This window comes from Priestia sp. JSM ZJ58 (genome assembly GCF_044383985.1).
Lineage (GTDB): Bacteria > Bacillota > Bacilli > Bacillales > Bacillaceae_H > Priestia > Priestia zanthoxyli.
In genome coordinates this window covers 1-51707 of record NZ_JBISEM010000007.1, presented here as the reverse complement: position 1 = coordinate 51707, position 51707 = coordinate 1, and the positions used below count along the sequence as shown (strand labels likewise).

Here is a 51707-nt window from a genome sequence, read left to right as displayed (position 1 = left end):
AAACCATCTTTCAATCATCTCCCATGAAGGAGAAGATCCTATCCGGTATTAGCTTCGGTTTCCCGAAGTTATCCCAGTCTTACAGGCAGGTTGCCCACGTGTTACTCACCCGTCCGCCGCTAACGTCATAGAAGCAAGCTTCTAATCAGTTCGCTCGACTTGCATGTATTAGGCACGCCGCCAGCGTTCATCCTGAGCCAGGATCAAACTCTCCGAAGAAATGTTTGACTTGCTCATTTAAAAAATAAAAATTAACGTTGACGTTTGTCGCTTTGTTCAGTTTTCAAAGTTCAATATATTTGGAGCGGGTGATGAGAATCGAACTCACGACATCAGCTTGGAAGGCTGAGGTTTTACCACTAAACTACACCCGCAATATGGCGCGCCCGAGAGGAGTCGAACCCCTAACCTTTTGATCCGTAGTCAAACGCTCTATCCAATTGAGCTACGGGCGCTTCTTATGATGTTTACCGCCGTTGTTTTGGCGACTTTATTATAATATCATTTCTATTTTCTTATGTCAATACTTTTTTAAAAAGTTTTTTTGGTGCGGCCGAGAGGACTTGAACCTCCACGGGGTCGCCCCCACTAGGCCCTCAACCTAGCGCGTCTGCCATTCCGCCACGACCGCTAAATACATAAAATGAATAAGATGCGGGTGAAGGGACTTGAACCCCCACGTCGTAAAGACACTAGATCCTAAGTCTAGCGCGTCTGCCAATTCCGCCACACCCGCAAGAAATGAAAATGAGCCATGAAGGACTCGAACCTTCGACCCTCTGATTAAAAGTCAGATGCTCTACCAACTGAGCTAATGGCTCTTTATGGCTGGGCTAGCTGGATTCGAACCAACGCATGACGGAATCAAAATCCGTTGCCTTACCGCTTGGCGATAGCCCAATAATTTAAAATGGCGGTCCCGACGGGAATCGAACCCGCGATCTCCTGCGTGACAGGCAGGCATGTTAACCGCTACACCACGGGACCATCCAAAATTATGTATGAAACAGTCAAAATGGTGGAGGATGACGGGATCGAACCGCCGACCCCCTGCTTGTAAGGCAGGTGCTCTCCCAGCTGAGCTAATCCTCCACAGGATATGTAAATAAAAATCAATGGTGACCCGTACGGGATTCGAACCCGTGTTACCGCCGTGAAAGGGCGGTGTCTTAACCGCTTGACCAACGGGCCATTATAAAATGGCGGAGAAGGAGGGATTTGAACCCTCGCGCCGCTTACACGACCTACACCCTTAGCAGGGGCGCCTCTTCAGCCACTTGAGTACTTCTCCATATGGCTCCACAGGTAGGACTCGAACCTACGACCGATCGGTTAACAGCCGATAGCTCTACCACTGAGCTACTGTGGAATAATATTTATCAGACTTCTTACATTGTAATCGACATTATATGTAATGTCAATAAGTTTTTGTAATTTCTTTGCCGTTTATTTGAGACGGCTTTATTAATTTACCATAATGAATCTATTTTAGTCAAGCATCTTCTACATTTTTTTTAATTTACCTTTACACTTCCCACAAACATATTTAACTGTGTTCACTTTTCTTTTTCGAACATATTTTTGATCACACTGCATACATACATATATGTGCTCTTTTTTCTTTCCATCACTTTCTTTTTTCAATGCCTGACAAAATCGAGGTGCATCTACTTCTTTCATTAACCTTTTAAAGTCTTGATCTCCATGCTTATACCCTTTCCCCTCAATATGCAAATGATAGTGACAGAGCTCATGTTTAATAATTTCTACTATTTCTTGTGTGCCATATTGTTCAAAGTATTTGTAGTTTACTTCTATATTAGATGTACGTAACAAATACCTTCCGCCTGTCGTACGTAACCGAGAATTAAAAGTGGCTTCATGACGAAATGGTTTGTGAAACAGCTTCAATGAAATTTCTTCTACAAGTATTTGTAAATCCTTATCATTCATCTTACATACTCCTCTACTGTATGAAATCACCTGACTAGCTCTTTGGGCATACACTTCATTACATACTCACTATTCACCTTATCATAAATGAAAAGGAGTGATTGTCCTTATGCCAATGTGGCTACAAAAACAAATGAGGCGCGCTTATTCTGAAAAAGACCGTGCACAAATAAAATTGCTCAACCAATGTTGGTTTTTTTATCAAAAAAATAATTCCGCTTCTTAAATCACTTCTTTTTACAAATAAAATTGCCTTTTCAGAAAATCTGAAAAGGCAATTTTATTATTGATGGGGCGGAATCATCGTCAGTGCAACTCTTCCTTTTTTCATATCTACGTCTTCTACCCACACATTCACCAAATCTCCTACTGAAACGACATCGAGGGGATGCTTAACGTACCGATTCGTTAATTTAGAAATATGGACTAGACCGTCTTGCTTAACTCCTATATCGATGAACGCTCCGAAGTCTACGACGTTTCGCACCGTTCCTTCAAGCTGAATACCTTTTGCTAGATCCTCTAGCTTCAAAATATCCTGACGGAGCAAAGGTTTTGGCAGTTCATCACGAGGATCTCTTTCCGGTCTTACGAGCGCTTCTATAATGTCTTTTAAAGTAAGCTCCCCTATACTTAGTTCTTCTGATATTTCGGGTAAAGAAATATGTTTTAATGCTTCTTTTACTTTCTCCGTTCCAAGTTCAGTCTCTTTCACTTCCGCTTTCTTTAAAAGCTTTTTAACGTCTCCATATGTTTCAGGATGGATACCCGTTCTGTCTAAAGGTTCTTCACCTTCTATAATACGTAAAAACCCAATACACTGCTCATATGTTTTAGCCCCTAGACGCGGAATTTTCTTCAACTGTTTTCGGTTAGAGAATTTTCCGTTTTCATCCCGATATTTTACAATGTTTTGAGCAACTGTCTTATTTAGACCAGCAACGTATTGTAGAAGCGAAGCAGAAGCCGTGTTTGCATTCACTCCTACTTGGTTTACTACTGTCTCTACAATAAAAGTCAGTGAATCATTTAATTGCTTTTGAGACACATCATGCTGATATTGCCCTACTCCTACCGACTTAGGATCGATTTTCACAAGCTCAGCCAGCGGATCTTGCAGCCTTCTGGCAATCGATACAGCGCTTCGCTCTTCTACTTGAAAATCAGGGAATTCTTCTCTAGCAACATCAGAAGCCGAATATACGCTTGCTCCCGCTTCATTCACAATCAAATAATAAACTGGGTTTTCAATTTCTTTAAGAACATCCGCTACAAATTGCTCCGTTTCGCGAGATGCCGTTCCATTTCCAATTGCCACTACTTCAATAGGGTATTCAGCGAACATTTTCTTTAATTTATTTTGTGCTTCAGCTGCTTTTCTCACAGGAGGATGTGGATAAATAACATCAATTTTTAATACCTTGCCTGTTTCATCTACTACAGCTAATTTGCAGCCTGTTCGAAAAGCTGGATCTACTCCTAATACCACTTTCCCTTTCAATGGAGGTTGGAGAAGAAGTTTTCGTAAGTTTTCAGAAAAGATGTGAATGGCTCTTTCTTCCGCTTTTTCTGATAGGTCTTTACGAATTTCGCGTTCAATAGATGGTTCTATTAAGCGTTTATAAGCATCTTCTATAGCTGAGATGATATAACCTTCAGCTGAAGAATCCCTTTTCTTGATTACTTCTTTATGTAAATATGAAAGAATACGATCTGTAGGCGCGTCAATACTCACTTTTAAAATACCGTCTTTTTCTCCTCTATTCATAGCTAAAATACGGTGAGGAACGATTCGCTTTACCGCTTCTGTATATTCATAGTACATTTCATAGATATTTTTTTCATCTTTTTCCGGATCTTTGACTGAAGTAACAATTATGCCATCTTTTACAGTGGTCGTACGAATCCATTGACGGTAAGATGCTTCGTCAGAAATTTGTTCCGCTACAATGTCTAGGGCTCCCTGAATAGCTTCGTCAGAAGATTGAACTCCTGCTTCTTCATTTATGTATGTTTGCGCTTCAATGTTCACGTCAGAATTCGGGAAACTTAGTAGCCACTGTGCTAATGGTTCAAGACCTTTTTCTTTTGCTACAGTTGCTTTTGTACGTCGTTTTTGCTTAAAAGGGCGGTATAAATCTTCTACTTGCTGCAATTTCTTCGCTTGATGAATTTGAGCAGACAGTTCCTCAGTTAATTTCCCTTGCTCTTCAATTAATCGGTGAACTTCCTGTTTACGCTCCTCTAAATTCATTAAGTAGTTCCAGGAATCTAAAATATTCCGGATTTGGACTTCATCCAAAGCACCAGTTTGTTCTTTTCTATATCGAGCAATAAAGGGAACTGTATTACCATCTTCTACTAAAGCAATTACGTTTTGTACTTGCTTGTGTGAAATCTCTACCTCTTTACTTACATGTTGAACAATTTGATTATCTAATTTCGTTGCAACAGACACAGCTTATCCTCCTACCTAAATGAAACTTTGTCTCTATTGTAACAAAACTCACATGCAATAACACATGTGAGCTAAAAAGAAAGGCTATGCAGTTGGAAGATGACCAGCGATATACGTAATATCGTCATTATGAGATCGAATTGCTGCCTGTAGGCGTGTCGACAATTGATCGACATTCATCGAGTTAGCAAAAACAGATTTAATCTCTTTTAATTCTAAGCCATCTGTATGAATCAAAAATTTAGAACCGGAGTCATATGGGAAGGTTTGTGTGCGGAACTTTTGAATTTTCCCTGATAAAAAACCTTGAATTGGCAGAGGGTACGTTAATTTCCCCTCCGGAGAATACAGATAAAAGCGGATATTACCTACATTTGTGTAATGAAATTCGTTATGTTTTTTATCAATTTTCAAAATAGCTACTGCTGCGCCTCTTGTATGTCGAGTAGCCTTGTTGCACTTAGAAATGATCTCATCTACATCTAGATGATGATGAGCTTTCGCTACATCCGTAACAGCTACAGAAGCGGCTCTGGCTTGTTCACCGCTTCCTAATCCATCTGCCACTGCACATAGAAAATAATCATCCGTTTCTTTGACATAGTAACTATCTCCACAACACACGTTCCCTTGCTTTGGCTCTTGATATATATGAGTTTGAATCGACTTTGTATTCGGGTCTACTGTCATCACGACATATACTCCGAATCGTTAGAATCTGAGCGAGCTGCAGTCCTTAGCTTATCAAGAGCTCTTCTTTGCAGTCGAGATACATGCATTTGAGAAATCCCTAATTTCTCACCGGCATCTTTTTGACTCAGATTTTCAATAAATGTATAGCGAATTACTTCTTTTTCTCTATCGCTTAATACATGAAGAATCTTTTCTAACACTAAGCGCTGATCAGTTTTCTCATAACCCGACTCTTGTTCACCTACTAAATCAAGGATTGTAACAGTACTTCCATCAGAGTCTGCTTCAATAGAATGATCAACAGACAACGCTTGATAACTTTGCCCCATCTCCATCGTTTCTAAAATTTCTTCCTCTGTCACTCCGATATGATCAGCAATTTCTTTTACTTGAGGAGATCGCTGTAAACGGGTTGTTAGATCTTCGACAGCTGCTTTAATTTTAGGACCTAATTCTTTGATGCGGCGCGGTACGTGAACACTCCACGTTTTATCGCGTAAAAATCGCTTAATCTCTCCAATGATTGTAGGAACAGCAAACGATTCAAAACTTCTTCCAAATGAAGCATCATACCTTCTAATAGCTCCTAACAGTCCTAGCATCCCTACCTGCACAATATCTTCATGTAAGCTTCTGCCTTTTGAATAACGACGTGCAATAGATTCAACAAGGTTCTTGTAATGTACTACTAGATCACTTTGTGCTTCTTCATCCTGCGTTTTTTGAAAGCGCTCAATTCGTTCCTGAACCTGTTCTTTAGTTAATTTCATAGGTTGAGACTGTGTTTTCATCACTCTCCACCTGCTCTCTTTGCACATACTTAGTCATCATTAGCGTTACACCTTTTGAATTGACCATTTTCACTTCGTCCATTAGTGTTTCAATTAAATATAAACCAAGTCCACCTTCAGGAAGAAATTCAACTTCTTTTGATGTTTCATAAGGTCCTATATGTTCCTTAAGCTCTTCAAAATTAAAGCTTTCGCCTTTATCGACCACCATGATTTCTAAACGGTCATCAAATAAACCAAAACCTACTCTCACTTCACCATTTTCTTCACTCTTGTAAGCATGCTGTACGGCATTTGTACATGCCTCACTCACAGCAATTTTCATATCTTCAATTTCATCATAAGAAAAACCCATCCGGTTCGCTACACCAGACAGCGTCAGTCGAATAATCGCTACATAGTCTGGCTTAGCAGGAATCTTCATCTCAACAAAGTCATAAGGCTGTTTCATTTTACGCCACCTTCTACTTGTGAATTCACGTTTAAAATGTCTGTGAGGCCCGTAATATCAAATAAGCGCTTGATGCGCTCTGATACACCAACAAATTTCAAAGAGCCGTTATTTTTCTTATTGGCTTTTAACAATGCAATAAATACACCTAGTCCTGTACTATCCATGTATGATACATCGGTTAAATCGACTATAATTTCCGGTTCAGTATGTTCAGTAATTTCCATGAACTTTTCTTTTAGCTTAGGTGCTGTATATGCGTCAATCTCTCCAGCCAGCTTAATACGATATGCTTGACCGTCCTTTTGTATATCTATTTTTAAATTCATCGTATTAGTAGACCCCCTCTAATTTTGTGCTATCTTTTCTGTACCCTTATTTAGAATACTTAAACTAAACTCTTCAAAATAATCAATGTAAAGTCATCTCTCAATTGAAAATGCTGTAATTTTTCCAGCTCTTTATATACAGATTCTACAATTTCTTGAGGAGACAAATGCATGTATTTTCGAATTAATTTTATGATGTCCAATCTTTCGATAAATCCTTCTTCAGTTCTGCATTCTGTTACACCATCTGTTAACAGAACAATCATATCGCCTTTTGAAAGCTGCTGCTCGTACTGAAGATATTTCACATGGCGATCGACTCCTAGCACGAGTCCTTTTGCTTCCAAATCTTCAAATGAATCAGCTTTGGCATCATAATAAAAGCCTGGCTCATGCCCTGCAGATGCATAATCAAATAAGTTTGTCTCGGGATTATAACTTCCGTAGAACATCGTAATAAACATACTTGGATCTACGTTTCTCTCTACAATATTATTCAAGTTCTCCAATACGTAACTTGGATTTTTTCTTGAGTCCGGTAAGCTGTCCATTGCATACTTGATCATAGACATACACATTGCAGCTGGAATTCCTTTTCCGATCACATCGGCAATGGCAATACTTAACCCACCGTGCTCTTCTTCTACAAAGTGAAAATAATCTCCGTTCATCTGTTTAGCAGGTACGCTAATCGCGCCAATTTCTAAAGTTGAACTAGCCGGAACCTTTGTCCCTAACAGCGTCTGCTGGACGTTAGCGGCAACTTCGATTTCAGAACGAAGTTCCCGCTGCTTATTTTTTAATGTTTGATGCTCACGAAGAGCAAGACCGTAGCTAATCATTACCTCAAGTAAAAAGTCCAGAGAATGCAGCACTTTTTCTGGAATATCAGAATAAATTTCTTCAATCACTTCTTTATGAATGCTCACAATATCTTCTGGCGATATTTCATTCTCTAAAGATTTTCTACTTAGTTTTTGTCCTTGATACAAAATTTGTTCATTTTGTGTTTGGATATAGTTCCCCAAAATATCTTTGTATAAATCTCTCATCTCTTTATCAAAAGACATTATCTATTTCCTCCTACCGGAGCCACTTAACTGCTTTAATCTCAGTACCTTCTCCGACATTTGTTTCGATGTCAAACTCATCCATCAATCGTTTTACCCCAGGAAGCCCAGCTCCTAGTCCACCCGATGTTGAGTATCCATCTTCCATTACTTTGCGAACGTCGGGGATACCTGGCCCTTCATCTGTTGCTACGACAAGAAGACCGTTTTTTCCTCCACGATTTAATTTCTCAATATAGATTTGACCCTTACCCGCATATAGGTAAATATTACGAGCTAATTCAGAAATGGCGGTTGTAATACGAGCTTGGTCAACTGTTCCAAACCCTAGCTCTTTCGACACATTTCTACCTAATTGGCGTGCCGCTACGATGTCCCATTCTGTTACGATTTTTACGCTGGATTGGAATTCCATATACTAATCCCCCAATTCCGATTGGAGTTTCTCAAGACCTTTTTCTAAATCGAGTGCAGTAAGAACATCGTTTAGGCCAATCCCTAACTCAACAAGTGTAATAGCTACTGCAGGCTGGATACCTGTTAATACTACTCTGGCCCCCATCAAATTAGACATGCTAACCACGTCACCTAACACTTTTGCGATGAATGAATCGATCATATCAATTGAAGTTAAATCGATTACCACTCCTTTTGCTCCAGTTTGATGAATTTTACTTAGCAAATCTTCTTGGAATTGAATAGCCGTTTGATCATCCAGCTCCCATTGAATGGATACCAATAAGTAGTCGTACAATTTCAAAATGGGTATTCTCACGTTTATTCCTCCGATTCTATATCAACTATTTTCCGCTCAGTCATTTCTAACGCAAACTCTACACCTTTTTTTAATGAGTTTTTCGTAATAATTTCATTTAAGTTAATACCTAAGTTCACAATAGTCTGAGCAATTTCCGGACGAATTCCTACTAACAAACACTTGGCTCCAACCAAACGTACGGCTTCAGCAGCTTGAATGATATGATGGGCAACCATCGTATCCACTACTGGTACTCCGGTAATATCTATTAATACGACCTCTGATCGGTGCTTTACGACACCTTGCAGTAAGTTTTCCATAATTTTCTTTGCACGATCGGTGTCAATTGTTCCCACAAGCGGCATTACCGTAATTTTATCAAATACCGGTATTAATGGAGCAGACAATTCTTGAAGTGCAACTTTTTGCAACATAACTGTATTTTCCCACGAGTTGGAGTATTGTTCTACTATTTTGTTATAAATAGGGCTTAACCACTTGTCAAACCGATAGAATAATTCAGAATGAGTTTGATCAGCCTTTACATGTTCACTGTTTACATACCCTTCAACCACTACATGACCCAAGTTACGTACACCCTGTGTCAAATAAGCAAGAGGCCATCCTAAACTCACAACTCGTCCTACTACTTCCTCTAGTTCCTCTGCAAAATTTTCCTGATCACGGAATGCTTTTGCCAAAAGTAAATTTACAAAATCAGAGCTTACATTTACGTACACTTGCTCGGATACAATGTTTTTAATCCGCTCTGTTTCCACATCATTCATTAACACTAGCCATCGATCAAAAATTTCTGATTTATGATTTTGTATATAATTGAATAAATCTTGATTCATGAGGTCCTCCTTGTGAGTCAATACACTCATTTATATCTATATATATATTATCATTTTTAAAACGTTTCTTATTACAATATACGTTTACTGATTATTCCTAGTCAAATTAAAAAAGTTGCTCATAAAGGAGCAACTTAGCATAAATGGAAGTATAATTCTAAAAGTCGATAAGTCCTACACTGATTTGCAAGGCTTCATCCACTCTGTCCATCATTTCATCATCTAAATGGGTAATCTTGTCTGTTAGCCTCTGTTTATCAATAGTACGAATTTGTTCTAGTAAAATAACTGAATCTCGCTCAAATCCATAGCGCTTTGCATCAATTTCAACATGCGTAGGTAACTTTGCCTTTTGAATTTGAGCAGTGATCGCAGCTACAATAACAGTTGGGCTAAAACGATTGCCTATATCATTTTGAATGACAAGTACAGGGCGAACGCCTCCTTGTTCTGAGCCAACAACAGGAGATAGGTCAGCAAAATAAACGTCGCCACGTTTGACTACCAAGTCATTACCCCCCGCTTACTAAACGATCCACAGTATGATCAGCTTCATACTCTGCTAGAAAAGCCTCGGAAGCAATATTTAAGTTTATCTTTGCCATCTCCATATATCCACGTCTCATTGATTCGCGAATATGGCGTTTTTTTCGCTCACGAAGGTACAATTTTGTTGCTTGGTGAATAAAATCACTTCGGTTGCCATTTTCTTGTTTAACCATAAGATCGAGCTCCGATACTAAATTTTTCGGTAATCTTACTAGGATTTCTGTAGTTGCGCTCGCTTCAGACACAAACATACACCTCCAACATCAATACACACACCAATAGTCTCATCTTTCCTTATCATAACATTGATTAGCTTTAATGGAAAGTTAATTCTGTCAATTTCTACACTATTATCGTCAATTGATACCCTCTTTTATGCATGGAAGTTATTATTTTATTGTCTTTTGTTCGCAGGCTTTTTATGTTGACTCAGGAAGATGTATATTCAGCGCAAGATATAATTATTAACATGAATGTGCTGAGAATCTCTTGTATAAACCCTCGGAACCCTTGCTGCAATCATGCAAGGGATTTCATAATTAATTGTTTCAAGATGCTTTGCTACTTCATCAATTGTAATTTCAGCACCTTGTTGTTTTCCAATAAATGTTACTTTTGTACCCATTTTATACATTTTAGGCAATTTAATCATCAATTGATCCATGCATATCCTACCAACAATTGGCACTTTAACTCCATCTACTAACACTTCAAAATTACTTAATTTACGAATCCAGCCGTCTGCGTATCCTACTGGAATAGTAGCAATCCATTCATCTTCTTTAGCTTCATAAGTAGCTCCGTAACTGATATGACTCCCTTTTTTGACTTTTTTAACATGCACAATACGGCTGTGCAGCGAAAAAGCTTGTTTTAACGGAATTGGCAAGACTTCTTTTAATTCCTCTGAAGGACTCAAGCCATACATAGAGATACCTAAGCGTACGCCATTAAAGATATCGCTCGGACGACGAAGCAAAGCTGCGCTATTTGCACAGTGAATCATCGGAGGTGTAAAACTATGTTCTTTCACAATTCGAACCATTTCTTCAAAGAATGTGTATTGTTTTTCAAAATAAGACGAATTTAGCTCGTCTGCTGTTGCAAAGTGCGTAAACACTCCATCCAGCGCGAACCCTGAATGAGAAGTGATGATATTCATCGTTTCGTGTAATTCTTCTTTTGTTCTAATTCCTAAGCGACCCATGCCTGTATCTATTTTTAAATGCATATGCAACTGACTGTTTGCACCTAGAATGGACGCCGCTTCTTCAATCCAAGCTTTGCTATAAGCAGTGACCGTTACATCCCACTCCAATGCAGTTTGAATGTGTAAGGGAGGCACGGCTCCTAATACTAAAATGGATTCCTTTATTCCTTTTTTTCGAAGAGCAATAGCTTCATCCAAAAAAGCTACAGCTAGCATATCAGCGCCAGCTTGAAGCGCAATCTCTGCTACTTCTTTATCTCCATGCCCGTACGCATTCGCTTTTACTACGGCCATTAACGTTTTATGCCCCGGTATCAGTTCTCTTACATGATTCACATTTTGAAAAATGGCTTCTACATCAATTTCTGCCCATGTTTCTCTATAAAATGCATCCATTACTACGACACTTCCTTTTTTCAGAACCATTCTAAACGTACTTTCCTCTGTTAGTATAATACATCTATAGCCAAACTTCATCTCGATCTTTATTCAAATTAAGCAAGAACAAGCCTACATATATGCAGGCTTGTAAGCTTCTCTTATTTTCCCATCTGACTTTGCACAGATCTAGCAACTGTACTCAATTCATCTGGTGTCAGCTGATCAGAAGCCAGCATAAAGTCTACTCCATTATATGTCCAAGATAGACTTTTATCCGTTAAAGCTCCCACAGTAAAACCTAAATCAAATGGCTCTCCGGCAGTAACTGTAGATGTTGCTGTTTTAGCTACTTGCGCTTTTTCTTGTACAAGCGTAAACGGCTTTTCTCCTTTGTACATTAAAACGACTCTCTCACCATTTTCCGTCTCAATTTTCTTTTCCTTGGACAGCTTTGTACCTTTTGGAACGTCCTTAGGATAAAGAACGCTAAATGATTTGTGCTGAGCTAATGTCGGAATGTCAATCTTTGCACTTGTCATGTTTCTTTTTGTATCAAAAGCCCCTTTATCAAACTTAGAATCGAATTTCACCTTAGAGAAATCAACTTTTATTAACACTTTATTATCCGTATCCATAATTTTAACCGACACAGGCGCTAAGTCACTTTTGTTCAGCGTAATTTCTTGTTTAGGAAGCATTGTGCTATTTTGATAGTTCGTTTTTGTTTCAAAAATATAATGTTTATCCGTTGACTTAAAACTTGCCTTTTCATCCTTCACAATATCTTGGACAAGGGATTCATACAAATAAGCTTGACTGCTATTTTGCGGCCAGTCACTTTGAAAACGAAAGCTTTTATTTAAGGCAGGCGTTAAAACAAAAACCCCTTCATCATTACGCAAAATCATTTGGCTTTGATCTTTCTTTGTATTTTTCAAATTCACTCGATAGTACATAGGCTTACTATGCCAAATCTCTACATCGTATACTTGAGCATCTTTCCCTGTATTCAATGTCATCTTAGCATCTGATTTATACCCCGCCATTTCTTGTACCTTGGCATCCAATGCATCTGTTACATCCTGCTGACTTTTTTCACCGCATGCTGATAAGGCTAAGAGAAAAAAGGCGCAAACAAATAAGCCAATCCATTTTTTATGCATTTCCCCAACTCCTTTGTTTCGTATATTCACAGCTAAACGGAGAAGCAAGAACATATCTTGTCTCCCCTATCCACACTATGAATATATGAACAAGAAATAGTGAATATGCAGACTAGCTTGACAAGCGTTCAATAATTACTTGAGCAATCGCATAGTGCGCACTGTGGGAAATAGATACGTGTACAGATGCTTCCAGTGGTTGTTTTGTAACAATGTGGGGTTTCCCTCTTTCATCATTCACGATTTCGATATCTTGGAAGCTGAAATCTTTCCCTATTCCTGTTCCAAGAGCTTTCGAATATGCTTCCTTCACAGCAAATCTTCCTGCTAAAAATTCGACCTTACGTCGGCTTGATAGCTTTTCATAGCGTTCTCTTTCATTTTTTGTTAAAATCCGAGTAATAAAAGCGCTTTGACGCTGCACCATTTTTTCAATCCGCTCTAACTCTGTAATATCAATTCCAGTTCCTATAATCATTTTCATTTAATCCTCTCTTACAGAATAGTATATAAAAATGCCTTTATAAAAAGGAGTGACAAATATGTTCGTACGCACAGAAAATGCAGCTGAATTTAAACGTTTTTATCCTGTTACCTTCACGCTTATCTGCATCCACATTGCGCTATGGTTACTTGCCGCTCTTCCCTCACACCTTGCAGAATCTTTTATACATCAGCTTATTGGTGTGAATAGTTTAATTTCCCAAGGAGACTACTGGCGGCTTTTCACACCTATCTTTTTACATCTAAGCTTTTCACATCTTCTTTTTAACTCATTTTCATTGTTCTTGTTAGGACCAGGCGCTGAGCGTATTCTTTCTTCTTATAAGTTTCTTCTATTCTACCTTACGTGTGGATTGCTTGGAAATATCGTTACATTTCTAATCCAATCTTCTTTTTACAGCCATGTGGGTGCATCCGGTGCCATTTTCGGACTGCTCGGATTTTACCTCTATCTTGTCATAAAACAAAAGCATATGCTTTCTAAAAGCAACCAGCAAATCATTGTCGTCTTTTTAATTATTGGATTACTTTCAGGTCTGCTAACGCCAGGAACCAACAATACAGCTCATTTCGCTGGAGGTATTGCTGGATTTCTTCTCGCTTTTCTTACGTTCAAACAGAAAAACAAGCCACAGATATGAGGCCTGCTTTAGGATTTAATATAAAAAGTGGATGAGTTAATAAATTCCACATCTTCATAAGTCTTCAAATCTCTTACTAACTGAAAGAGCGCTTCATCTTTTTTCTTAGCTTCAATCATGCAATCAATTTGCGGTATCGTTCCATTTACTTCTTTTAAAAAGCTGTAAAACCCATTAACATCGATATAATCTGCATGGGCTCTAAATTCTTTATCACTTTTAGGACTAGATATATGCATTTTTAGAGGAAGTGTTTCATGTTCCCATGTTCTAATGATACGGTCCCAATGCTCTTGCCATGAAGTTTCATCGTTGTTCGCCTGATGATGATGAAGATCAAAAATGATTGGGACATTTAGTTTTTCACATAAATACAAGACGTCTTTTATATGAAAGGTTGTATCGTCGTTTTCCAACATAATCATTTGCTGAAGGGATTGAGGTACAAGCCCCCAATTATGAATAAACTGCTCCAGTGCTTTTTCTTTATCATTATAAGCTCCTCCAACATGTAGAACACAGCGATTTTGAAGCGGAATATCCATTCCTTTCAGCAACTTTTGATGCATGCGAAGAGTTTGGATAGAATGCTTAAAAACCTCTTTATCCGTTGAGTTTAAAACAACAAAATGATCCGGGTGAAAATCTACTCGCATTGGATGTTCCTTCAAAAATACAGAAATACGCTGAAGAGCATCTTTTAAAGGAGCTATGTAGTTCCACTCTTTTAGTGCCTCATGGTTAGCTAATGGAATTAACTTAGAACTGAATCGAAAAAACTCAATTTCACTCCAAGCATTATGTTTTAATAACCGTAAGCAGTTTTCTAAGTTGGATATTGCAATACGTTCGAGCTTGCGAATGGCCGCTTCATGGTCTTTCACACGCTGAAATTGTGCAAAAGTCATTGTTTGAGAAGGAGAACTATTTTCCAAATGAACGCTCATCGCCACATAACCTAACCGAACAATGGTCGACATTAGTGAACACCCCATTTTATTTTACTCATAGTGTGCACCAATAAAATAGCAATTAACACATAAAAAAAACGAGCCTGTTAAGGCTCGTTTTTATTTTACGCTTTGCTGCGAGAATCTTTACGATTACTGCTGCTATTGCGATTTCTATTATCACTGCCGTTGCTTCCACCGCGACGCTTGTCACCAAAACGCTTTGAGTTTCCACGACGATTTTGCTGTGAGTAGTTTTTAGAGTTAGAACGTGAACGACCTCCGCCATTTCCACGTTTGTTTTTATCACCTTTTGCAATTACCGGTGGTTCAGCAGTTAATTGAATTGGTGATTCATTTGGTTCTTTTGTAAATAATTTGATTGCCGCTGCCACTAATGAAACTGAATCGTGCTCTTCAAGTAACTCTTCTGCCAACTGTTTGTAGTAAGATAAGTTGCCTTGTGTCACAGATTCCGTTAATTTGTCAGCTGCAATACGCTGTTGACCTTCCATTGCTTCATCAAGCGTTGGAGCAGTCATACGCTCCATTTTACGTTTTGTTGTACGCTCAATATTGTGTAACTGTCCAGTTTCTCTTGGCGTTACAAATGTCATAGCAGCACCCATTTTACCAGCACGTCCTGTACGTCCGATACGGTGTACATAGCTCTCCGGATCTTGAGGGATATCAAAGTTGTATACATGAGTAACGCCAGAAATATCAAGTCCGCGTGCAGCTACGTCTGTCGCAACTAATACATCAATAGAACCTTCTTTAAATTGACGTAGTACAGATAGACGTTTCGATTGTGTCAAGTCACCATGGATACCTTGTGCAGAATAACCACGCATATTTAATGCTTCTGATAACTCATCAACACGGCGCTTTGTACGACCAAAGATGATAGCTAATTCAGGTGATTGCATATCTAAAAGACGAGTAAGGATATCAAATTTACGCTTTTCTTGTACTTCTAAATAATACTGCGTAATGTTTGGCATCGTTACTTCTTTTGCTTTTACTTTTACCACTTTTGGTTCGTTCATGAATTTTTCAGCAATGCGACGGATTGGAGTAGGCATTGTTGCTGAGAATAAAAGTGTTTGGTGGTTCTCAGGTACGTTTGATAAGATTTTTTCAATGTCTTCGATGAATCCCATGTTTAACATTTCATCTGCTTCATCTAAAATAACTGTATGAACGTCTTGTAGACGAAGTGTACGACGATTAATATGATCTAGCATACGTCCTGGTGTCCCTACGATGATATGAGGGTGCTTTTTCAATGCACGAATTTGACGACTGATATCTTGACCACCATAAATTGATAGCACGCGTACGCGCTTTGTTTGACCAATTTTGTAAAGTTCTTCAGATACCTGTACAGCAAGTTCACGAGTAGGAGCAATAATTAACCCTTGAATTGCATCTACGTTTACATCAACTTTTTCAATAAGAGGAATACCAAATGCCGCTGTTTTCCCTGTTCCTGTTTGTGCTTGTCCGATCAAATCGTGACCTTCTAGTGCTAATGGGATAGTTTCTGATTGAATTGGTGTTGCTTCTTCAAAACCCATTTTACTCACAGCTTTGTTAAGCTGTTGACTTAATCCTAAATCTTGAAATAATGCCAAGTTTTTCAAACTCCTTTTATATTTAGACTATCTATATTTTACAAAAAAAAGCATTCTCCGAGGAAACGGAAAATGCTCTAAACGACTACTTCAATAAATTCAACGTTTAGAGTATAAGCGCCTCAAGACACTCAGACTACATCATAACACTATGGCTTTCCGTTTGCAATAGAGCTTACTTATACTCTTTTTAATATCACGGTAATTTATGCATCATTTTTGAGATAACTTCCTCAAGCTTCATCCCTCGAGATGCTTTCACTAAAACCACATCTTCTCTTGTTGTAATCGCTGTTAATTTTTCAACAAGCTCATCTTTCTCCTCAAAGTGTATTACCTTATCTTCTGCAAAATTATTTTTTGCTCCTTGCTCAATTTCAACAGATAAAGGACCGTATGTTAGAACATAATCAATTTTTTCTGCTTGAATAAACTCTCCCACTTCTTTGTGGAACTCTTTTTCCTGATCGCCTAATTCAAGCATATCCCCGAGAACAAGAATTTTTTGCTTATAGCCTTCTAAATCATGCATCAACGTGATAGCAGCTTTAACGGACGTTGGACTTGCGTTATATGCGTCGTTAATGAAGGTCAGGCCATCTGTTCGTTTTACAAGCTCCATACGCATATTTGTTAGCTTCAATTCTTTTAATCCCTTAGCGATTGTTTCGTTGTCTAGTCCAAAATAATGACCTACCGCAATAGCAGAAAGCGCATTGTGAACATTATGTTTACCTAATACCGGGATAAAGAATGAATATGTTGTTTCACGTGAAACAGTGAATGTTGTTCCTAACTCTTCGGCTGAAATAGCACTTGGATACAAATCGTTTTGTTCTGAGCTGCCAAATGTCACCGTTTCAAATGCTGGATTAACTACGCGCGACGTTAAAAGTGGCTCATCACCATTATAGACAAGCTGACCTGTTGGTGCTAAGCCGCTTGTAATTTCTAATTTTGCCTCCGCAATTCCATCACGACTTCCTAAGTCTTGAAGGTGCGATTCTCCGATATTTGTAATAATGGCCACATCAGGCTCCGCTAAATTAGAAAGAAACTCAATCTCTCCTCGGCTGCTCATGCCCATTTCTAAAACGGCAATATCATGAGTTTCATCTAAACGCAAAATAGTAAGCGGCATGCCAATATGATTATTAAAGTTTCCATCTGTTTTCAGAACACGGTAAGTTGTATCAAGCACAGCTTTCACCATGTCTTTTGCCGTTGTTTTTCCGTTACTTCCTGTAATGCCCACTACTTTAATATCTAACTCGTGACGATAGGATTTCGCTAATTGCTGAAGAGCTTCTAGCGTATCATCGACTAAAATAACGCTAATGTCTGTCGGTGGGTTTTCTTCATCTTTGTTCCACAGAGTAGCGACCGCTCCGTTTTCAATTGCTTTATCGACAAATACATGCCCGTTAAAACGTTCCCCTTTAATTGGGATATATAAATTGCCTCGCTGAATAGTTCTCGTATCAATTGAGACTCCCTCAATTACAGTTGCTTCGTTCCCGCTATGAAATACACTTCCTGGAATCATTGCAGCTAGCTGTTTAAGCGTACGTTTAATCATTGTTGGTTTGCTCCTCTCGATATAAAGTAAACTATGGATACTATTTAATTGAAACTAAACACAGAAACACTATTCGTGATGAATAGTGTTGTGTGAGTTACATTGTGTGTTTAATTTGCTGCTTTTCGGTATGACGTTCAATTGCTAGTGATACAAGTTTTTCAATTAAATCTGGATATTCAACACCTGCGTGTTTCCACAATAACGGGAACATACTGAAAGGTGTAAAACCAGGCATCGTATTCACTTCATTAATAATGAATTTACCTTCTGATGTTAAGAAGAAATCTGCACGTACAAGACCAGATCCATCAATTGCTTTAAATGCTTTGATTGCTAGTGCTGACATTTCTTGATGCTGTTCTTCTGTAATTTCAGCTGGAATAATAAGACCTGTATCGCCGTCTTCATATTTTGCTTTGTAATCGTAAAACGCTTTTTTAGGTAAGATTTCTCCAACTACTGAACAAGCTGCTTCATCATTCCCTAACACACCAATTTCAACTTCACGACCAACTGCTGCTGCTTCTACAATGATTTTTCGATCGAATAAGAAGGCTTCAACAAATGCCGCTTCTAACTCTTCGCGGTTATCACATTTGCTAATCCCAACACTTGAACCTAAGTTTGCTGGTTTAACAAAGCAAGGGTATCCAAGTGTTTCTACTTTTTCATAAGCAGCCGTTCGATCTGCTTCCCACTCGCGGCGGATAAATGATACGTACTCCACTTGAGGCAGACCTGCCTGTGCAAACAGCTGCTTCATTACAACTTTATCCATACCAGCTGCTGAAGCTAATACGCCGTTTCCAACATAAGGAATATTCAATAATTCTAATAATCCTTGTACCGTACCATCTTCTCCATTTGGACCATGAAGAAGTGGGAAAATAACATCTAGTTGATCATCTGTTTTTGAATCTGTTAATGCAAACATTTCTGTATTCAATGAAACTGGTGAAATAGCTGTTCCGTTATCTTGAATTTCTAATTGAGCAACTGTTTCAAGCGGACCAGTCAGCTGTGTGCCGCGAATCCATTTTCCTGTTTCTGTAATGTAAATTGGATGCACTTCATATTTATCGTGATTAATTGCTTTTGAAACTGCTAGAGCTGTTTGTAAAGATACTTTATGTTCAGCGGATTTTCCTCCGTATAAAAGGCCAAGCTTAATTTTCACTGATGTTCCTCCTAACACATATTCATCTTTTCTATTTTATCATGCACGTTTAGATAGTAAACAGAAATATTAACTATTATTACGTATGTCAAAATAGCTAGGCTTGTGAAAGAAATTCCAGCTTCTCCTTTCATTATTTAAAATGACCTTTTCACTTGAATCATTTATTTTTGAAAAAACTTTTTTGATTTTAAATCTTTTTTAAAAGTTTATTTATAAAGTTTATTTATGCTAAAGATCACCATCAATAATCGAAACTATAGTTCTGGTATAAATCAGGAGGTTCAACAAATATGAGTAAAATGGGAAAAACGATGATTGCTGCATGCAGCGTAGCCATTGGAAGTATTTATGCAACTGGTTATATAAACACTCTATCTGACGCGCAAGCTGTTCAAGTCACACCGGCTCATCATCAGAAAAAAACGAGAGATCAGACAGACAATCAAACGATTGTTAATGATAACTGGGGAGAAGATATCGCTTCTTCTAATAAGCACCCTTCATCAGCGAGTACCGAAAGTTCTGCTCCTAAAACAAAATACAAAGATGGAACGTATTCTGGTCAAGGAAGCAACCGTATCGGAACTGTTTACGTATCTGTGACCATTAAAAACGACCGAATTGATACAGTTGAAATTACAGAAGCGGATACTCACTATTCTGAGAGTTACATTGAGGATCTTCCGTCTCAAGTCGTACAAAGACAAAGCTCAGATGTCAACGTCGTGAGCGGAGCAACGCTTAGCACAGAAGATTTTCAAAATGCCGTGGATGACGCCCTTCAGCAAGCAATGAATGCATAAAGGAGAAACGAATGATGTCCATAAAAACGTATAGCCGCTCTGTCTTATGTATGGGAACAACCGTGTCCATTCAAGTAATTGCTCCCCAATCGGAGGAAGCAAATGTCCTTCACCATATCTCAAAGGCATTTACTATTTTTAAGACCGTCGAAACGACATGCAGTCGATTTGATGCCAAAAGCGAAGTTATGAAGCTAATTAGACATATCAAAGAACCTGTTGCTGTTAGCCCCCTATTATTTGAAGCCCTTCATTTCGCTTTCTTAGTAGCAGATGAAACGCATGGAATCTTTGACCCAACGGTAGGAAAACAATTAGAAAAACGTGGTTTTAACGAACATTATTTAGATGGAAAGCCCGTACAAGTGAACGAAGCAGTCGATTCTGGAAGTTATAAAGACATCGTATTGAATACACATAAAAAAACGGTTCTCTTACAAAAACCGATGATTATAGATCTTGGAGCGGTCGCCAAAGGATTAGCTATTGATTTGGCTGCCCACTCCCTTCCTTATCAGCATTTTATGATTAATGCCGGAGGAGACATCCTAGTTAAAGGACTCAATCAACACGGAGATTTGTGGAAAGTCGGGATTCAGCACCCTCAGATTCAAACGCAGTCATTACTGACCTTGCGTGTAACAGATACGGCTGTCTGCACATCAGGAAATTATGCTAGAAAAAATAAGACGCAACCATTCATGCATCATTTGGTTAATCCCTTATCTCCATCTACTAGAAGCAGTCTAATGAGTTGTACAGCTATTGCTCCTTCTGCCATGCTGGCCGATGCATTATCTACATCAGCTTTTATTTTAGGAGCGGAAAAAGGAGTAAATTTATTGAATGATGCCGACGTACGCGGCGTACTCTTCGATTCTAGTTTCACTCCTTTTTTCACATCAGATATGGAGGAATTAATGAATGATGACCACACGTTCTGAACGAAGAAGCGGTGTTAAATATATTAGTACACCCAAAGGTTATATTATTGTAGATGAAAACAAACCAAAAGAAATAAGTCGGTGGGGGCAGCTAGTTAAAACACCTAAAAGATACGTGATGGCTATGCTGCTGCTTTTAACCTTATTAGGTGAATTCAACTCTTCTGCCTTTCAAGGATTAGGACACCTACTACTCGCCGTATGCTCGGCGGCCGCCTTAGATTTAGGATTTTCTTTTGCTTATAAAAAGAAAATTCAGCTTCCTGACGGCGGAATTATTACTGGATTAATTATTGCCTTAGTGCTCAGCACCTCTACACCTGCTTGGGTCACATTTTGCACTGTAGCTGTTGCTATTTTATCGAAGCACTTAGTAAAAGTAAAAAAGAAGCCTATTTTTAACCCTGCCGCTTTTGGTCTTCTCTTTTCACTTATTGTCTTTTCAAGCGGCCAAAGCTGGTGGGGAAGCTTATCTTTACTACCCGTCTGGCTCATTGTATTCGTGTTTGTGACAGGGTACCTTGTGACGAGCAAAGTAAATAAATTCCCTCAAGTATTTGCGTTTTTAGGCGTGTATTTTGCTATTTTTACGATTATGTCATTAATAGGAGTAGGTGATGTAGCGGATGCTTTACGAGCTCCTTTTGTTAATTCCGCTTTATTTTTAGCCTTCTTTATGGTGACGGATCCGCCAACTTCTCCTGCGAAGTATAAAGACCAAATAAAATTTGGGATGCTTGCAGGGGCGATTAGCGCCGTAGATTACTTAGTTTTTGGCGGCCTTGCCTATTTATTAATCGGCCTGTTACTTGCTAATGCATGGAAAGCATGGAAGACTGCAAACAAAAAAGTGACAAAAAAAGTTGCCTAATGACAGGCAGCTTTTTTCATAGCGGAATTTTCACATAAAATTCCGTACCCACGTTTTTTTGACTAAAAACCTTAATTTCTCCGTCATGAGCTTGTACAATCCATTTGGCAATCGCGAGCCCTAAACCTGATCCTCCTTCGGCACGCGCCCGACTCTTATCACTTCGATAAAAGCGATCAAACACATACGGAAGATCTTTCGCTTCAATTCCAATGCCTGTGTCTTTGACAATTAGCGTCATAGAGTGATGATGTTTCTTTAGACTAATATGAATGCTTTCTCCAGGTGGGGTGTACTTAAAAGCGTTGTCTAACAAAATCATACATAGCTGATGAAGTCGTTCTTGATCTCCTCCGAACATTAACGATTCAATTTCCCTTGTGAAATGCAGCTCCTTTAGTTCAAATATAGGCTCAAACTGATTAGCTACTTTACCAACTAGCTCACCCATATTAAAGACCGTTTTGTTTAGCAGCTGTGCACTTGAATCAGATCTAGCGAGTGTTAGTAAGTTGCCCACCAGCTTCGTCATCCGCTTTACTTCGTTTAAGCTTTGATAAATGTTTTCGCTTTCTTGCTCAATCGTATGATTTGGTCGTCTAAACAATAGCTCGAGATGCGTTTGCATCACGGAAAGAGGCGTCCTTAACTCATGGGAAGCATCTGCAATAAATTCGACTTGTTTGTTCCAAGATTTTTGAATAGGTACAAGCGCTCGATTGGCTAAAAACAAGCCAGCTACAAGGGAAAGAAGCAGTCCAATAAAAGCTGAAATGACAAGAAGAAAAGCAAGGTGCTCTAAGGTTTGAGTTTCTGGATCTACGTTTAAGACAAGTTGAATTGTTGAAACGTCTTGATCTTTTATATATCCTTCATTTTTCACATTCATCACTCGATAAGCATGACCGTTTACCTCTTGCGACGTTTTGATTTTCCCTTCTGAGAGCGCAGGCTTAAAGTCGTCAATATCGTTTGTATATAACCCTTTTTTAGGTGTAATTTTGATTAATTTTTTATCACTGCTCCAAAGTAAAAACGCAACGCGACGTTCTGTTTCTCTCTCATTGTTTTCCTGAATTTCATGTAAATTTCTTTTTTTAACCTGCTCGCTCATCTCACTTAGCCGATTGTCCGGGTTTAAAAAAATAAGATGCTGCATGTAAAAATATAAAACCACACTAAAAATGCTCAAGATAACCATCAGCACCATTGTGTTAAATAACACAAGCCTGATTCTCGTCTTTTTAAACATGCTCTTCCCCTTTTAACATAAAGCCTACGCCTCTGACTGTACGTACATAATTGTCACAATTAAAAGGCTGAAGCTTCTTTCTTAAATGGTGAACATAAACATCAACTACGCCCACTCCTACATCGGATGTAAAACCCCATACCCGATTAAAAATTTGATCTCGAATAAGGATTTGTTCTTTATTTCGAATAAAATATTCCAAAAGCTGAAATTCTTTAATCGTTAACGTGAGGACACTTCCATTAATCACTACTTCATGATTGGCTTCTCGTATAGAAATGGGACCATATGAAATCATACCTTCTTCTGCCTGCAAGTCCCTAAGCATTACCCTTAACCTCGCAAAAAGTTCAGCCATGGCAAAAGGCTTAACCAAATAATCATCGGCTCCATAGTCGAGTCCTTTCACTCGATCTTCTACACTATCTTTTGCAGTAAGAAAAATAACTTTGGTCAACACCTTTTGTTTTCTTAGTTTTTTTAGTATGTCAAGCCCTGTCATACTCGGCAGCATAATATCTAAAATTAAGGCATCATAAATATTCTGCTCTGCTAAAAACAAACCTTCATCTCCATCAGACGCACAATCAACTTCATATCCTTCTTCTTTTAAGCCTTCTACGATACCGTGTAATAATGAAGCATCATCTTCTACCACAAGTACACGCATATCAAATTCCCCCTTTTGTGATTACCTAAATAATCATTATCTTAGCATGTCACTTTTAAAAATATTTTAAAACTAGCGCGTTATCATCTCTTATACTTTATAAAAAAAGTTATGCCTGCAAGCAGGCATAACTTTTAACTAAACGCTATTTATGATCAGGACGTCGGTAAATGAACACCGCTTCTTTTGGCAGTTTACCAAACAAAAAGCTAGCAAACGGTAAAAGACGATGACATCCCCAAATAATGAGGTAACAGCCCGCTAATGTCAAAATATAACGTGCCAAGATTTCCACGTGAAACATATAGTTGCCTTGTATTGGTACTGCTTTTGCCACAAAGTTTAAAACCATTGGATGAATCAAGTAAAATCCAAACGAGTACATGGCAATATTTTTAACGACCGTCACGGACTTCACAGAAAGCTTTTCAGCTAATATCTCTGCAATTCGGAAGAAGAAATAACTTCCCACGACCAAATAAAGCGTATTAACAGCCTCATACGTAAAGCCTGAAATGTGAATTGTCTTCATTGTGTATAAGTGATAATTTAACAGTGAAATAGCTATTCCCGATCCGAGCGTCACCAGAAATAATACAATATTTGAACGACTGTACTTTTTATCCACTTGTTCGCGATAATAAATACCAATCCAACCGCCGAGTAAAAACGTAGCCATCGTATTTAAAAATAAATTAAATGAAGTGATATGATACGTATTGTTAAGCATTAAATAACCAAGCTGAATGATAATACCAAACAGCCACATGTATTTTTTAAAAATGGTTACTTTTTGTGCTAGCCATACAAAAACCGGCAGCACGAGATACACTTGTACAATTAAAAAGATAAAATGAAGCTGATAGTAGGACTCTCCGCGTAAAATACGTTTCACAATATCAGCTGCATTTAATTCTGTTGCTCCCACATAGTACGAATAAAATTCATAAATAAGTGCCCAAATAACATAGGGAACTAAAATATATGTCACTCTTCGAGCATAATACGTTTTCCATAAAGTCTTTGTTAACGGCTTGTTAATGTAACTATAAAAGAAAACTAAACCTGTGATCACAATGAAGATCCCTGCTTCAATTCGAACAATTCGGTTAAGGAAATGATATTTCTGATAAGCTTCACTTGCAAATGGCAGTACCGTTGCATACGCTGCTGTTACATGTACGAGCACAACCATCATCATAGCGAATAATCGTAAAAAATAAATGGATTGAATATGCTGCTTTTGTTTTTGCTTCACTTTTTCTCTCCTATATAATGTGAAATATACATTCTAGATGAATAATAGAACATTCAATTTTTTCTTATCTTTCCCGTTTTACAAATAAAAAAGCTAATAACATAAAATAAATGTTATTAGCTTTACTCGTTTGTATTTTATCTTTCCTCTTGCTATCACGCAACTGAATTTACAAAAACAATAAAGAACTTGAGTATAAAGGCCTAACTAAGTACCTTTTATTTACGGTGCATTTTGAATTCTAAAAATAATTCATTGTAATAAGCAAGCATTCGTTTGCCTAAGTTATTATATACTTCAAGTTTATTGGTTAGTTCTTCATCCGGATAAAAACGTTCATCTTTCGCTACTTCTTTCGGCAAATAATCTAACGCTTTTTTATTAGGCGTAGAATACCCTACATATTCTGCATTTTGAGCAGCGTGTTTAGGATCTAGCATAAAATTCATGAATTTATGTGCACCTTCTACGTTTTTAGCCGTTTTTGGAATAACCATGTTATCGAACCATAAATTCGAACCTTCTTCTGGAACAACGTAATTCAGCTTATCGTTTTCACTCATAATTTCAGAAGCATCACCTGACCAAACAACGCCAACTGCCGCTTCTTCATTTGCTAGGAGCATCTTAATCTCGTCTCCTACAATGGCTTTTACGTTTGGTGTTAATGTATCAAGCTTTCTTTTTGCTTCGTGAAGATGAGCTTTATTCGTATCATTTAATGAATAATTTAAGCTGTTTAGCCCCATTCCCATCACTTCTCTAGCGCCATCTGCAAGTAAAATTTGATTTTTTAGCTTAGGATCCCATAAATCATTCCAACTCTTTATCTTCTTACCATGAATCATATCAGAGTTATAAACAATACCCACAGTTCCCCAAAAATAAGGAATAGAGTACTTATTGCCAGGATCAAAAGATAGGTCTAAAAAACGCGGATTAATGTATTTTAAATTAGGCAGCTTCGAATGATCAATTGGCAATAGTAAATTTTCTTCACGCATCTTGCTAATCGCGTATTCAGAAGGAACAGCAATATCAAATGTCGTACCGCCTTGTTCAATTTTTGTCATCATTGCTTCATTCGAATCAAAGGTCTGATAAATGACTTTAATTCCGGTTTCTTTTTCAAACTGATTCACTAAATCAGGATCAATATAATCTCCCCAATTATAGACGGTCAGTGTATCTCCTCCAGAGTATCCTTCGGCATTGTTCAAATGATGAACCACATACATAAGAACGAAAGAAAGGATGACGATGAAGATAAACGGCTTTGCTAATTGCTTCATTTTCCAGTCGCCACCCCTTTCGCTTTATTGCTATATCGCTGACTGATAAAGTAATAACCAATTACAATCAGCACGGTAAACATGAAAATAAGAGTAGAAAGAGCATTGATTTTCAGCGAGACCCCTCTTCTTGCTAACGAGTAAATTTCTACTGAAAGCGTGGAAAAACCATTCCCGGTCACAAAGAACGTAACCGCAAAGTCATCCAAAGAGTAAGTTAAAGCCATAAAAAAGCCTGCAAAGATACCCGGACGAATAAATGGCAATACCACTTTCGAAAGTACTTCAAAGCGACTTGCTCCCAAATCACGGGCTGCATCGAGCAGTGTCGGACTCATTTCCTGCAGCTTAGGCAGAACCATGATGACCACAATCGGTACACTGAATGCAATATGCGCTAATAATACCGATATAAACCCGAGCTTTACACCGATAATGGTAAATAGAATTAAAAAAGATGCGCCAATAATAACATCTGGACTCACAATTAACACATTATTAAATGTTAACAGTGTATTTTGAACACGTCTGCGCTTCACGTATACGATAGCAAGTGCTCCTATCACGCCAATAATCGTTGAAATAACCGAAGACAATAGAGCAATAATTAAGGTATTCAAGACAATAATGAGCAAACGTGTGTCTTGAAACACTTCTTTGTACCAATCTAACGTAAACCCTTCAAACTCTCGCATGTTTCCTCCGCTGTTAAAAGAGTAATACATTAAATAAAAAATGGGCGCGTATAAAATGAAAAAGACAAAAAATAAATAAAGGTGGCTGAACTTCCACTTTCTCTTCATTTTACACACCTCTCTTTCCAGTGCCTGTTATGAGCATCATAACGGCCATCGCAATAATTAAAAAGACAGCAATTGTGGCTCCCATGCCCCAATCCTGCGTCACTAAAAAATGTTGTTCAATCGCCGTTCCCAGTGTAATGACGCGGTTTCCAGCAATTAAACGCGTAATCATAAAGAGTGACAGTGCTGGAATAAAAACAGCCTGACAACCTGATTTAACCCCTTCTAGCGTTAGCGGAAATACCACGCGCTTAAATGTCACCCATGAAGATGCCCCCAAGTCTCGCGAAGCGTAGATAAGCGAGGGATTAAGTTCTTCTAAAGAGTTAAAGATCGGCAAAATCATAAAGGGGATAAAAATATACACTGATACAAATACAAAACTAAAGTCAGTAAATAAAATTTGATGAGTACCAAATCCCAGAAATTCAGTAAATTTATTAACCGTACCGTACGTGCCGAATATGCCTAAAAAAGCATAAGCTTTTAATAATAGGTTAATCCACGTCGGTAAAATAATCAGTAGAAGCCAAAGCTGCTTATGCTTAAGCTTCGTTAGTAAATAAGCTGTTGGATAAGAAAAAACCAAGGAAAATAACGTAATTAAAAAGGCATACCAAAATGAGCTCAGCGTCATCTGTAAATAAACAGGGGTAAAAAATTTCTTATAGTTTTCAAGCGTCAGCTCATTATCAATGCTGAAAAAAGAATAATAGACAACTAATACAATGGGAGCAACTACAAAAAGCAAAATCCATAACACATACGGGACTAAATAAATATTTCTTGATTTAGTTTGCATGGTAATCCTCTTCATAACCTTCGAGTCGCTTATCGAATTCTTCTTCCGTTTCATTAAATCGCATAACGTGAATAGCTTCAGGTTCAAAATATAAACCAATTTCTTCGCCAACCGTTGCCTTTTTTGTAGAGTGGACGAGCCACTCATTCCCTGCATGGTCATAGCCTAAAATTTCATAATGGACTCCTCTAAACAGCTGTGAATCTACACGAACCTGCAGCTTTCCTTGATCGGAGCTTGTAATGGCCAAATCTTCAGGGCGAATCACAATTTCAACCTGCTCATTTCGGTTTAACCCTTGATCGACACATTCAAATTGCTGGCCGCCAAACTCCACTAAAAAGTCAGCAATCATTTTACCTGGTACAATATTTGATTCACCAATAAAATCGGCAACAAAACGATTAATTGGCTCATCATAAATATCTGTAGGTTCCCCGCTCTGCTGAATTCTTCCTTTATTCAAAACAAAGATTTCATCGGACATCGCAAGCGCTTCTTCTTGATCGTGCGTAACAAAAATGAACGTAATACCTAGACGGCGCTGTAATTCTCTTAACTCGTATTGCATTTCCGTACGCAATTTTAGATCAAGAGCTGAAAGCGGCTCGTCCAGCAGAATGACTTCGGGCTGATTTACAATTGCTCGTGCAATGGCTACGCGCTGTCTTTGACCGCCCGACATTTCCTTTATTTCTCTCTTTTCATATCCTTCTAGGTTAACAAAGCGAAGGGCTTCTTTAACTTTTATCCCAATATCAGCATTTTTCATCTTCTTGATTCGAAGACCAAATGCTACATTTTCAAATACATTCAAATGCGGGAAAAGCGCGTAGTCTTGAAAAACCGTATTAACCTGACGTTTGTTAGCCGGGACATCATTAATTCTTTTTCCATTAAAATAAATCGTTCCGCTCGAGGCCTCCGTAAAGCCTGCAATTAATCGTAAAATCGTTGTCTTTCCACATCCCGATGGACCTAAAAGGGTATAAAACTTCCCTTTTTCAATTTCAAAGCTTACATGATCCAATACAACTGAATCATTATCATATTGCTTGGTCACATTTTCAAATTGAATAATTGTATTCGTAGATGTCATTTCACTTCACCTCTTTTGTTCTATAAATAAGACTCTGTCGCCACGATAATTAACTCTGTTATTCCGTCATGAGCATTTAAAATCTGATGTTCTTCAGAAGCTTGAAAATAGATGGTTTCCCCTTGTTTAGCCTCATATATTCTGCCTCCAAGCTTCACCTTCACACACCCGCGCAAAATGTAGCCAAACGTTTCTGAAAGAGAAGGTTCAAATCTCTTAAATGCACCTTTTTCATGAAGAATAAGACGAATTGGTTCCATTTCTTTTTCATTTGATTCATGTACAAGCCACTGAATATGGTAACCTTTTTCATCTTCGCAATAACTCGTGTAGTCTTCCTCTTTATATACAACCTTTTGAACATGCGTATCAATTTCGAAGAATTCTTTCGGTTCGCACCCCAGCACTTCCAAAATACTAAAAAATGTTTCTAAAGACGGCGAACTTAAATCGCGCTCAAGCTGCGAAATATAGCCTTTGCTTAAATCAGTACGTTCTCCTAGCTCTTCTTGTGTTAAGCCTTTTTTTAATCGTAAATTCTTAATTTTCTTTCCTATTTCCATACTCTCGATCCTCAACTGTATTTAAAATTAGCAAACAGCATGAATAATTGTTCATGCTGTTCCAAACTCAAGTTTTGTTTTACTTAACTTAAAGTTTACTTTTAACCTTAAAATATTATACATGAATTATTTTTTAGTACAACCTTAAACACTTAAAAAATAAAAACTCCTTTTATTTAAAAGGAGTTTTTATTTTTATTTATACAACCTACGCGTTTCATACTGTTTCCCGGATAATGTATCAAACTCAACTTCATGGTAATCTTGAAGGTCTTTTGCAGCTTTATTAGAGAGCGCTGCCGGATCATCCACTAGCTTTCCTTTTGAATCTATATACATATTTGAACGAAAAGCCGGCACTTCTGTTTTCATTTGATTCAGCTGATCGTAGAACAGATTACTTTTGTAACCAAGAGATTGAACAAGCGTCGGAGCAATATAAATAGGACTCATCGTACCGAGATTTTTATCTATTTTCGTATCGTAATTAGATAAAAATAAGAGCGGCGTCTCATAAAATTTTTGAGATGTTTGCTGCGTCTTCTCGTTTCCAAAACCCGTTTCTTTGTAAGCTTGAAGGTTTTGTCCAAGTGCTGGCAAATGATCTCCCCAAAATACTACAATGGTCGGCTCGTCCAGCTTTTGAATTTCATCGTTCAATCGTTTTAAAGCAGCATCTGAACGTTTAATTCCTTCAGCATAAATTTCAATTTCCTTTTGCATTTCTGGTGATAACCCTTTACCGGTTACTTTAATGGTTTCCTGACCATTATACTTATCCGCAGAATAAGGAAGATGATTTGCAATCGTTACAGCATGCACAAACGCAGGCTTTTTCGACTGACGAAGCGTATCGAGCACTTCATCAACTACCGCTTCATCAGAAACAAATTCTTTGTTATCTTTTTGCGTATGCTTCATTTGATCAATAAACTTCACTTGATCAAAGCCCAAATTTGGATACACATTTTGCCTCATATAAAGCATACCGCTGTTTGGATGCATAGCTGTTGTAGCATAGCCTTGTTTTTCTAAATAAGAAACAAAAGACGGATATTCTTTTTTACTCAATACATGCTGATAAGGAAGACCTCCAGGGTTAAAGAAAGACAAAGAGTAGCTCGTCAATGCTTCAAACTCTACATTAGCTGTCTCCCCGCCAAATGAAGGACTTAAAGACCACCCAGAAGGATATTTCTTTTGAAGTTCTCTTGTATTTTTCATTGGATCTTCAGAGAACGTCACGTTAAGCTTTGTTGGGTCCCAAAACGTTTCATTCATTACAAACACGACGTTTGGTTTGACTTCAGCCTTGCTTTCTTGTGTTTTCTCTTCCTTTGAATGAATGCGCTTTGCCACTTTGGCCATTACTTCCTGTGAGTAGTCATCCGGCTCTTGCAGCACATCTGTTTTAACATTTGAAATCATGCCAATAACCGGTCCATTATAGTAATAATTATTTTGCTGATTCCAAGGCATCAGCGCAGCATATTGATCATAATATTTTTGAGCAAACGAGTGTTCAAAGAATAAAAATGATTTCATTAAAAAGATAAGCGGCAGAATCATAATAATTCGAAGAAACCATCGAATTTTAATTTTCGGCAAGAAAAACCAAAGAGCAACCAGTACGACAATAGATCCAATAACTCCTATGACAATAGGAATTGAAATCGAATCTTTAATCATTGGAATAACTTCTTTTAACTGACTCGCCTGAATAAAATCGTTCGGGAACAATGGTTCATTTCGAAAGATTTTTTTATAATAGTTTACAAGAGCTAAAATAAAATACAGAACAAAGGTAATCCCAGCCCCTAAATAAGCTTCCCCTACTAGCATAATGATCGCTAGTGTTAACAGCGAAAGTAAAAATACCGTAAAAAGATAGCGTTCAGGGTATGCTTGCATCCACTCTATTGTTTTGCCTGGATTATGTATATCAATATGATAGATAACAAAAACCATAGCAGAAACGGCTGCTACCGCAATTGAAAACACAATTGCCGTAAAAATGGCGTACCACTGCGAACCTTGTATTCTCTCTATCTGATTAAATCGAAGCAGTAAATAGAAAGTGAGCGCCCATAAGACAAGTGAGCATCCCCCTATTAATACGACGAACCCAGCTGTATGGATTTGGGCCCAGTCAAACAATATCTTTGTGTCATTTGATATATTAAGCATAACAACACTGTATAAAAAAACGCTAAGCAGCCCATACGCCACCAGCATTGGCAAAGAACGATACAAATGTTTAAACATAACCTTAAGCCTCCTATTTACAATATCTTAACACTTTTAATATGATTTTAACATTCCTATCTCTCTCGCCTTCACGCCTAATTTTCTCAAAATCACATCAATAACATTTCCCGAGAAATTCCACAAAAAAAAGCCCGCTTTTCTGATGAAAAGACGGGCCTCTTAGCCGTTTTATACGTATGTAAAAATTGCTGTTATGAACGCTCTTTCACTGCTTCTGCTTTTAGCAGATCACGAATTTCTGTTAAGATCTCTTCTTCTTTTGACAGAACAGCCACTTCTTCCTCTACTTTCTCTTCTTCTTTTCTCTTAAAACGATTAAAGAAACGAATAAATAAGAAAATCGAGAATGCAACAATTAAGAAATCAACAATTGTTTGAATAAAAGATCCATATAATACCGTAGCATCTCCAACCGTAAAGGATAAATCTTTAAAGTCTATCCCTGCTAACAACAAACCAATCAGCGGCATAATAATATCATTTACAAGAGACGTGACAATTTTTCCAAATGCAGCTCCAATAATAACACCGACAGCTAAATCTAATACATTTCCTCGCAAAGCAAACTCTTTAAATTCTTTAAGCATCTGTTTATTCCACCTCCTGCCCTTCATTTCAAACTTTCATGATAATACATCCTAAATTAAACAAACAAGGTGCATTTTCATTTTTCTCTTTTTCATGAGATATGTACCAGACCTTTAGTTGTATTTCTGCCCAGATTTTCACTTTATATTCGCATGTAAAAACGCACTTTCAGTTTTCATTCAGGTAAGGTTCATGTTCAGTCCATTTTTCTTTTATACACTAATAGCATGTAATTCATCAAATATGTAATCGAACAATAGAGGAGATGGCTAGAACGTGAGAAAAATTCTACTGCGAGCAGCGGCTTTGTGTCTCGCAGCTATTATCAGTATTTCTTATACAGCAAGCACGGCGGACGCAAGTGAAAACACAGCAAGTGAAGATTTAATTATTATTAATAAAAAAACAAATCAGCTTGCTTATTTTCATAACGGAAAGTTAGAAAATACGTATTCAGTAGCTACGGGAAAAACATGGCGCGATACGCCGGTAGGCTTTTTCAAGATTGTTAACAAAATTAAAAATCGCCCTTACTATACAGGGCACATTGCAGGAGGCGCTCCCAATAATCCTCTTGGCTCTCGCTGGCTAGGGCTTAATGCAAACGGAACAACCGGCGACACATACGGTATTCATGGGAATAACTCAGAAGCTAGCATTGGCAAATATGTAAGCCACGGCTGCGTACGGATGCACAATGCGGATGTGGAAGAACTATTCGATAAAGTAGCAGTAGGAACATCTGTAACTATTACGTATTCATCAAAAACCTTCGAAGAGCTGGCAAAGGTATATGGCTACGGACAGCTGTGAAAAATAAAAGCTTATCCAAAAAATGTGGATAAGCTTTTATTCTTCTTTATTCCCATACATGAGCTCCGTACTATGTGAATATAGCTCAATAATATTCCCAAACGGATCTTCGCAATAAATTAAGTAATAAGGTTTTCCAGGTCTTGTATTCCATACTTGGCTACGCTTTTTACCGCCTGATTGTTCGATTTTATCCGCTAATTTTTCCACGTCATCGGCTATTAAACACATGTGAAAATAACTTTGATACTGCTCATCGCTGTCTTTTAATACAAGAGGCATTTGCGGCTTATTAAATTCAAACAGTTCAATGCCTACCTGGTTATCAGCTGTCATGTGAGCATTTTTCATTTTTTTAATATGAGACCCTAGTAAATCTTGAGTCATATTTTCAGCTTTTTCTTCCTCCGCATTAAACGTATAAGGACCGGCAATCAGCTTAAAACCTAAAACTTTCCCATACCACTGGACGGCTTCTTCTACATCAGGTACAGCTAATCCAACGTGAGTAATAGCTACCATTTTATCATCCTCCTATACACAAACATTCCCTTTCTACAAAAAGAAAAACAGCCCATTTAAAATGGACTGTTTACACGTATTAGAGTCATTTACGATTTTAAAGCATTATATTGAGCAATGATTTCTTTTGTTAAATTATTACTTGCCTCTAACCCACTGACCTCTTTTAACACATACTCAATACCATACTCATGAATATTCGCTTGAAGCTTCATAGCCTCTTTATCTTCTTGCGGGTCAAATAGAAGCGCAGCAGCGATGGCCTTCGCTAAGTGGGTATAAGAAAGGCACGCTTTTTTTGCTTCTAGCGCTGGACGAATCAAACGATCCTGAGGTCCAAGCTTGCGAATTGGCGCTCTTCCTACCCGTTTAACTGAATCATTTAAATGAGGATTCTTAAAGCGCTCAATAATTTTTACGATGTAGGCTTCGTGTTCCTCTCTATCTAAGTCATATCTTTTAATTAGATAGTCTCCTGTTTCTCGTAGCGTTTGCTGTACTTGTTGGTAAATATCTGAATCTCTTAACGTTTGATCAATCGTTTCTTTTCCTTTTAAATAACCAAAATATGCAATCACCGCATGTCCTGTATTTACTGTAAATAGCTTTCTTTCAATAAAAGGAGCAAGGTCAGGCACAATCGTCATTCCTTCTACAAAAGGAATATTTTCAGGTGCCTCTACTACCCATTCATAATAGGATTCTACTAAAACATCAAGCGAACCTTGGTTGTGTTGAAGAGGTACGATACGATCTACAGCTGAATTGAAGAAAAAGACCTTATTTACCATATGAGCTTTTGTCTCTTCATCCAGCGCATCAAAAATATAGCCTTTTAATAAATCTGTCGCAGAGATTTGATTTTCACATGCAATAATATATACCTTTTCGTCGCTTGTTTTCACACGCTCAGCCAAACCTTTAGCAATTAAAGGAGCAATGCGAGGCAGAACGTTCGGTCCGATGGCTGTCGTAATGTACGTTGCTTCTTTAATCGCTTTAATGACTGCTTGTTCTTGCGTCAGATTATTTAAACCAGATACGTTTTGAACAGCTAATGTCTCTGGGTGCTCTGCGGCTGTTATTACGTTATACCCTTCATCTGTGTTTAACTGATTAATAATCTTTTCAGCAATATCTACGAATGTAACGTGATAGTTGCTTTGAGAAAATAATGCCCCAATAAATCCTCGCCCAATATTACCTGCTCCAAAATGAACTGCTTGTTTCACAAAAATCATTCCTTTATCAAATTATTTCGAAGGTACTCATGAAACGTATCCTCTAGCCTTTTGCGAATTATCTCTTCGTTCGAAGACGAAAAAACCATCATTGCTTCATGATCTTCAATTAAACTTGTACTAATTAAACTTAAGATTTCTTGCTGTACTTCACTTAACTCCTCAGGTGCTAGCATTAATAGAAGGTTACGCGCCTGCATGTTTGTTCCGTCCATACCTTTAACTGTGCAAGGCTGCTCTAAATGTGAAACTTGAAAAATCAGCTCTTTCACGTGATGTTCACGGCAATGGAACAGTGCCATACTCGTTTGCGGAATACCTAAACCGCCTTTGTTTTCTCGTTCCTTAAGCTGATCAATAACGCAGCTGGCATTGGTTATTAAACGTTCTTTTTCAGCTGCTTTTACTACGTGCGAAATCACTTGATCATGACTCACTGCATCCGAAAATCGATACATTCTAAGGTTTTGAAGAATTGATTCGATACTTCCATGCACATCTTTAATTTGCTTCATCGTTTCCTCAAAAGACGGTTTTTGTGTAGAGACGGTCTTATTTTTATATTGGAACGAACGATAGCCCTTATCTTTGGTTAACTTTTGAATGTTTTTCTGTAAAAAATTCTGAATGGACTGAATATCCTCTTCGGTTAAGAGTGGATTGACTAAAATGTAATCGACATTTAAAAAAGGAAGTCTTACTGTTGAAATCACTACGTCATACCCTTCAAGCGCCGCTTCTTTGATTTCTTTTACCGACTTAATGACAACTGAATTAATCTCCGGAATCTCTTTACGAATACGGCTAGCTAACATTTTCGAAGTGCCGATTCCAGTTGGACAGACAATCAGTGCCTGAATTTCCATGACTTCTTCTTTTAGCACTAGCGTTGAACCGAAATGCAAAACAAGATATGCCACTTCATCATCTGGAAAAACTAAATCCGGCAGCTCTTGATCGATACTGTTTCTCACAGCCATAAATAAAACAGGATACTTTTTCTTAATCTCTTCCGTTAATGGATTAAAAAGCTCCATTTTTTGCTTAAGACGAAAAATTGCCGGTTCCATATGAGCAAGCAGCCCTTGGTAAAGGGAAAAATCACCGGTCAAGTCGGTGTTAAGCTGAACAGAAACATGAGAAATCATATTCTTAATAATCTGCCCAACCACTACGCTGTCGTAATATACGTCTCTAGTAGTTTGGAACTTAGCTGCACGCAGCCGTACTGCTAAGAAATGAATATCTTTTTCCGTGAAAGAAAGAGAAAATACCCGTTCAATTTCGCGGCAAATATCCTTCATTAAGAACAGTTCACTCGCCAGCTCTTCCGTTTGGCCGCCGTCGTCTTCTAGATACATTTGCTTTTTCGTTCGCTGTATCATAATGCAAATATGAACAATGAGCCCTATATAATCGCTGTCAGCCAGCTTAGAATGATGCTGATTAATCGCTTGATGTACAATTCGGTCTACTTCTGCTAAATAATTCGGATAAAAATAATGCAAAATCGTTTCATCCGTATGCTGGTGATTTTCTACTAGAAACAAACATTCAATTAACTCTTCATTAAAGTGGACAAGAAAATAATTGGCTAATGCGTTCCGTTTATTGGCTTCAGTAGCTTGAACCTCTACTCCGACCCCTCTCTTTCGATGAAGGAAAACGTCAAATGTGGTTAACCACTCTGTTAATTCATCTAGATAAGCAGTTAGTGTAGTAATACTTACTTCTAAGTCTTTAGCCAGCGTTTGTAATTTAAATGAATCTCCTTCTTCTAGAAGAAGAATTAAAAGAATTAATTTTCTTTCCTGTGGAGACTGATCCGTCGTTTTAATCTTCATCAGCTCTTGGATAAGACGAAAAATTTGTTCATTTTTACCTTCAATCATTAGTCCTTCATCTTGTGTACGAATCAGCTTTAAATCAAATTTTTCAAGTATTGATTCAATTGCCTTCAAATCTCGGTGAACGGTTCTTACACTTACATTCAAAAAAGTAGCAAGTGTAAGTGCTGTATGCTTTCCTGCCGTTTTAATAATTAACTCAATGATTGATTTTTCTCTTGAAGTAATAAACAAGAACATCAACTCTTTTCTTATTTATAAACAAAGGATAAAAAGGCATCCTCATGCCTTTCTATCCCGTTAGTTACTTTGAATAATAGCCATTAATTCTTTAGCTGATTTGGCATGAACCATCTTTTCAATATTGTTCATATCAGAACATGTAATCGCGATACCAGATAAAATTTCTAAATGGGTGCCGTCTTTTCCGGCAATTCCGAAAATCAAACGAACTTTCTCACCATCAAAATCAACGCCTTCTGGAACTTGAATTACTGTAAAACCTGATCTTAAAACGTTCTTTTTCGCTTCTTCGGTACCGTGCGGAATCGCTACGTCATTTCCCATATAAGTAGAAGTCATATTGTCTCGCTCAATCATCGCTTCAACATAGTTTTCTTCTACATATCCGCCTTTTACTAACACACTTCCTGCAAATCGAATTGCTTCTTCCTTAGAAGAAAAGTGCTGATTCAAGAAAACGTTTTCTTCTTTTAATAAACCATCATTACTATCTGTATAGTTTTCTGCAGATACATTCTTTTCTTCTTCCGCCTTAGAAGTAGTATGATCATTTTTTAGTTGATCAATTAGTTTGTCATATTCCGGGCTAGATAGAAAGTTATCCACCGAGATATGATACGCATCTGGAACTTTGTTTTGAGCTCTTGGCGTTAGCTCTTCCTGTGTAATAACGATTTGAGCATCACTTGGAATATTACTGATAGCTGTATTTGTTACCGAAATATTTAAATCTGCTTGTTTAACTTTCTTGCGAAGAAGAGAGGCGCCCATTGCACTCGATCCCATACCTGCGTCACAGGCAAAAACAATTTTTTGAACGCTTGCTGGTACGTCGCCTTGCTGTTTTGTAAAGCTTCCTGCTACAGAGCTCTTCTTGCCCTTCATCTCTTGCATTTTGCGAGCTGCTTCGTCCAAATCTTCTGTTTGCTTGCCCGTTTTTAAAATTAACGAACCTACAATAAACGATACGACGGCTGCAACAAGAACACCTGAGATATTTGCAACATAGCTGCCTGCATTACCTGGTGTAGCAGCTAAAATAGCCAAAATACTTCCTGGTGAAGCAACGGCTTGTAAGCCTCCTCCTAAAAGAACAAATGTAAATACTCCGCTCATTCCTCCTAAAATAGCCGCAATGATTAGAAGAGGACGCATTAAAACGTAAGGGAAGTAAATTTCGTGAATTCCGCCAATAAAATGAATGATGGCCGCTCCCGGTGCTGACTGTTTTGCTGTTCCTTTTCCAAAGAAGCAATACGCTAACAGAATTCCTAATCCCGGACCAGGATTTGTTTCTAATAACAATAGAATGGACTGTCCGTTTGTTCGAATTTGTTCTGCTCCAATCGGAGATAAAATGCCGTGATTAATGGCATTGTTTAAGAATAAAATTTTAGCTGGTTCAATTAAAATACTTGTAAGAGGAAGAAGGCCATGTGCAACCATCCAATCTACACCCACTACAAGTGCACCTGTAAATCCGTCCACAGCTGGGCTAACTCCTAAAAAGGCTAGAATCGCTAGAATTCCTCCAAGAATACCTGCTGAGAAATTATTAATTAACATCTCAAATCCTGTTTTGACTTTACCTTCAATAAACTGGTCAAACTTCTTGATGATATAACCGCCCAGCGGCCCCATAATCATAGCGCCTAGAAACATCGGAATATCAGATCCAACAATGACGCCCATGGTCGCGATAGCACCTACAACGCCTCCGCGCTGATCGTGTACAAGCTTTCCTCCTGTGTAGCCGATTAGCAGCGGAAGCAAATACTTGACCATTGGATCCACTAGTTTGGCAAGGCTTTCATTTGGAAAAAAGCCTGTTGGAATAAATAAAGCAGTAATAAGTCCCCATGCAATAAATGCTCCGATATTTGGCATAACCATTGAACTTAGAAAGTTCCCAAATTTTTGTACAGCTACTTTTATATTAGATTGAGCCATTTGCTCTCTTCCTTTCTCTACGTGATGATACTTTAATCGTAAGAGATTAAACGCTTTCATTCAATGAATAGGAAAACTAACTTTGTCGTACCACAGACGGACAAAGCTTTTAATTACATAAAAAAGCAGCTGAATTACACGAGTTCAGCTGCTTTCTAACTTAATATTTATCTAATTCACTTACAGGAGATTGAATAATAACTGGATTTTTCTCTGGATTTAACCATTTTAAAATAGAGACAACTTGTTCTTTAGAAGTGGCCGTACATCCTGCTGTATAATTTGTTCCTACATGAAAGAAGATTGCACTTCCCTTTCCTGGGGTTCTAGATTCATTATAATTAATGACAAACCCATAATCATAAGCCGGGATATCCATGTTCTCAGCGCTCGTCCAGCGGCCATTCGCTGGCTTTTGCTGCCACGTATTATACAGAGAGCTTTTTGAATCGTCTACCCACACATCATTTGATGTAATCTTTCGATATGGAAGCTTAGTTCCAGGATTTGCATAGCGTCCGAATGCTGTGCCAATTGTATATTTCCCTGTCGGAGACTCCATATCTCCTTCTTTTTTCGCTAAAGCGAATCCTTTTTGTCCAAGTACACCGTTCGCAGTTAAAACTTGCTTCCATTTTCCATCAACTTTTTCAAATGTTTGAATTTTAGCAGACTTCGTATCGTAGTTATCTGCTGTAACCAAGATGACTTGCTGAGCGTTGCCTAACGTTTTAAAAGAATCGACTACGAGCTTTGGAGACGCTGTAGCTGAAGCCTGTACATAGTCACTGCTTACATAGCCTGTGCGGCCGTTATAGTTAATTTTGTACCAGCTTCCGCTTTTGCTCACCACAGACAGCTTCTGGCCTTTTGTCACACTTCCTATAGATGCGTAGTTGGTGCCTGCTCCGCTTCTTACGTTCAGCGTGCTCGCCGTTACTGTGTACGTTGTGCTTTCTGCTGGTGGCGTTGTTGGGGCCGTTGTTGTTCCCGATGCTTGTACATAATCGCTGCTTACGTAGCCCGTGCGGCCGTTGTAGTTAATTTTGTACCAGCTTCCGCTTTTGCTCACCACAGACAGCTTCTGGCCTTTTGTCACACTTCCTATAGATGCGTAGTTGGTGCCTGCTCCGCTTCTTACGTTCAGCGTGCTCGCCGTTACTGTGTACGTTGTGCTTTCTGCTGGTGGCGTTGTTGGGGCCGTTGTTGTTCCCGATGCTTGTACATAATCGCTGCTTACGTAGCCCGTGCGGCCGTTGTAGTTAATTTTGTACCAGCTTCCGCTTTTGCTCACCACAGACAGCTTCTGGCCTTTTGTCACACTTCCTATAGATGCGTAGTTGGTGCCTGCTCCGCTTCTTACGTTCAGCGTGCTCGCCGTTACTGTGTACGTTGTGCTTTCTGCTGGTGACGTTGTTGGGGCCGTTGTTGTTCCCGATGCTTGTACATAATCGCTGCTTACGTAGCCCGTGCGGCCGTTGTAGTTAATTTTGTACCAGCTTCCGCTTTTGCTCATCACAGACAGCTTCTGGCCTTTTGTCACACTTCCTATAGATGCGTAGTTGGTGCCCGCTCCGCTTCTTACATTCAGCGTGCTTGCCGTTACTGTATACGTTGTGCTTTCTGCTGGTGGCGCTGTTGTTCCTGATGACTGTACATAATCGCTGCTTACATAGCCTGTGCGGCCGTTATAGTTAATTTTGTACCAGCTTCCGCTTTTGCTCACCACAGATAGTGTTTGATCTTTTACTACGCTGCCGATAATCCCGTAATTCGTTCCCGCTCCGCTTCTCACATTTAGCTTGCTTGCCGTTACTTTATATGTAACTGTTGCTGCATATGCCTTTTCTTGATTTCCCCCAATTGAGCCAAAGCCAGGCGTTACAGCCGTTGCAAGCGTAGCTGTTAACGCCATCCCCACCATTAATTTTTTCAACTGCTTTCCCTCCATTTATTCCTTATAAAATTCTACTATTTTCTATTCTTAATTCATTATCTTACCATATTCCAAACGAAGGGAAAGGGTCAATAGATGCTTTTCACACGGCCTATAAAAAAAGACAGACCTCTTTGATAGGTCTGCCTCTTTCACTATTATCCTAAATCAACGTTGTGATATACTTGCTGCACATCTTCTAAGTCCTCTAATGCATCAATCATTTTTTCAAACTGAGCTTGTGCATCTTCAGGAAGAGTTACATCATTTTGAGCAAGCATCGTTTGCTCAGCTACTGTAAATTCCGTAATACCAGCATCGTTGAACGCTTTTTGTACCGCATGGAATTGATCCGGATCAGCATAAACAATTACAGAATCTTCTTCTTCTAAAATGTCACGCACGTCTACATCTGCTTCCATTAACAGTTCTAGCGTCTCTTCTTCATCTTTACCTTCTACACCAATAACAGCTGTTGGATCAAACATATACGCTACTGATCCGCTTACTCCCATATTACCGCCGTTTTTACCAAAGGCAGCACGCACGTCTGAAGCTGTTCTGTTTACGTTATTCGTAAGAGCATCTACGATAACCATTGAGCCATTTGGTCCAAAACCTTCGTAACGAAGATTATCGTAATTTTCTTCTGAACCGCCCTTTGCTTTTTCAATGGCACGGTCAATAATTGCTTTTGGCACATTGTATGTTTTCGCGCGTTCTAATACAACTTTTAACGCTTGGTTTGATTCTGGATCTGGCTCACCTTGTTTTGCAGCCACATAAATCTCACGGCCAAACTTGGCATATATACGACTTGTATTAGCATCTTTTGACGCTTTCTTTTCTTTAATATTGTTCCACTTACGGCCCATATTGTTTCACTCTCTTTCAAAATTGAATCTAATAAAATAAATAGGCAATGATATATCCGTTTTTATTATACATCAATTCCCTCTTATCTTTCGAGTTTAATACCTAAAAAAGACAAGCAATCTTTTGGTATATTTCGTTAACTAAATAAATGAGAAAACCATTTGATAACAGGCTGGATGATTTTTGTATATACCTTTTTCAGCGGTTTGTATATACATCTCACCCAAATCCACCGTAGGGGATAGTAGATCATATGAATTATGATCCACTTAACTCCTTTCCAAAAACAGAAGAATATACGCTGACAAAATGAAACCACGGGAATAACAATTTCATTGTAAAATGGCAGCACAACATATTTCCATAGAAGATAACAAGGGTAACAAACCATGTATAAAACAGGGTATAAAACATACTTCCATATAAATCTAGTTATAGGCAAAAAACATCGTTTCCAAACGAAGAGAATAAAAGGATAGATGAGGACACTCCATAGCCAAGAAATAGGATAAACGAATAAAAAACGTATAATGTATCTCCAAATGAAATCAATGACAGGTTGAATAATTCTTGTTCCTATCCATATGAGGGGCTTAGCGATAAAATATATCCATATCTTACACAAAATTTGAAATACAAAATAAAAGGGAAAATACAAGACAAAAAAGATGCCTCGCAACACGTACTTTATACTTTGAGCTACTCCACTAATACTTTTCACTTCCTTTTTTATAAATGAGTTTCATTCATTTACCTACTCTATTATATAAAATAAATGAAGCAAGCAAATATATTTTTTAGCTCAATGAGAATTATATACAAAAACACCCTTCTATAATAGAAGGGTGTCTAGAACCTTATTATTCTACAGTAACTGATTTTGCTAAGTTACGTGGTTTATCTACATCGCAATCGCGGTGCAATGCAGCGTAGTAAGAGATTAATTGTAAAGGAATAACCGCTGCTAGTGGTGAAAGTGTTTCGTGAACTTTCGGAATCACGTAGCGATCTTCTTCTGTTTCTAATCCTTTCATTGAAATGATACAAGGATTAGCTCCACGTGCTACTACTTCTTTTACGTTACCACGGATGCTTAAGTTTACATGTTCTTGTGTTGCTAATGCAATAATTGGCGTGTTGTTTTCAATTAAAGCGATTGTTCCGTGCTTAAGCTCTCCTCCAGCAAATCCTTCTGCTTGAATGTAAGAGATTTCTTTTAGTTTTAACGCGCCTTCTAAACCTACATAATAATCAACAGAACGTCCAATAAAGAATGCGTTGCGAGTTGTTGCTAAGAATTGAAGAGCAATGCTTTCCATTTCTTCTTTGTCGTCGCAAAGTACTTCCATTGTGTTTGCTACGATTGCTAACTCTTGAACTAAATCAAATTCTAATTCAATGCCGCGTGTTTTTGCTGTTACAGCCGCTAGAATTGATAGGACTGCTAATTGAGCTGTATAAGCCTTTGTTGATGCTACAGCAATTTCCGGACCTGCATGAAGTAATAACGTATAATCAGATTCACGAGATAATGTTGATCCCGGAACGTTTGTGATTGTTAACGCTTTGTAACCTAGTTCTTTAATTTGAACTAATACTGCACGGCTGTCAGCTGTTTCTCCACTTTGAGAAATAAAGATAAACAGTGGCTTTTCAGATAAAAGCGGCATGTTGTAAGAGAATTCACTTGCTACGTGCACTTCTACCGGAACCTTCGCCCACGTTTCAATGAATTGTTTACCTACTAGGCCTGCATGATAGCTTGTTCCACATGCTACGATATAGATGCGGTCTGCTTCATCCATTGCTCCTAAAATGTCTGCATCAATGTGCAGTTCATTGTTTTCATTTTGATACTCTTGAATGATTTTACGAACAACTAAAGGCTGCTCATCAATTTCTTTTAACATATAGTGAGGGTACGTACCTTTTTCAATATCACTTGCATCAAGCTCTGCTGTGTAAGGTGCTCTTTCTACCACTTCACCATCAAGCGTTTTAATTGTTACGCCTTCTTTTGTAACAATTACTGTTTCTTTATCCATTAATTCTACGTACTGATCTGTTACTTGAAGCATTGCCATAGCATCGCTTGCTACAACGTTAAATCCTTCGCCAACACCTACAAGAAGCGGGCTTTTGTTTTTAGCTACGTAGATTGTATTTTTATCTTCGTTATCAACAAGAGCTAGTGCATAAGAACCGTGAAGCAAACTTACTGTCTTGCGGAACGCTTCTTCTACATCTAAGCCTTCTGCTGCGATTTTTTCAATTAACTGAACGATTACTTCTGTATCCGTTTCGCTTTTGAACGTTACATCTTGTAAATATTCACGTTTTAAAATAGCGTAGTTTTCAATTACACCATTATGCACAAGCGTGAAGCGTCCAGATGTACTTTGATGCGGGTGAGCATTTTCTTGGCTTGGTACACCATGAGTTGCCCAACGCGTATGACCGATACCTGCTGGTGCTACAACACTGTTATCTACTGCCTGACGCAATTCTGCAATACGGCCTTTTTCTTTGAATACGTGTACGCCTTCATTGTTAACAACTGCAATACCTGCTGAGTCATAACCACGATATTCTAACTTTTCAAGACCACGTAATAAAATTTCTTTCGAATCTTCTGTTCCAATATATCCTACAATTCCGCACATAGATAAAATCCTCCTTCATGTATGAAAAGAGAGTCTCTTTTCATCATCAATGATTATCATCTCAATGCTTTTGTCCAATAAGTCACCTCATTGTTTTTCACATCAAGTTTTCGGCCGTGATAATCAACAACCGGGAGGCATCCGCCGATACTTCGATAAACCTCCTCCTCGTCAACTAAGTCGTTTCCGTCCCTTTACTTAGTTCAGGCGCTTTGTATTCACTTTTAAAATAGATTGTTCACTCCTTTACATAAATTAAGAGACGAACAGATTTAATATTACAATAAGAAGTGAGAAAACGTCAATTATCTTCTTTACTATCTGTAAAAACAGCCTTTAGCATCAGATAATTTCCAAGAATTTTTCTCAACAATATAAAAATATGCATAAGCAGCTTGAAACGTCACCGCTTATGCATATAATTAATGAATTACTCTAAGCCCATTTCTTCTTTTACCACTTCTACGATACGCGTTACATAAGTTTCACATTCTTCTTGTGTTTGTGCTTCAACCATAACACGTACTAACGGCTCTGTTCCTGAAGGGCGTACAAGTACTCGGCCATTACCGTTCATTTCTTTTTCCACTTCTTCAATAACCACTTTTACCTTCTCGTTATCTGTAACATGATGCTTATCCGTTACTTTTACATTTACAAGAAGCTGAGGATACTTCTTCATTTCAGCTGCTAATTCTGATAAAGGCTTTTTCGTTGCTTGCATAATGTTTACAAGCTGAATAGCTGAAAGCATACCGTCACCTGTTGTGTTGTAATCTAAGAAAATAATATGACCTGACTGTTCTCCACCTAGGTTATATTGATTAGCTTTCATTTCTTCTACTACATAACGGTCGCCTACACCCGTTTGTGCACTTTCAATTCCGCTAGCTTCTAGTGCTTTATAGAAGCCTAAGTTACTCATAACGGTAGAAACAAGCGTATTTTTCTTTAAACGTCCTTGTTCATATAAGTACTTTGCACAAATGAACATGATTTGATCACCGTCTACAATCTCGCCTTTTTCATCGATTGCGATTAAACGATCTCCGTCTCCATCAAATGCTAACCCAACATCCGCTCCTTTTTCTTTTAAGAAGGCACTTAATGCTTCCGGATGTGTAGATCCTACACCGTCATTGATGTTTAATCCGTTTGGTGATGCCCCCATTGTAGAGATATCCGCATCTAAATCTGCAAATAAATGTGCTGCTAACGATGACGTTGCTCCGTGCGCACAGTCTAATGCAACATGAATACCTGAGAAGTCTTCATCAACCGTTTGTTTTAAGTATTGAAGATATTTTTGTCCACCTTCGAAGTAGTCATTTACCTGACCTAAATCTCCCCCAACAGGTCTTGGTAATTGATCTGTTTCACTATCCATTAACGCTTCAATTTCATTCTCTTGTGCATCTGACAGTTTAAATCCATCTGGACCAAAGAATTTAATTCCGTTATCTTGAACTGGGTTATGTGAAGCAGAGATCATGACTCCTGCTTGTGCGCCAAGTGCTTTTGTTAAATACGCTACCCCTGGAGTTGAAATAACGCCTAATCGCATAACTTCTGCACCAATTGAAAGCAAGCCTGCAACAAGCGCTCCTTCTAACATATGACCAGAAACGCGTGTATCGCGTCCGATTAATACCTTTGGTCGCTCTGCATCTTTTGTTAGAACGTAACCACCTAAGCGTCCAATTTTAAAAGCAAGCTCAGGAGTTAATTCACTATTGGCAACTCCTCGTACTCCGTCTGTTCCAAAATACTTACCCATTAATTTTCTCTCCTTCATGTCAAAACATTTAGTTTCCTGATGTATTATCTGTCTGTCCATCTACGGGTGTAGAATTTTCATCACTTTGATTACTACTATCGTCACCAGTTTCTGTATTATCTGTTGGTGTATCTGTATTGTCTTCAGGTGTATCAGTCTCTTCGCTTGGTTTATCAGTTGAATCACCTGAATTTCCCGTCCCAGGATTTGTTCCTGATCCTGATCCAGTTCCCGTGTCTGGCTTTGTTTCTTTATCGCTCGTGCTTCCACTTGTTTCTTTATCCGTTTGCTCATCATTTGTCCCTGATTGTTTTTTCGCTGTTACACGAACTTTTGCCTGTTTAGTCGATAGTGTTGATGTAACAGAGTCAGGACTATTTATTATAATAGGAACCGTGTGCTCCCCAGCAGATAAATTCCCTACATTCGCTGACAAGCTAATGCCGCTTTTCGTTAACTTATCTAAATCAGATTTTGGTCCTTTTACATCCGCATCTACTGAAGTAGGAGAAAGCAGTTCATACGTGTACTTTGAGGATTGACCAGTTAAAGAAACCGGCAAATTCTTAAATGACTTAGTCTCAGCTGCACTTGCGTCCGTTTCTTCTGCGTCTTTCTCATCACCTTGTTTGTCTACTTCCACATGAACGGTAATTTGTTTAGGACTTACACTATCTATTCCGTCTGGAACAGGGACATTCACCTTAATATCTTTAGATTTCGTAATACCGGTAACATCGACTGGAATATTATCAATTTTATCGATTTTCTCTAAAGAATCAGATGGACCGATAATTTTCACGGTATCTGTTTTAGGCTCTAGCTTCGTAATGTTGACACCGTCGCCTGGCGTGCCTTCTTGAATCACATCGATCGGCACTTTTTTACTAATATTTTTCACCGGGATTGTTACATTGACCGTTTCTGGTTGAACTGTTACATTCAATTTATTTAAATTCTTGTCTAATGCGACAACAGTTGCTTGTTTCGTCACTGTTTTTGAAGCATTATCTAAATCAATAATAGCTTTTACATAAGCAACTTGGTCTAATTGACTTGATGCGCCCGTTACCGTGACGGCTCTTGGGCTAACGGTTGCTTCCCCTGCTTCATACCCATTTTTGACCTTATTTTTATCATAGCTTGCCTCTACTGAAAACTGTTTTGAATCGCGTTCTTCAATTGTTACATTTACAATATCAGGCTTAACCACTACGTTTAAATTATCAGAGATATTTCGATACTGAACCTTAACTCTATGCTGCCCTAAGCTTAAATTATCAAGGTCAATATAAGCTTGATAATCTTTTTGTAGCTTTGTTTGAGCCAAAATATTTTTAGGACCTTCCAGTGTCATAATGACCGTATCCGGAACACCTCTTACAATTCTGTTCTTCTCATTGTAGGATACTTGAACCGGAACATCTGTTAATGTTTCTACTCCAGTGTTGGCAGAACTGCTTCGGTTCAGAATTTTATTTGATGAACTGGCACCATCATCTAAATTAACAGATAAATATAACATGAAGGCTAACAGCAACGCGATAATTTTCATAACCCACGATCGATTCATCAATTTATCCATTCTTCTTCAACCTCCATTGCCAACGAGTGGAAGAAGTTGCTTTAGAAGTTGTGACTAATTCTTTTTCTAGCATTTCTCTTAATGTATCAATGGTCAATTCACGATACAATTCACCGTTTTTGGTAACGGAAATGCCTCCAGTTTCTTCAGATACAATGACAGTCACACTATCTGTTACTTCACTTATTCCTACAGCAGCACGATGGCGAGTACCTAATTCTTTTGAAATAAAAGGACTTTCAGATAAAGGTAAGTAACATGCTGCAGCGGCTACTTGATCCCGCTGTAAAATAACCGCTCCATCATGAAGTGGTGTATTCGGTATAAATAAGTTGATTAATAATTCAGAAGAAATATTAGAGTTGAGCGGTATACCTGTTTCAATATAATCACCCATACCCGTCTCTCTTTCAATTGAGATCAATGCACCTATGCGTCTTTTAGCCATATAATGCGTTGCTTTTATAATCGCCTCAATCGTAACGGTACGTTCATCTTCTTCAGGCAAATTACTGCGTGAAAACAAACGTCCTCTCCCAAGCTGTTCAAGCGCTCGGCGCAGCTCTGGCTGGAAGATAATAATAATAGCTAAAAATCCATACGTTAACGCTTGGTCCATTAACCATTGCAACGTATTTAGTCCAAGGAAGTTACTTATAAAGCGGACAACTAAAATTACCGTGATTCCTTTTAAAAGCTGTACTGCTTTTGTACCTCTTATGACCATAATTAATTTATATATGACGAACCATACCAGGAGAACATCAACAATTTTTCCTAAATATGAGAGGATTGGCAGGTCTCCAATAGGCATCTTCTCACTTCCTCTATATATGTAATAAAGATAACATAACCGTTTTATTATACCATAAAACAAAATTACACTGTAAATTACATCTTATTTTTAAATCCTTGTTCCTATATAATGTAGCCTTCTTTTTATATAAATAAAACCGTCCACTGTTCCTCTCTAACAAGATAAGCGGACGGTTTTATGTTTAACTATTAAAAGTCAACAGCTTGCTTGGCATGAGTTTTGACGTTATACCATACCCAGTCAAAAATCTTGTCTAACTCTTCAATATTGCCTGTCACTTCTCCTGCAGAAGCTAGATACTTATCACCATGTATAACAGTAACGTTTCCATCTACTTTTCCTTCAATTTTAATATCGCCATTTCTCACAGTAATATCACCTTTTACGGTCTCACCTTTTGGTACAACGACTGTTTTATCGTGAATGACCAGGTTCGGCTGCTTTGAAACAGAAAAGTCTTCATCCGTTTCCCAAGCTGAAAACACCGTGCCGGACATTAACAGCACAAATACAGCAGCTGCACTAAGAATCGGATGGTTTGTAAACCATCTATTCATTCGAATTCGATTCTTCTCACGTGGTAACCCGGCCATAACACCTGCTGTAAAGTTCATAGGTAATTCTATATGAGAAGTGCTTTGCACAAATGCAATCGTTCTTTTTAACTGATGCATATGCTGCTGACAACCTTTGCATTGGTGCAAATGCTCTTTTAATAACAGTTCATTTTCTTTTGTAATATCTCCATCTAAATGCTCATGAATGAGGTTTACATACATTTTTGGACATTTCATTCTTAGTTCACTCCTTACAAGTGGCGAAGTCGATTTCTTAAAGCTTCACGTCCTCTGTGAATTCTAGTCTTTACCGTACCAAGAGGCAGGTCTAAAATATCGCTGATTTCTTTTAACGACAGCTCATCTATATATTTTAGGACAATGACAGTTCGATATTTCTCAGGTAGCTTTAATATTTCCGACTGAATGAATTCTTGCAATTCTACTTGCTCTAGCTCTTCCTCTGGTAAGGCCTGATCGGCAGCTATTTGAGAGTACATATTTAACCCGTCGGTCCCGGCTACTTCTGCATCTAAATAATAGTCTGGCTTTTTTTTACGAATTCGATCAATACAAAGATTTGTAGCAATTCGATATAGCCAGGTGGAAAACTTTTTACTCGTGTCATAGCTATGAATATTTACATAGGCTCGAATAAACGCTTCTTGTGCAGCGTCTTGCGCTTCTTCCCGGTTTCCTAGCATTCGATAACATAGATGAAAAAGTTTATCCTTGTGATATTCTACTATGTCAGCAAACGCATCCTGGTCACCTTTTTTTACTTTTTTTATTTTTCTTTTTAATAATAAATCCATGTAACGGTTACCTCCGCCCATTGCGGGATAGTATATATACGTGTACTTTATCATAAAGTTTCACTTATGCTTAATTATTTTAACAAAAATTTGTCAAATACGTTTAAAAAGATCGTACGTAGGTTATGTAATTAGTATAGATGAAAAGAAGAGGAGTGGAAAGCTTGACTCATACAAAAGAAAACCTTTTGAATCAAATTGAAGAATGTAGAAATAACATGGTCACTCTTGCAGCAGAAAATCCTTTATCATCACTAACAGTGGTGAGAGTAAGCTCAGAGCTAGATGGTCTATTAAATGAATATGAAAAGTTTTTCTCTATATAAAGAAGCTCTAGAATCTGAACTAAGAGCTTCTTTTTTTTATCTTCACATTTGTTTCATGTACCTTTTGGTAGGCAATAATGTTTTATACTAATTTTTCTCCTAAAAGTGAGCCCATTAATGCAACAGCTACGGTAGCTGTTTTATTCCGCTCATCTAAAATAGGATTCACTTCCACAAACTCGGCAGAAGTGATTAGCTGAGATTCTGCCAACATCTCCATAGCTAAATGACTTTCTCTGTAGCTTATTCCACCGATAACTGGCGTTCCTACTCCAGGTGCATCATGTGGATCCAGTCCATCTAAATCGAGTGATAGATGAACGCCATCTGTTTTATCACGCAAATATAAAATTGTTTCTTCCATTACTTTTGTCATACCCATTCGATCTATCTCATGCATCGTATACACTTTAATTCCTTTTTCCTTTATTAGCTCTTTTTCTCCTTCATCTAAAGAACGGGCTCCGATAATCACAATATTCTCGGGCTTGACTTTAGGGGCATAGCCACCAATTCGAGTCAATGCTTCGTCTCCTATACCTATACTTGCCGCCAATGGCATACCGTGAATATTTCCGGAAGGAGACGTATCTGCTGTATTTAAATCTCCATGTGCATCATACCAAATTACACCCAAATTTTTATAATGACGACTTACTCCTGCTAGTGTTCCGATAGCGATGCTGTGATCTCCCCCTAGCACTAAAGGAAACCTTTTATTTGTAATAACATCACTTACGGTCTGAGCAAGTCTTTCGCTAGCATCCGCTACAGCTTTTAAATTCTTTAAGTTTGTATTTTCATCACTATGTACTCGTTCAGCTAAGGCAATTTCAATATTCCCTTTATCTTCTACACTATATCCAATATTCTCGATGCGTTCCATAACACCTGCATATCGTATCGCACTTGGCCCCATATCGACCCCTCGGCGAGTTTGACCTAAATCCATTGGTACTCCAATAATTGAAAGCTTATTCATAATATGTCCCCCCATCACAAATGTTGCTACTCTCTTATTGTAACGGCTAAATGAGCGATGGCTCAACTCGACACTTTTTTGAATATATATACAATTCTAATTTGTAGAAACTACACAAAAAAACCTTTAAGCAAATTGCTTAAAGGTTGTACGTTTATATGTATGGTGGAGCCTAGCGGGATCGAACCGCTGACCTCCTGCGTGCAAGGCAGGCGCTCTCCCAGCTGAGCTAAGGCCCCAATATGTTTTTTTTATATAGAAATGGAGCGGAAGACGAGGTTCGAACTCGCGACCCCCACCTTGGCAAGGTGGTGTTCTACCACTGAACTACTTCCGCTTATTAAAATGAGCCATGAAGGACTCGAACCTTCGACCCTCTGATTAAAAG

The 51707-nt window shown here is 38.2% G+C and carries 49 protein-coding genes, 13 tRNA genes and 1 rRNA gene; 7 read left to right on the top strand and 56 right to left on the bottom strand.

Going from position 1 to position 51707, the window contains the following annotated elements; translation table 11 throughout:
• The 13 genes from ACH6EI_RS26270 to ACH6EI_RS26210 form a co-directional block, all read right to left on the bottom strand.
• Positions 1–219 (bottom strand): 16S ribosomal RNA (locus ACH6EI_RS26270); the annotation flags it as partial.
• Between the two features lie 81 nt (positions 220–300).
• Positions 301–374, bottom strand: a tRNA-Gly gene (locus ACH6EI_RS26265).
• Positions 375–378: 4 nt separating this feature from the next.
• Positions 379–455: transfer RNA gene (locus tag ACH6EI_RS26260), tRNA-Arg, on the bottom strand.
• 90 nt (positions 456–545) lie between these two features.
• Positions 546–631: transfer RNA gene (locus ACH6EI_RS26255), tRNA-Leu, on the bottom strand.
• Between the two features lie 22 nt (positions 632–653).
• Positions 654–736: transfer RNA gene (locus ACH6EI_RS26250), tRNA-Leu, on the bottom strand.
• Positions 737–748: 12 nt separating this feature from the next.
• Positions 749–821: transfer RNA gene (locus ACH6EI_RS26245), tRNA-Lys, on the bottom strand.
• A 4-nt stretch (positions 822–825) separates the two neighbouring features.
• Positions 826–900, bottom strand: a tRNA-Gln gene (locus ACH6EI_RS26240).
• Positions 901–911: 11 nt separating this feature from the next.
• Positions 912–987, bottom strand: a tRNA-Asp gene (locus ACH6EI_RS26235).
• Between the two features lie 29 nt (positions 988–1016).
• Positions 1017–1092 (bottom strand) — tRNA-Val (locus ACH6EI_RS26230).
• A gap of 24 nt (positions 1093–1116) precedes the next feature.
• Positions 1117–1191 (bottom strand) — tRNA-Glu (locus ACH6EI_RS26225).
• A gap of 9 nt (positions 1192–1200) precedes the next feature.
• A tRNA-Ser gene (locus ACH6EI_RS26220) sits at positions 1201–1291 on the bottom strand.
• A gap of 3 nt (positions 1292–1294) precedes the next feature.
• Positions 1295–1369, bottom strand: a tRNA-Asn gene (locus tag ACH6EI_RS26215).
• A 134-nt stretch (positions 1370–1503) separates the two neighbouring features.
• On the bottom strand, positions 1504–1953 hold the full coding sequence (locus tag ACH6EI_RS26210; protein WP_028411875.1) for a SprT family protein: 450 nt from the start codon (positions 1951–1953) through the stop codon (positions 1504–1506).
• Between the two features lie 109 nt (positions 1954–2062).
• On the opposite strand from ACH6EI_RS26210, the gene cmpA reads away from it, so the two are divergent.
• Entirely contained in the window at positions 2063–2179 is a 117-nt protein-coding gene (gene cmpA, locus ACH6EI_RS26205) for a cortex morphogenetic protein CmpA (protein ID WP_013055014.1), read from the top strand.
• 57 nt (positions 2180–2236) lie between these two features.
• Here cmpA and ACH6EI_RS26200 read toward each other — a convergent pair whose 3' ends face one another.
• The 14 genes from ACH6EI_RS26200 to acpS all read right to left on the bottom strand — a co-directional run bounded on the left by ACH6EI_RS26200 (position 2237) and on the right by acpS (position 13140).
• Positions 2237–4411 carry a Tex family protein gene (locus ACH6EI_RS26200; RefSeq protein ID WP_099000536.1) on the bottom strand — a complete coding sequence of 725 codons (2175 nt, stop codon included), beginning with the start codon at positions 4409–4411 and terminating at the stop codon, positions 2237–2239.
• 84 nt (positions 4412–4495) lie between these two features.
• Entirely contained in the window at positions 4496–5101 is a 606-nt protein-coding gene (locus tag ACH6EI_RS26195; RefSeq protein ID WP_033580804.1) for a PP2C family serine/threonine-protein phosphatase, read from the bottom strand.
• Entirely contained in the window at positions 5101–5895 is a 795-nt protein-coding gene (gene sigB, locus ACH6EI_RS26190) for an RNA polymerase sigma factor SigB (RefSeq protein ID WP_028411878.1), read from the bottom strand. Before sigB ends, ACH6EI_RS26195 begins: the two co-directional genes overlap by 1 nt.
• Positions 5861–6346 carry an anti-sigma B factor RsbW gene (gene rsbW, locus ACH6EI_RS26185; protein ID WP_025753516.1) on the bottom strand — a complete coding sequence of 162 codons (486 nt, stop codon included), beginning with the start codon at positions 6344–6346 and terminating at the stop codon, positions 5861–5863. The genes sigB and rsbW overlap by 35 nt, the downstream gene beginning before the upstream one ends.
• Entirely contained in the window at positions 6343–6675 is a 333-nt protein-coding gene (locus ACH6EI_RS26180; protein WP_013055009.1) for an anti-sigma factor antagonist, read from the bottom strand. The genes rsbW and ACH6EI_RS26180 overlap by 4 nt, the downstream gene beginning before the upstream one ends.
• Positions 6676–6734: 59 nt before the next feature.
• Positions 6735–7745 carry a PP2C family protein-serine/threonine phosphatase gene (locus tag ACH6EI_RS26175; protein ID WP_013055008.1) on the bottom strand — a complete coding sequence of 337 codons (1011 nt, stop codon included), beginning with the start codon at positions 7743–7745 and terminating at the stop codon, positions 6735–6737.
• A gap of 13 nt (positions 7746–7758) precedes the next feature.
• Complete coding sequence (locus tag ACH6EI_RS26170; RefSeq protein WP_013055007.1) at positions 7759–8160, bottom strand: anti-sigma regulatory factor; 402 nt, start codon at positions 8158–8160, stop codon at positions 7759–7761.
• Positions 8161–8163: 3 nt separating this feature from the next.
• Entirely contained in the window at positions 8164–8520 is a 357-nt protein-coding gene (locus ACH6EI_RS26165; RefSeq protein WP_013055006.1) for an STAS domain-containing protein, read from the bottom strand.
• Between the two features lie 2 nt (positions 8521–8522).
• On the bottom strand, positions 8523–9359 hold the full coding sequence (locus ACH6EI_RS26160; RefSeq protein WP_013055005.1) for an RsbT co-antagonist protein RsbRA: 837 nt from the start codon (positions 9357–9359) through the stop codon (positions 8523–8525).
• Between the two features lie 157 nt (positions 9360–9516).
• Positions 9517–9867: a type II toxin-antitoxin system endoribonuclease NdoA gene (gene ndoA / locus ACH6EI_RS26155; RefSeq protein ID WP_013055004.1), complete on the bottom strand. Its 351-nt coding sequence runs from the start codon at positions 9865–9867 to the stop codon at positions 9517–9519.
• Positions 9868–9871: 4 nt separating this feature from the next.
• Positions 9872–10153 (bottom strand): CopG family ribbon-helix-helix protein, encoded by a 282-nt coding sequence (locus tag ACH6EI_RS26150; RefSeq protein ID WP_013055003.1) that lies wholly within the window; start codon positions 10151–10153, stop codon positions 9872–9874.
• A 200-nt stretch (positions 10154–10353) separates the two neighbouring features.
• On the bottom strand, positions 10354–11544 hold the full coding sequence (alr, locus tag ACH6EI_RS26145; RefSeq protein ID WP_034327253.1) for an alanine racemase: 1191 nt from the start codon (positions 11542–11544) through the stop codon (positions 10354–10356).
• Between the two features lie 113 nt (positions 11545–11657).
• Positions 11658–12716 (bottom strand): LolA family protein, encoded by a 1059-nt coding sequence (locus tag ACH6EI_RS26140; protein ID WP_033580802.1) that lies wholly within the window; start codon positions 12714–12716, stop codon positions 11658–11660.
• A 58-nt stretch (positions 12717–12774) separates the two neighbouring features.
• Complete coding sequence (acpS, locus tag ACH6EI_RS26135; RefSeq protein WP_028411881.1) at positions 12775–13140, bottom strand: holo-ACP synthase; 366 nt, start codon at positions 13138–13140, stop codon at positions 12775–12777.
• A gap of 64 nt (positions 13141–13204) precedes the next feature.
• On the opposite strand from acpS, the gene ACH6EI_RS26130 reads away from it, so the two are divergent.
• Positions 13205–13807 (top strand): rhomboid family intramembrane serine protease, encoded by a 603-nt coding sequence (locus tag ACH6EI_RS26130; protein ID WP_028411882.1) that lies wholly within the window; start codon positions 13205–13207, stop codon positions 13805–13807.
• Positions 13808–13815: 8 nt separating this feature from the next.
• On the opposite strand, the gene uvsE is transcribed toward ACH6EI_RS26130, so the two are convergent.
• The 4 genes from uvsE to ACH6EI_RS26110 form a co-directional block, all read right to left on the bottom strand.
• A complete protein-coding gene (uvsE, locus tag ACH6EI_RS26125; protein ID WP_033580801.1) occupies positions 13816–14787 on the bottom strand; it encodes a UV DNA damage repair endonuclease UvsE in 972 nt (323 codons plus the stop codon).
• 95 nt (positions 14788–14882) lie between these two features.
• The gene (cshA, locus tag ACH6EI_RS26120; protein ID WP_028411884.1) at positions 14883–16394 is read right to left on the bottom strand and encodes a degradosome RNA helicase CshA; all 1512 of its coding nucleotides are present in this window, start codon (positions 16392–16394) and stop codon (positions 14883–14885) included.
• A gap of 196 nt (positions 16395–16590) precedes the next feature.
• The gene (locus ACH6EI_RS26115; RefSeq protein WP_099000535.1) at positions 16591–17973 is read right to left on the bottom strand and encodes a UDP-N-acetylmuramoyl-tripeptide--D-alanyl-D-alanine ligase; all 1383 of its coding nucleotides are present in this window, start codon (positions 17971–17973) and stop codon (positions 16591–16593) included.
• 97 nt (positions 17974–18070) lie between these two features.
• A complete protein-coding gene (locus tag ACH6EI_RS26110; RefSeq protein ID WP_013054995.1) occupies positions 18071–19153 on the bottom strand; it encodes a D-alanine--D-alanine ligase in 1083 nt (360 codons plus the stop codon).
• Between the two features lie 293 nt (positions 19154–19446).
• Between ACH6EI_RS26110 and ACH6EI_RS26105 the strand changes: the two genes are divergently transcribed.
• The 3 genes from ACH6EI_RS26105 to ACH6EI_RS26095 are packed head-to-tail and all read left to right on the top strand — an operon-like array spanning position 19447 to position 21774.
• Positions 19447–19959: an FMN-binding protein gene (locus tag ACH6EI_RS26105; RefSeq protein ID WP_099000534.1), complete on the top strand. Its 513-nt coding sequence runs from the start codon at positions 19447–19449 to the stop codon at positions 19957–19959.
• Between the two features lie 14 nt (positions 19960–19973).
• Complete coding sequence (locus tag ACH6EI_RS26100) at positions 19974–20903, top strand: FAD:protein FMN transferase (RefSeq protein WP_223546282.1); 930 nt, start codon at positions 19974–19976, stop codon at positions 20901–20903.
• Positions 20884–21774: an RnfABCDGE type electron transport complex subunit D gene (locus ACH6EI_RS26095; protein ID WP_223546281.1), complete on the top strand. Its 891-nt coding sequence runs from the start codon at positions 20884–20886 to the stop codon at positions 21772–21774. Before ACH6EI_RS26100 ends, ACH6EI_RS26095 begins: the two co-directional genes overlap by 20 nt.
• A 16-nt stretch (positions 21775–21790) precedes the next feature.
• On the opposite strand, the gene ACH6EI_RS26090 is transcribed toward ACH6EI_RS26095, so the two are convergent.
• From ACH6EI_RS26090 to mscL, 10 genes are all read right to left on the bottom strand, one after another.
• Positions 21791–23026, bottom strand: a complete 1236-nt coding sequence (locus ACH6EI_RS26090) for a sensor histidine kinase (protein ID WP_099000533.1) — start codon at positions 23024–23026, stop codon at positions 21791–21793.
• A complete protein-coding gene (locus tag ACH6EI_RS26085) occupies positions 23019–23696 on the bottom strand; it encodes a response regulator transcription factor (protein ID WP_048022362.1) in 678 nt (225 codons plus the stop codon). Before ACH6EI_RS26085 ends, ACH6EI_RS26090 begins: the two co-directional genes overlap by 8 nt.
• A gap of 145 nt (positions 23697–23841) precedes the next feature.
• Positions 23842–24954 (bottom strand): acyltransferase, encoded by a 1113-nt coding sequence (locus ACH6EI_RS26080; RefSeq protein ID WP_028411891.1) that lies wholly within the window; start codon positions 24952–24954, stop codon positions 23842–23844.
• 218 nt (positions 24955–25172) lie between these two features.
• Positions 25173–26246, bottom strand: coding sequence for an ABC transporter substrate-binding protein (locus ACH6EI_RS26075; RefSeq protein ID WP_099000532.1), 1074 nt, complete (start codon positions 26244–26246; stop codon positions 25173–25175).
• A complete protein-coding gene (locus tag ACH6EI_RS26070) occupies positions 26243–27049 on the bottom strand; it encodes an ABC transporter permease (protein ID WP_028411893.1) in 807 nt (268 codons plus the stop codon). Before ACH6EI_RS26070 ends, ACH6EI_RS26075 begins: the two co-directional genes overlap by 4 nt.
• A 1-nt stretch (position 27050) precedes the next feature.
• Complete coding sequence (locus ACH6EI_RS26065; protein WP_028411894.1) at positions 27051–27851, bottom strand: ABC transporter permease; 801 nt, start codon at positions 27849–27851, stop codon at positions 27051–27053.
• Positions 27841–28950 (bottom strand): ABC transporter ATP-binding protein, encoded by a 1110-nt coding sequence (locus tag ACH6EI_RS26060; protein ID WP_028411895.1) that lies wholly within the window; start codon positions 28948–28950, stop codon positions 27841–27843. Before ACH6EI_RS26060 ends, ACH6EI_RS26065 begins: the two co-directional genes overlap by 11 nt.
• Before the next feature lie 20 nt (positions 28951–28970).
• Positions 28971–29513 carry a helix-turn-helix domain-containing protein gene (locus tag ACH6EI_RS26055; RefSeq protein ID WP_028411896.1) on the bottom strand — a complete coding sequence of 181 codons (543 nt, stop codon included), beginning with the start codon at positions 29511–29513 and terminating at the stop codon, positions 28971–28973.
• Positions 29514–29708: 195 nt separating this feature from the next.
• Positions 29709–31778, bottom strand: coding sequence for an LTA synthase family protein (locus tag ACH6EI_RS26050; RefSeq protein ID WP_099000531.1), 2070 nt, complete (start codon positions 31776–31778; stop codon positions 29709–29711).
• 194 nt (positions 31779–31972) lie between these two features.
• Entirely contained in the window at positions 31973–32368 is a 396-nt protein-coding gene (gene mscL / locus ACH6EI_RS26045; protein WP_028411898.1) for a large conductance mechanosensitive channel protein MscL, read from the bottom strand.
• Between the two features lie 277 nt (positions 32369–32645).
• On the opposite strand from mscL, the gene ACH6EI_RS26040 reads away from it, so the two are divergent.
• Positions 32646–33182, top strand: a complete 537-nt coding sequence (locus tag ACH6EI_RS26040; protein WP_099000530.1) for a L,D-transpeptidase — start codon at positions 32646–32648, stop codon at positions 33180–33182.
• Positions 33183–33218: 36 nt separating this feature from the next.
• Here ACH6EI_RS26040 and ACH6EI_RS26035 read toward each other — a convergent pair whose 3' ends face one another.
• The 12 genes from ACH6EI_RS26035 to sigW form a co-directional block, all read right to left on the bottom strand.
• Entirely contained in the window at positions 33219–33704 is a 486-nt protein-coding gene (locus ACH6EI_RS26035; RefSeq protein WP_028411900.1) for a VOC family protein, read from the bottom strand.
• Between the two features lie 89 nt (positions 33705–33793).
• Positions 33794–34936, bottom strand: a complete 1143-nt coding sequence (locus ACH6EI_RS26030; RefSeq protein ID WP_099330571.1) for a mannitol-1-phosphate 5-dehydrogenase — start codon at positions 34934–34936, stop codon at positions 33794–33796.
• 5 nt (positions 34937–34941) lie between these two features.
• Positions 34942–37032 carry a BglG family transcription antiterminator gene (locus ACH6EI_RS26025; protein WP_099330570.1) on the bottom strand — a complete coding sequence of 697 codons (2091 nt, stop codon included), beginning with the start codon at positions 37030–37032 and terminating at the stop codon, positions 34942–34944.
• Positions 37033–37092: 60 nt separating this feature from the next.
• Positions 37093–38985, bottom strand: coding sequence for a PTS mannitol transporter subunit IICBA (locus ACH6EI_RS26020; protein ID WP_028411903.1), 1893 nt, complete (start codon positions 38983–38985; stop codon positions 37093–37095).
• 160 nt (positions 38986–39145) lie between these two features.
• Positions 39146–40921: an SH3 domain-containing protein gene (locus tag ACH6EI_RS26015; RefSeq protein ID WP_397378416.1), complete on the bottom strand. Its 1776-nt coding sequence runs from the start codon at positions 40919–40921 to the stop codon at positions 39146–39148.
• Positions 40922–41079: 158 nt separating this feature from the next.
• Entirely contained in the window at positions 41080–41796 is a 717-nt protein-coding gene (locus ACH6EI_RS26010) for a YebC/PmpR family DNA-binding transcriptional regulator (RefSeq protein WP_013054976.1), read from the bottom strand.
• Between the two features lie 861 nt (positions 41797–42657).
• Complete coding sequence (glmS, locus tag ACH6EI_RS26005) at positions 42658–44460, bottom strand: glutamine--fructose-6-phosphate transaminase (isomerizing) (RefSeq protein WP_014461996.1); 1803 nt, start codon at positions 44458–44460, stop codon at positions 42658–42660.
• Positions 44461–44890: 430 nt separating this feature from the next.
• Positions 44891–46237: a phosphoglucosamine mutase gene (glmM, locus tag ACH6EI_RS26000; RefSeq protein WP_028411905.1), complete on the bottom strand. Its 1347-nt coding sequence runs from the start codon at positions 46235–46237 to the stop codon at positions 44891–44893.
• 28 nt (positions 46238–46265) lie between these two features.
• Positions 46266–47822 (bottom strand): CdaR family protein, encoded by a 1557-nt coding sequence (locus ACH6EI_RS25995; protein WP_028411906.1) that lies wholly within the window; start codon positions 47820–47822, stop codon positions 46266–46268.
• On the bottom strand, positions 47815–48636 hold the full coding sequence (cdaA, locus tag ACH6EI_RS25990; RefSeq protein WP_013054971.1) for a diadenylate cyclase CdaA: 822 nt from the start codon (positions 48634–48636) through the stop codon (positions 47815–47817). Before cdaA ends, ACH6EI_RS25995 begins: the two co-directional genes overlap by 8 nt.
• 191 nt (positions 48637–48827) lie before the next feature.
• Positions 48828–49433 carry an anti-sigma factor family protein gene (locus tag ACH6EI_RS25985; protein WP_013081391.1) on the bottom strand — a complete coding sequence of 202 codons (606 nt, stop codon included), beginning with the start codon at positions 49431–49433 and terminating at the stop codon, positions 48828–48830.
• 14 nt (positions 49434–49447) lie between these two features.
• Positions 49448–50011 (bottom strand): RNA polymerase sigma factor SigW, encoded by a 564-nt coding sequence (gene sigW / locus ACH6EI_RS25980; RefSeq protein WP_013054969.1) that lies wholly within the window; start codon positions 50009–50011, stop codon positions 49448–49450.
• Between the two features lie 164 nt (positions 50012–50175).
• Here sigW and ACH6EI_RS25975 point away from each other — a divergent pair, with 164 nt between their 5' ends.
• Positions 50176–50337, top strand: a complete 162-nt coding sequence (locus ACH6EI_RS25975; protein WP_013054968.1) for an aspartyl-phosphate phosphatase Spo0E family protein — start codon at positions 50176–50178, stop codon at positions 50335–50337.
• A gap of 82 nt (positions 50338–50419) precedes the next feature.
• On the opposite strand, the gene rocF is transcribed toward ACH6EI_RS25975, so the two are convergent.
• From rocF to ACH6EI_RS25960, 3 genes are all read right to left on the bottom strand, one after another.
• Complete coding sequence (rocF, locus tag ACH6EI_RS25970; RefSeq protein WP_028411907.1) at positions 50420–51319, bottom strand: arginase; 900 nt, start codon at positions 51317–51319, stop codon at positions 50420–50422.
• Positions 51320–51482: 163 nt separating this feature from the next.
• A tRNA-Ala gene (locus ACH6EI_RS25965) sits at positions 51483–51558 on the bottom strand.
• Positions 51559–51581: 23 nt separating this feature from the next.
• Positions 51582–51656: transfer RNA gene (locus ACH6EI_RS25960), tRNA-Gly, on the bottom strand.
• Positions 51657–51707 lie beyond the last annotated feature (51 nt).

What these genes read in the sequence shown, in the direction of transcription:
- sigB (WP_028411878.1), bottom strand. Translation starts at nt 5,895, where the DNA reads ATGAAAACACAGTCTCAACCTATGAAATTAACTAAAGAACAGGTTCAG.
- ACH6EI_RS26075 (WP_099000532.1), bottom strand. Translation starts at nt 26,246, where the DNA reads ATGAAGCAATTAGCAAAGCCGTTTATCTTCATCGTCATCCTTTCTTTC.
- ACH6EI_RS26170 (WP_013055007.1), bottom strand. Translation starts at nt 8,160, where the DNA reads ATGGAATTCCAATCCAGCGTAAAAATCGTAACAGAATGGGACATCGTA.
- acpS (WP_028411881.1), bottom strand. Translation starts at nt 13,140, where the DNA reads ATGATTATAGGAACTGGAATTGATATTACAGAGTTAGAGCGGATTGAA.
- sigW (WP_013054969.1), bottom strand. Translation starts at nt 50,011, where the DNA reads ATGGATTTATTATTAAAAAGAAAAATAAAAAAAGTAAAAAAAGGTGAC.
- ACH6EI_RS26100 (WP_223546282.1), top strand. Translation starts at nt 19,974, where the DNA reads ATGTCCATAAAAACGTATAGCCGCTCTGTCTTATGTATGGGAACAACC.
- ACH6EI_RS26085 (WP_048022362.1), bottom strand. Translation starts at nt 23,696, where the DNA reads ATGCGTGTACTTGTGGTAGAAGATGATGCTTCATTATTACACGGTATC.
- ACH6EI_RS26115 (WP_099000535.1), bottom strand. Translation starts at nt 17,973, where the DNA reads ATGATTAAACGTACGCTTAAACAGCTAGCTGCAATGATTCCAGGAAGT.
- ACH6EI_RS26140 (WP_033580802.1), bottom strand. Translation starts at nt 12,716, where the DNA reads ATGTTCTTGCTTCTCCGTTTAGCTGTGAATATACGAAACAAAGGAGTT.
- uvsE (WP_033580801.1), bottom strand. Translation starts at nt 14,787, where the DNA reads ATGTCGACCATTGTTCGGTTAGGTTATGTGGCGATGAGCGTTCATTTG.
- glmS (WP_014461996.1), bottom strand. Translation starts at nt 44,460, where the DNA reads ATGTGCGGAATTGTAGGATATATTGGAACAGAAGATTCGAAAGAAATT.
- ACH6EI_RS26175 (WP_013055008.1), bottom strand. Translation starts at nt 7,745, where the DNA reads ATGTCTTTTGATAAAGAGATGAGAGATTTATACAAAGATATTTTGGGG.
- ACH6EI_RS26055 (WP_028411896.1), bottom strand. Translation starts at nt 29,513, where the DNA reads ATGGAAATAGGAAAGAAAATTAAGAATTTACGATTAAAAAAAGGCTTA.
- ACH6EI_RS26160 (WP_013055005.1), bottom strand. Translation starts at nt 9,359, where the DNA reads ATGAATCAAGATTTATTCAATTATATACAAAATCATAAATCAGAAATT.
- ACH6EI_RS26060 (WP_028411895.1), bottom strand. Translation starts at nt 28,950, where the DNA reads ATGACATCTACGAATACAATTATTCAATTTGAAAATGTGACCAAGCAA.
- ACH6EI_RS25985 (WP_013081391.1), bottom strand. Translation starts at nt 49,433, where the DNA reads ATGAAATGTCCAAAAATGTATGTAAACCTCATTCATGAGCATTTAGAT.
- mscL (WP_028411898.1), bottom strand. Translation starts at nt 32,368, where the DNA reads ATGCTTAAAGAATTTAAAGAGTTTGCTTTGCGAGGAAATGTATTAGAT.
- ACH6EI_RS26020 (WP_028411903.1), bottom strand. Translation starts at nt 38,985, where the DNA reads ATGGCTCAATCTAATATAAAAGTAGCTGTACAAAAATTTGGGAACTTT.
- ACH6EI_RS26180 (WP_013055009.1), bottom strand. Translation starts at nt 6,675, where the DNA reads ATGAATTTAAAAATAGATATACAAAAGGACGGTCAAGCATATCGTATT.
- ACH6EI_RS26195 (WP_033580804.1), bottom strand. Translation starts at nt 5,101, where the DNA reads ATGACAGTAGACCCGAATACAAAGTCGATTCAAACTCATATATATCAA.
- ACH6EI_RS26090 (WP_099000533.1), bottom strand. Translation starts at nt 23,026, where the DNA reads ATGTTTAAAAAGACGAGAATCAGGCTTGTGTTATTTAACACAATGGTG.
- ACH6EI_RS26035 (WP_028411900.1), bottom strand. Translation starts at nt 33,704, where the DNA reads ATGGTAGCTATTACTCACGTTGGATTAGCTGTACCTGATGTAGAAGAA.
- ACH6EI_RS26105 (WP_099000534.1), top strand. Translation starts at nt 19,447, where the DNA reads ATGAGTAAAATGGGAAAAACGATGATTGCTGCATGCAGCGTAGCCATT.
- glmM (WP_028411905.1), bottom strand. Translation starts at nt 46,237, where the DNA reads ATGGGTAAGTATTTTGGAACAGACGGAGTACGAGGAGTTGCCAATAGT.
- ACH6EI_RS26210 (WP_028411875.1), bottom strand. Translation starts at nt 1,953, where the DNA reads ATGAATGATAAGGATTTACAAATACTTGTAGAAGAAATTTCATTGAAG.
- cmpA (WP_013055014.1), top strand. Translation starts at nt 2,063, where the DNA reads ATGCCAATGTGGCTACAAAAACAAATGAGGCGCGCTTATTCTGAAAAA.
- ACH6EI_RS26070 (WP_028411893.1), bottom strand. Translation starts at nt 27,049, where the DNA reads ATGAAGAGAAAGTGGAAGTTCAGCCACCTTTATTTATTTTTTGTCTTT.
- ACH6EI_RS26065 (WP_028411894.1), bottom strand. Translation starts at nt 27,851, where the DNA reads ATGCAAACTAAATCAAGAAATATTTATTTAGTCCCGTATGTGTTATGG.
- ACH6EI_RS26025 (WP_099330570.1), bottom strand. Translation starts at nt 37,032, where the DNA reads ATGTTCTTGTTTATTACTTCAAGAGAAAAATCAATCATTGAGTTAATT.
- rsbW (WP_025753516.1), bottom strand. Translation starts at nt 6,346, where the DNA reads ATGAAACAGCCTTATGACTTTGTTGAGATGAAGATTCCTGCTAAGCCA.
- alr (WP_034327253.1), bottom strand. Translation starts at nt 11,544, where the DNA reads ATGGTTCTGAAAAAAGGAAGTGTCGTAGTAATGGATGCATTTTATAGA.
- rocF (WP_028411907.1), bottom strand. Translation starts at nt 51,319, where the DNA reads ATGAATAAGCTTTCAATTATTGGAGTACCAATGGATTTAGGTCAAACT.
- ACH6EI_RS26130 (WP_028411882.1), top strand. Translation starts at nt 13,205, where the DNA reads ATGTTCGTACGCACAGAAAATGCAGCTGAATTTAAACGTTTTTATCCT.
- ACH6EI_RS26050 (WP_099000531.1), bottom strand. Translation starts at nt 31,778, where the DNA reads ATGTTTAAACATTTGTATCGTTCTTTGCCAATGCTGGTGGCGTATGGG.
- ACH6EI_RS26095 (WP_223546281.1), top strand. Translation starts at nt 20,884, where the DNA reads ATGATGACCACACGTTCTGAACGAAGAAGCGGTGTTAAATATATTAGT.
- ACH6EI_RS25995 (WP_028411906.1), bottom strand. Translation starts at nt 47,822, where the DNA reads ATGGATAAATTGATGAATCGATCGTGGGTTATGAAAATTATCGCGTTG.
- cdaA (WP_013054971.1), bottom strand. Translation starts at nt 48,636, where the DNA reads ATGCCTATTGGAGACCTGCCAATCCTCTCATATTTAGGAAAAATTGTT.
- ACH6EI_RS26010 (WP_013054976.1), bottom strand. Translation starts at nt 41,796, where the DNA reads ATGGGCCGTAAGTGGAACAATATTAAAGAAAAGAAAGCGTCAAAAGAT.